Genomic DNA, 55,936 nt, shown 5'->3' with positions numbered 1-55,936 from the left:
CCACCGGTGTTGACTCAAGGGTCGTTGCGACGGTTTCCGCTATCTCAGTTTCATCATCTCTTCTCGGAATACTTCCGTTGGAGTTCGCCATCCGAGGCACTTTCTGGGTGTCTCGTTGAGGCGGTCACAAATCGCCTTCATGTTGCGATTTGTGAGAGCCGCCACTTGCGTATCCCGCGGTAAATATCTGCGCGCCCGTTTGTTCAGCTCTTCAACAGATCCTTTTTGCCAGGGCGCTTGCGGATCACAGAACCAGCTTTCGGTTCCGATTTCTGTCTTCAGCCGCCGCCAGTCTCGAAACTCAAAACCACGATCAAATGTGATCGATTTACGCGCGGGCTGGGGCAGGGGTTCCAGAACATTCAAAATCGACGTCATGACATGTTTCGAGCTGCGGTTGTTGTTCCTGAACAAAACCGCATATCGGGTTTTCCGCTCGACCAAGGACGCCACATTCATATTGCCGGTCTTCTTCTCAAAGATCATCAGATCACCTTCCCAATCGCCAAACCTCGTGCGGGTCTTCACGTGGTCTGGGCGTTGATGGATCGAACGCTCTGGCGGAAACACCTGGCCGCGCCGGCGTCTGGCATATCGAGGCAGCCGTTTCTTTCTCCGGCTGGGCAGGTAGCGGGCAAGCTGTGCGGATTGGCCTTCGGCGCTATAGACATACGCGTAAATCGTCTCATGACTGACGCGGATGGGTTGGTTGTCGTGACCAAGACGGCCCGCGATCTGCTCCGGTGTCCAGCCTTCGATCAACCGATCAACCACATGAGCGCGCAGGTCATCCAGGCGGATCAGTTTACGGCGCCGCGCTCGCCGATCTGACGCATTTCTTTGGGCATTCACACCGTAATACCCACTTAGATACGGCAGTTCTCCGTCGGCAAAATGATTGCGTTTGATCTCACGGTAGATCGCCGAACGATGGCGGCCCAGGTGGGTTGCTATCTTGCTCACCGCCATCTTTGCATTCAACATATCCTCAATCGCGCGACGTTCACGCAAATCCAACTCTGTGTGTGCCAATTCCATTCTCCTTGCTTTTCAGCAAGATAGGGAATTTGTCGCAACCCACGTGTGGATGCCCCGGTCTATGAGAGGGAAGTTTCGAGGTCTGGATAGCATGATCGGGTGCTGTCACGTGTCCGGCCTGTTTGTGCGGTGCAAGTGACCGCTGGCCCTTATGGAGATGCGCGAGCTCGGGTCCAAATCAGTTTATCGGGCTCAAAGCCGCGAAGGGTTGCACTGGTTTTCCCAAACTCGATCTCGTCGATCCGCTTTCCTTATTCGATCCTTTCGTCCTCACATACCTGCCGGAATCCGGGATCTGCGTTACACAGCAGCGCCCGGAATTCGGTATTGTTGGCCTGTCGTCAGCATTGCCCAAAGCCGTCTCGCCATACGATTTGCCAATGCGACCGCCACGACCATTCTGGGCCGTGTCTCAAGCATACGGGCGAGCCAGGGTTCGACACAACGCTTTCGTCGTTCAATCGAGTTGATCACAGACATCGCACCGATGATCAGTAGCCGCCTCACATCCTTCTGGCCCATCTTTGTCACGCGTCCCAGCCGTTCCTTGCCACCAGTGGAATGTTGCCGAGGAACGAGACCTAGCCACGCAGCGAAATCGCGCCCGCTTCGGAAGTTCTTCACTGGCGGGCAAAAGGCTTCAACCGCCATCGCAGACATCGGACCAACGCCGGGCATGGTTTGCATCAATTGTGCGTCGTGAGAGGACCTGGCATGTGCCTTGATGTCCAGATCGAGAGCAGAGACCTGTTCGCTAATCGTTGCGATCTGTTCCAATAGGCGCTCTGCCAAGGATCGGGCCAGTTCCGGCAACGCTACGACCTTTTCGTCGACCTCACGCCTAAATGTGTCTGGATTGCGGATTCTGAGCCGAAGGATAACCCCGAATTCCGCAAGATGCGCACGCAACGCGTTGATAGTTTGCGTTCGCTGACGAACGAATGTCTCCCGAGTGCGAAACAGCATTGCCTGAGCCTGCTGCTCCGGGGTCTTAACCGGTACAAACCGCATTGATGGCCGCAAGGCCGCTTCCGAAATGGCTTCAGCATCAACAGCATCACTCTTGTGCCGTTTAACGAACGGCTTCACGTAAGCAGCTGGTACCAGCCGCACCTCATGACCCGCAGAATGTGCTTCTCGACCCCAGTAGTGAGCCGATGCACATGCTTCCATCGCAACAATGCAAGGCGGTATCTCCGCGAGAAATCTGGCGAACTGGGCACGGCTCAGCTTTTTTCGCAGCAAAACTTCACCGGTGGATGTGACACCATGAACTTGGAAAACGCGTTTCGCCAAGTCGACACCAACAATGAATAGTTCAGTCATTTCTTCCTCCTGCAATTTACCCGAGCAGAAACTACTCGGACGGTTCAATAATGAACCGGCAGGAGGGGCATCCAATCCATCAGTTTAGAATGTGCCGGCTACACAAACAAAAAACTGATAAGGTTTATTATGTAAAATTGGGATACTTGAATGGTGTTTTTGGCGACTGAGCCTCAGGGGTCATGGTGAAGTGAGACTTGGCCCGGCGCTGTTACTTTGACGCATCGCGAATGCGAACACCCATAGCCCCGCAAGCACCAGACTTAACAATGCGTTCCAACTGGCCATCGACAAAGTTAGAAATTCCCATGCCACCTGATCGCACATGACTAAGTTAGATGCCCCATCGGTAGACAAAAGGTCCTCGGCCGACATTGAGCTCATGTCGAGCCCGGATCCCGTACAGGACGTAGGCCCTTCCCACCAATCCCGTTCGACACCCGTGTGGAAGACGCCGAGTGCCGCAGTCGTTGCCGCAGAAGCTGCGCCGATGAGCAAGAGTGGAATTATCGGTAGCCCCATCGTCAAAAGCAGACCCATGCCGATTGCAACTACATGCGGATACCGCTGCCAAATGCACATCGCGCAGGGTGCATAGCCCAAAGCCTGAAACACGAAAGCTGCAAAGAGCAAAGCCGCCGACCCAGCAGCCGCGAGAAGACCAATTTGTTTTCCCGAATAGCTCAAGCTTTAATCCGTTCATGACAGCAATATCGCCAGAGGCTGAAGATGCATTTGCACTCAACCTCCGATCGCTTGACTATCTCCGCAATGCTATGTTTTCACGAATAATATTGTATCGGTTTGTAAAGTTGACGCGTCGCAAGTTGAGACGGTATGATTGACCGCCAATGCGACCCCAATTTACGGCTGAGGATGGACACCAAGAAGCAATCAACGCTATTGACGATCGGTGCGATCTTAGCGGGTTACACTGCCCTCCGTACGGTGCCCTCTTTGCTGCCCGAAAGGCTCGAACTCGTTCCGCTCGACACTCCGATTGGTTTTCGAAAATATGTGGCGGGAGAGACTTCAGGCGGATTTGACCCATTCGTAGGTTTGGGCAACGTTGACAGTGCTGAGGCGACAGCACGGAAAGCCGCGGCCCTGAAGAGGGTTTCCGAAGATATTTGTGGTGCGCTCTATGGGGGTCTTGAAACGACTGCATCGAAGATTCCGATGGCCTCGTTCTCAGATTATTACTGTCCTTTCTGCCGAGTGCAAACCAAACGTCTGGCGGATATGTCACAAGAGATGGATGACGAGGTTGTGGTCGCATGGCATGAGCTTCCGTTGCTCGGAGATAGCTCGAACCTGGCCGCCAAAGCCGCGTTAGCGGCAAAACGACAAGGGGCCTACGTCGCGTTCCATGAGAGGTTGATGAAGAGCCCATTTCAAGCAACGCCCGAGTATCTCCGTCGACTTTCGGATGATCTTGGTGTTGATGGCACCCAATTGGTTGCCGACATGGAAAGCGCCGAGATTGCCCAAGAACTGGAAAATAGTGCGGCTCTTGCCCGGGTCTTTGCCTTTGTAGGCACACCTGCGCTTGTGATTGGTCGTACCGTCGTTCAAGGCCAGATCAGCGACAAAATGATCGGACAGATCGTCGAACTGGAACGCGAAGAAGGTTGGGGCGTGGTATGTGTTTCAGTGTAGAGCCTAATTGGATTTGCCATGCCCGTCTCCTTCGGGGCCTTAGGAACTGTCGCAAAAATTCCGCCGCCAATAGGTTGGCCCAGGGATCTGCGCCTGCTTTTGAGCAACAACGACGAAAGCGCCCCAAATGATGTTGCGAGCCCCGTGGTGTCTTGTTTTGGCGTTGATGGCGTGTCTCTGGGCATCCATGAGCGTCGCAGCGTCAACTGATACTTACGAGAACACGGCGATTTCAGCGCGGCTTATCTCTGTCGAAAATGGCGTTGCGACGAATTCCGGAACTTTGTCACTCGGCCTCGACATCAAGCTGGCCGAGGGCTGGAAAGCCTATTGGCGCTCACCCGGCGAGGTCGGTCTGCCGCCTGAAATCTCGTGGGATGGATCGACAAACCTGGCGACGGCACAGATACTCTGGCCTGCGCCTGAGCGTTTCACAGCATTCGGGATCGAGAATTTCGGGTACAACAAACGTGTTGTCCTTCCCATCCAGGCGGTTCTTGAAACAGCCGGACAGGCGGTCGAGCTTCAGGCGGGAGTCACGCTGTTAACCTGCTCGACCGTGTGCGTGCCCCATGATTTCAACCTAGCTCTGACGATCCCGGCTGGCGCTGGAATTGATGCGGCCTCCGCTGCGCTTATCTCCGAGTTTGCCGAACGGGTGCCGCTTGGTCCCGATGCGGCTGACATCGAGGTCGAGACGGCTGTAATCGCCGATGGCGCGCTCTACGTCACAGCGCGCAGTGCAAACGCCTTTGTGAACCCGGACGTATTCCCGGAAATGGGACCGACATTTACCTTCGGAAAGCCGGACATCCGAACGAATAACGCGGGAACGGAACTTTGGGCAAAATTGCCCCTCTTGGCCAGTGAAGAACAATTGCCACCGTTGCAAGTTACGGTGACAGACGGGTCACGCGCCGTGACGGCCATGCCTGAGTGGTCAAATACCGTCCCGGATGCGCCTTTCGAGCTTGTGGCGAACCTGCCTGATCTGGCGCAGATACTGGCGATCGCCGCCTTTGCTCTCCTCGGTGGTTTGATCCTGAATGTCATGCCCTGCGTTCTGCCCGTCCTGTCCATCAAACTGACATCGGTTCTCAATCATGGAGACAAACCATCACACGAGGTTCGGAACGGATTCCTGATGTCGGCGCTTGGCGTGCTGGTGTTCATGTGGGTGCTGTCCGCTGGAATTTTGGTCTTGCAGTCCGTCGGGATCACGGTGGGATGGGGTCTGCAATTCCAAAACCCTATTTTCCTGACAATCATGTTTCTGGTCCTGACTGTCTTTGCCGCCAATCTGTTCGGGATATTCGAGATTTCGCTGCCTTCCGGGTTACAGTCGCGGCTGGCCAGATCAAGCGGTCGGGACGGTTACATCGGGGATTTCGCGACGGGTGCCTTTGCTGCGGTACTGGCAACGCCCTGTTCAGCCCCCTTCCTTGGGACGGCGGTGGCCTTTGCCCTGTCCGGTCGCCCAATTGATGTCATCATTGTGTTCACGGCTTTGGGCCTTGGGCTGTCCCTGCCCTATCTGCTGTTTGCCTGGAAGCCCGGCATGGTCCGACTGTTGCCCAAGCCCGGCCGATGGATGCTTGTCGTTAAGTGGGTGCTTGCCGGTCTTTTGGCGGGCACCGCGATCTGGCTGCTCTGGGTCCTGATGGGCGTGTCGGGAGTCCGGGTTGCCGTCTCGGTTCTAGTACTTGCAGTGTTCTTCGTTCTCTTTGCCACCATTCGGCTGCCAGGGAGATTTACGCGACCTGCCGCGCTGGCTGCCGTTGCCGTTCTCAGCCTTGCACTTCCGGGTACCATGGCCCCCCCGCCAACGATAAAAGAGATTGGTCAGGATTGGGTCACATTCGACCGCTCCGAAATCCCAAGACTGATCTCTCAGGGCCAGACGGTCTTTGTCGACGTCACCGCAGATTGGTGCCTGACCTGCAAGGCAAACAAGACGCTTGTTCTGGACCGAGTGCCGGTCGTTGGCCGATTGCGAGACGAAAAAGTCGTCGCAATGCAGGCCGACTGGACGCGGCCCAATCCCGATATTTCGCGATATCTGGAGGCCCACAACAGGTTTGGGATACCCTTTAACATCGTCTATGGGCCGAATGCGCCGGACGGGATCATATTGTCCGAAGTCCTGACATCTGACGCTGTTCTAAACGCATTGGACGCCGCCGCGCTCGCCGTAGACAAATAAGGTCAGGATCCTTTGGCGAGGTCCTCCAGTATAGGACAGTCTGGCCGATGATCGCCTTGGCACGCGTCAACGAGGTGCGATAGCGTCTTTCGCATTGACTTGAGTTGGGCGATTTTGCTGTCAATGGCCGTAAGATGCTCTTTCGCGACCGATTTTACTTGCGCGCTTTCCCGCGTCTCATCTTCATATAGACCAAGAAGCGTGCGGCAATCTTCAATCGAAAAACCCAGTGTTCGGGCACGGCCCAGGAACGCCAGCTTGTGAATGTCGCTCTCCCGAAAGGCGCGGTACCCGTTATCGCTGCGCAGCGGTCGAACAAGACCGATATCCTCGTAGTAGCGGATTGTCTTTGGTGGCAAGCCCGCGCGTTCTGATACTTCCCCGATATTCACCTTGGTCTCCTATTCTGCTGGCTGCGTTGTGAGTTTCGTTGCAGGTTGATGGGGCGCGTCACCTTCTGCCATCGTCGGTTTGATACGGCGCAGACGAAGCGCATTGCTCAGAACCGATACCGAAGACAGCGCCATGGCCCCGGCGGCAAAGACGGGTGACAACAGCAGCCCAAAGCCGGGATAGAGTGCGCCCGCCGCAACAGGGATAAGCGCAACATTATAGCCAAAGGCCCAGATGAGGTTTTGCCGGATGTTGCGCATGGTCGTGCGAGACACTTCAATGGCGTTCACCACGCCGCGCAAGTCCCCGGACATCAACACCACGTCGGCACTTTCAATGGCCACATCCGTGCCGGTTCCGATCGCGATGCCGACATCGGCATGGGCCAGCGCTGGTGCGTCGTTGATGCCATCGCCGACAAAGGCGATCTTGCGATTACCCTCCCGAAGCTCATCCAGCGCTGCAACTTTTCCATCTGGAAGCACCCCTGCAACGACGTGGTCGATCCCGACTTCGCGGGCAATCGCGTCTGCCGTGGCCTTCTTGTCGCCAGTGATCATGGCGACTTTGATTCCGCGATCATGCAGGGCACTGATGACATCGGCGCTGGAGGATTTAACCGGGTCAGAAACAGCAATCACTGCCGCAAGGGATCTATCAACGGCGGCAAAGAGCGCGGTACGTCCCTTGTCAGCCAATGCCCGCTCCCGATCTTCCAACGGGCCAATGTCGATGCCTTGCTGTGCCATGAAGCGATCGGCGCCGACACATACTTTGCGACCCCGAACAAGAGCTTCAACGCCGTATCCCGTCACGGACCGGAAATTCGTTGCATCCGGCCAGGACACGCCTTCGTATTCCGCAGACTTCATAATGGCTTCGGCCACGGGATGCTCGGATTGCGCTTCGACAGATGCGATGAGGGCGAGTGTCTCTGCACGATCAAAGCCATCAGTCGTAATGAGATCGGTCAGGCTTGGCTGACCTTGTGTGACGGTTCCCGTCTTGTCGAGCGCAACAATATCAACTTCGTCCAGATGTTGCAGCGCATCTCCCTTGCGAAAGAAAACCCCCATTTCAGCGGCGCGCCCGGTGCCCACCATGATTGAGGTGGGCGTGGCCAATCCCATGGCACAGGGGCACGCAATGATCAAAACGGACACGCCGGCGACCAGGGCAAAGGTCAGGGCTGGATCAGGGCCAACCAGAAGCCAGACACTCACCGTCGCCATCGCCAAAACCAAAACGGCTGGTACGAACCACATCGTCACACGATCCACCAACGCCTGGATAGGCAGCTTCGCGCCCTGCGCTTCTTCCACCATACGAATGATCTGGGCGAGCGTGGTATCGGCCCCGACCCGAGTGGCCGCGATGGTCAGGCTACCGATTCCGTTCACGGTGCCGCCGGTCACTGGATTGCCCGCCGTTTTCGGAACGGCAAGGGGTTCGCCAGTGATCATGCTTTCGTCGACATTGCTTGACCCGTCTGCCACGTCGCCATCGACGGGCACCCTTTCACCGGGACGCACCAGGACCAGATCCCCGATCCGCAGTGCCTCGATCTCAACCTCGCTGGCCTGTCCGTCGCTCAGAACCCGCGCTGTCTTTGCCTGCAAGCCCAAAAGCGCCTGTATGGCGGCACCGGTCTTACCCTTTGCGCGGGCTTCCAGAAAGCGCCCCAGCAGGATAAGCACGACAATGACCGCAGCCGCCTCAAAATAAACGGCTCGAACGCCGTCGGGCAGCAGGTCGGGCAAAAACGTCGCCACGACTGAATAGCTCCATGCCGCACCCGTGCCGAGTGCGACAAGGCTGTTCATGTCCGGAACACGTCTGAGCAACGCCGGAATGCCTTTTTCGAAAAAGCGCCAACCCGGTCCAAACAGAACCACCGTAGCAAGTGTGAACTGGATCAACCAAGAGGTCTGGATGCCGATTGTACGCTCGACTAGGGCCTCGAAGCCCGGGATTGTGTGTTTGCCCATTTCCAGAATGAACATCGGAACGGTCAGGATAGCGGCAAATACGACGCGGCGCGCCAGTGCCTGTGCCTCGTCGGCCTTGCGTTCCGATCGGCTGACCCGTGCATCTGCATCTGCAACTTCGGCAGGGTATCCTGCAGCCGTGCTGATCCCGGCGATTTCTTTAGGTGTGATGACATCCGGCAGATAGCGGACTGCCGCCGTTTCGGCAGCGAGATTGACGGCCACGTCCAAAATACCCTGCGCGGCCTTTTGGGCCTGTTCAACCCGACCCACACAGGATGCGCAGGACATCGCCCCCACATTCAACGTGACCCGGGCCGTTCTGGCCGGATAGCCAGCAGCTGACAGGGCCTCGATTGCGGCACCTGTGGCGGCAGGAGCATCACTTTCGAACCGCGCCGCCTCATTGGCAAGGTTCACGCTTGCGCCCGAAATACCAGGTACATCATTCAGGGCATTCTCGACCCTTACCACACATGACGCACAGCTCATCCCGGTGATTGAAAGCTGTATGGAACTGGAACCAGTCATCAAAGCATCCTCTACCAAGTTGCTTTCAATCTAAGGCTTCCAGTTACAGGAAGCTCAAGAGGGGAACCAAATTTTTTGCGGTCAAAAGTGTCTTGACCTTCCCGCCAGTGGAACCAGCAACAGTCAGGTCGAGTTGCAAATGAAGACCCTCATGATTTTTTCCGTCCCGAAAATGACCTGTGGACACTGCATTTCCGCTATTGAAAAGGGAATCAAAGCGAAAGGCCCGTCGGCCGTCATTGCGACCGATCTGGACCTTTACCTCGTCACTGTCCAAAGCACATTGGAACAGGCCGCCGTGCGGCAAACCATCGTTGACGCAGGCTACGACGCTTCAGTCGCGTAGGCTTGTCCTTATTCGGCGGCCCGGGCCTGATCGACAAGTTCGATCATCTGGTCCGCCTGAATCAGGCCCGGCGCAAGACTGTCGCCGATCACGAATGAAGGTGTGCCACTGAACCCCAGCGATTGCGCAAGCCGCATGGAAGTTTGAATGTGCTCTTCAATTTCCGGTGCGTTCATGTCGCGACGCAGCTGTGCAACATCAAGGCCGATGTCTTCCGCAACGCGGATAATCGTTGCTTCCTCAGCGCGTTGCTTTAACTGCATCATTGCCCAGTGGAATTCTTCATACTTGTCCTGATTGCGCGAAGCCAATGCCGCGCGGGCAGCAAACACCGAACCCTCCCCCAAAATCGGCCACTCTCGATACACAACCCTGACGTTGGGATCGGCGGCAAGCAGTGCCTCCATTTCAGGTTTGACCCTACGGCAATATGGGCAGTTGTAATCGAAGAATTCCACAACCGTGACATCGCCCTCGGGATTGCCCAGAACGGGTGCGTTTGGATCATTTTCAAGCGTGGCTTTTTCAGTATCGAGAACCTCCGCTGCGGCTTGCGCCTGCAAAGCTTGTTGCTGCTCTTCGAACAATTGGGCGGCCTCGAATACAATGCCCGGATTCTCGCGAATGGCTTCCAGCACCAGTTCCTTGATCCGGTCTTCGTCCATGCCGTCTGCCATCGCAGTGATGGGAAGCATCACAAGTGCAGCGGTGGCTAAAAATCTCTTCATTACCCGTCTCCTTTTGACGCTATGTCCTGTGCCGTTCGATCGGCCTGCGCGGCGCGTTCACGCTCCGGCCAGATTGATTTGATGTATGCGAGGATGTTCCAGATGTCCTCGTCGCTCAGTTGTTCGCCGAAACCCGGCATGCCGCTGTTGAATTCAATGCCTTGCGCGGCGAGCGTCGCCTGGCCCCCTTGCTTGGTGTAGGTAAAAAGCATGCTGTCAGGATGATGCCATGTATGTCCGGTCGCGTCGTGCGGAGGAGCTGGCAGGCTTCCATCTTCGCGCGGCGTGCGCCAGTCTTCCTCGCCCTCTAGGTTTGCACCATGGCACGCGGCGCAGTTTTCCGCGTAAAGGATCTCACCTGCGGCTATGTCGACCGGGCCGGCGCTCGCGGAGTTTGACGAAAGGGGCGCGTCGCCGATTTCAGTCCAAAGGAAGGCCGCAACCGCCGCGACACCCACAAGTCCAAGCCCGAGATATGCAGATCGGGTCATCATCCAACAACGATCTTGGTCATCATGCCCGAGGCCGCATGTGACAACATATGGCAATGCAGCAGCCACTGGCCAGGATTGTCCGCCACGAACGCGACTTCACGCGTCTCTCCGCGTTCAAGGAGCGTGGTATCACGTAGTGGTCCAAGCGTGCCATCCTCTGCCACTTCATGAAAGTGCATACCATGCAGGTGCATGGCATGTGGGAAAACCGTATCGTTCACCATCTTCAAACGCACATTCTGCCCTCGGTCCAATCGCGCGAAAGGTTCGCCGTCGATACCGTCAACTTTCCCGTTGAACGACCAGAAATACCCGGCTTGAACAAGCTCGCCCATCGGCTTGATTTCCCCACCAAGAGAAGCGGAACTCAAACGGCCCATCGCACCCCCTTCCATACTCAGACTGAGAGTTGTGGCGTCCTGCAGATCAACCATTGCGTGGTCATTCGGAGGCAGGGCCGCGGGCGCATCCCTGCGGTTTACGGTGCCACCTTCCTCGACCTCGAAAGCGACCTGGCTAAAGGCCTCTTCGCGACCAACCTGAACGATATGGGCCGTTTCTCCGACGTTTGCCGTTACATCGACGATCAGGTCAATACGTTGGGCCGGTGCAAGGGTCATGGTGTCAGTTACCTTCAACGGTGCAGTCAACGGCATCCCATCAAGGGCGACCATCCACCCGTCGAGGCCATCGAGGCTCAACTGGAAATTACGCGCGTTGGAGGCATTGACGAGCCGCAAACGCAGGCGTTCATTCCTGCGCGCAGACAAAGCGAGATTAAAAGTCCCGTTGGTCGTAATCAGGTTGCCGAGCCTTCCCGCGTGGCTGAGATCACGAGGCGCACCAAAGTCATTCTGGATCTGGGCGGTTTCGGGATTGATGCGCCAATCATCAAGTATCAAAACCTCCTCCCGATCAATATCGAGGGCCTCCGCTTCTTCAACGATCAGGGCGCCATAGAGTCCCCTGGCCACCTGTTCCAACGAACGGTTATGCGCGTGATACCAGTAGGTGCCAGCATCCGGGACAATAAAGTCATAGTCGAAGGCATTCCCTGGCTGGACGGCATCCTGCGTCAGGCCCGACACGCCATCCATGGCGTTGTCGATCCGGATTCCGTGCCAGTGCGTTGAAGTTCCTTGGGAAAACCGGTTGACCAATCTGCGCTGCACCCGACCTCCTTGGGCGACACGGATTTCCGGGCCCGGTGAACTCCCGTCAAAGCACCAAAGCGAAGTTTTGCCATAGTCACCAGGCAGCAACTGCACGTCGCTCTTTTGCGCAATCAGGTTGGTTGGCGGCGAATTGGCAAAACCAGCAGAGGCTGACATCCCGGCAAATGCGCTGGATGTGGCGAGAAACTGCCGTCGATTGAGCGTGATCATCTGTTGATTTCCAGTGCTATATATCGTTGTCCATAAGGTAGGTGGCCATCGCGGTCAGGTCTGCATCGCTTAGGAAGCTCGTTCCATAGCGTACAACTTCGGCCATTGATCCTCCAAAGACATCACCCGAAGGCGTGATGCCAGATCGCAATGCATAAGCCAGATCGTCTACTGTCCAACCTTCTGACAAAAGATCGCCGGAACGGATCGATGGGGCCTTGCCGCCTCCAGGCAAGGCATCGTTGCCCGAAAACCGTTCTGCCACAATGCGTGCACCTACAACGTTCCGCGTCGTATGACAGGCAGAGCAATGTGCGGCACCGTTAACCAGCAGCTTGCCCCGGTTCCAGACGTCGCTTTTCTCGGCTTCGGGTGCCGTAAAGGGTTCCGTCAAAAACGCCGCTCTCCAAAGCTTCATCCCCCATCGTTGATCGAACGGAAAAGGGACGTCGTGGGCTGGCGCTGGCACGTTCACGGCTGGCACGGTCTGGAATGCGGACCACAGGTCAGCAATGTCCTGATCCGTGAAATTTGTATAAAACGGATACGTAAAGGTCGGATAGTAGGGATCGCCGTCAGGAGAGATACCCTGCCTCACTGCTCTTGCGAAGTCCGCCACGGTCCAGTTTCCCATTCCATGTTCGGCGTCGGTTGTAAGATTTGGCGGGTAAAAGGTGCCAAAGTCTGTCTTGAGAGGGGCGCCCCCGGCCAGCGGGGCACCTCCGGATTCAAAGTTGGTGTGGCACGCGATACAACCGCTGGCCCGTGCCAAATACGATCCCCGGTCAACATCCCCGGCCAGACTTATCTCTGTCTCGGATGCTCCGATCGGCCAGGCTATCGTTGCCGCGACAACTCCGATCCCACCGACGCACCCCGCGCCAATAATCCAATGCCACCAGCGCACTTGCTTACTCGTCTTCTTTGCGGAATTTCTGATGACAGGCCGAACATGTCTGAGCAACCATTGTGAACGCCGCGTCTGCGGGCATGTTGGCAAACATCTCGCCCGTCATGACCTGGTTCGATCCCATCATACCTCCACCCATCATGGAGGCAGCGCCACCGCCCACCATCCCGCCGGTTGTACCGCCCATCATTGATCCACTGTCGTTGCTTTGTGCTGTGGCCAGCCCATTACCTGCGCTTAATTTCAATCCTTCTGCGGCTGTTTTCAGGTCTTCCGCGAGGGCCGCGAACTGTTCGCTGTCTTCCCACACTGACGGCAATGCTTTGGACACGCCCCCACCCGACCCCTCGGGAAACAGCCGGGCCATCTGTTCACCCGAATGCCCGACCATTGCGTCTGCCTCACGACGTACCAGATCGGCATCGTATGGAACTTGACCCCGCATCATCGGGGTGAGTGTCTTAATGGATTCTCCCATCGCAGACATGCCTTGCATGCGCTCCAGGACAACACCCGTAGCCCCAGTATGCGCCCAAGCCGCGACGCCGATCGTCGCAATGACCGTGGATGTGATCCAAACCTTTATTCGCATTTCCAGCACTCCATTAGTTGATCCCGTTTGCACGCTGCAGTTCCCGCACATATGCAACAGCCATTTTCACGCCGCTGTTTATGAAGCTTTCGACCGGCTGCAACTGCTGCCAGATCACAGGCGCCCCCCGACAACCAGGACCGCCACGATGAAAATGCCGGATCTCGCCATCAGATTAGCTTGACTTGAGTGCCAACTGGCGTCCGGTCATACACTTCGATGATTTGTTCGTTAAACAGACCAATGCAGCCGTTTGATGAGCGCCGCCCGATCTTGCGTGTATCGTTTGTCCCGTGGATTCTGTAATACTGCCATGTCAAATGCATGGCCCGGATGCCCAAAGGGTTTTCCGGTCCGGGGGGCACATAGGATGGCAGAGTGGGGTCTCTTTCAAGCATGGACGGTGTTGGCGCCCAGTCCGGCTCTGGATCCTTGAAGACGATTTCGGTGTATCCGCGCCGCGTCAGCTCGTCTGTCATCGGCACGGACGTTGGATATATACGCATTTCGCCGTCTGCCGTCCAATGCTGCAGAACACGTGAGACCGTATCCGAAATGATGATGCCATTTCCGAGCCGATCAAAGTGATCCTGCCAAGCATGCGTTCGGAACGAAGACATGTTGCGCCGAACCGGAGCTTGTTCTTGAGCGCCCAGAATAGAAGGCGCTGCGAATGCTGCCGCCCCTACCCCGGTAGAGAATGAGCGACGTGTCAAAACTGTTTGTTTTTGGGTCATGGAACCAACCTCGATTAGGGTACCTGCTTCCGCGTTAGATTACCCAATCGCATGGTTTCCCTGAATAGCTGGGCGGTTGGTTTTTTGTAACTATATGTATCGCTATCAAGGCTCTGCGAGCGTTTTTGCTATTCTCACGTGGCGAAAGGTTTGAGCACAACACGCGTCTGGAGCGGGACTTGCTCGTATAACTCGACAATTTGGTTGTTCGTAAGCCTCGCGCAACCGTTCGAGACGCGTCGACCGATCGTCTTCGGGTCCGTGGTTCCGTGAATCCTTAGGTATGTGTCTCCTCGACCCGGTTGAAAGAGGTACAACGCTCTTGCACCCAGTGGATTTTTCAGTCCCCCAGGAACGCCGCCGGCAAAACGAAGATATCGGCCAGGCTCTCTGCTTATCATTGCAGGTGTCGGCGTCCAGCGCGGCCACTTTTGCTTGCGCGCGACATAGAACTCGCCGGATTCATAGAGGCCTTCCCTGCCAATTCCGACCGTGTACCTGACCGCCCGATGGTTCGGCAAAGTCCAAAACAACGCGAACTGGTTCGGATCGACATGTATTTCTCCCGGCTTCCCTGCCTCGGAATACTCAACTTCGCGCGGCAAATGCTCAGGAGGCACGACAGATGGTCCGATGCGGCGATCATGCTCTGCGTCACTATGTGCAAACGCAGTTTTTCCGCACACCGAAAGAGCAACAGCAGACGTCAAAAAATATCTTCGTTTCATATTCGTACCTTGGGATTTATTGTGTTTTGAGTTTAGTTATAGCATGCGCTATACGTGGCGAAAGTGACTCTTGTCGCGAGGTGCCGGCACCCGGCCTGATTGGCAGCGTGATTTCTGCGCGGAGCCCCGCATCAACGCGATTTTTCAACAAAATGGAACCGCCGTGCTCAAGGATGATACTTCGCGCAATTGATAGCCCCAAACCATGACCGCCCGTTTCTTGTGATCGCGACGTCTCAAGTCGGACATAAGGCCCGAAGACGGCCTCTAGTTGATTTTCGGGGATGCCGGGCCCATTGTCGTCAACGGCGATCACTACCTCATTGCCCGACCTTTCCCAAGATACTCTGGCCTCGTCCCCATAGCGGATCGCGTTCTCAATCAGGTTTCTCATGGCGCGCCCCATCGCACTTGGCTTCACAGATGCGATCAGGGGCCCTTCGCTGTTCATTTGAACCTTGTCCAACCCCATACCGATAATCAGATCATGAAGATCAATGGATTGGACGTCTTCATGCTGGCCCACACCCTTCGCGAAATCCAGAGTTGCATCGACCATCTGTTGCATCTCTTCGCTCGATGTCACTAAGGATGCGCGTGTATCCTCATCATCTACCATCTCTGCCCGCACGCGAAGAGCGGTCAGAGGGGACCGGAGATCGTGCGCAAGCGCCGCAAGCATCTGGGTTCGGTCACTGACAAAACGCGTCAGGCGATCCTGCATAGTATTGAACGCATGGGTCAGGTCTTGCACTTCCTTCGGTCCCACAACCGGCAAGTCCCCCTCTCCGGCACCACGCCCCAAGCGTTCGGATGCGTTTGCCAGGTTGTTGAGCGGGCCGGTCAATCTGGAGAGAAGAAACCAGAAACTGGCAACCAAGAGAAGGCCCGCAGTCACAGCAAATGATATGTTGGAGGCGAGGGACCATTGCAGCGGCGGCCTTTCAAATCGCGTACCGACGTTGAGCCAACTTCCACCTGCCAATGCAATAGAAAGCTCCATTTCAATGGCAGCAAGGCTGCCTTGCATCATTTCAGCATGCATTTCCGCCATTTCCGGTGACAGATTTGGAAGTGGCAGCAGGCCTCCTTCAATTTCATGAACCTCAACCCGAATATCACGGCTGTAACTCTCTCCCAGCAATGCCCGGATCCGTGCCTCAACCGCCCCGCCTTCATCATGATCTCCATGGGGGACCGTAGGAGCATTTGCCAGATCGAAACGCACAAGCGGTGAGGTTGCAGCGCGAATGATCTGCGCGTGCAGTTCCGGGGGAGCCCCTTCAATCAACTGAGCGACGTTTGCCGCGCGCGCCGCTGCTTCGGCACCGATCGCAGCCTGTACGGCAAGCGATCTTTCATCAACAAAGAACCACATGCTTAGGGCCTGTGCGAGGGACAATACGCCGAGGACCAGAAGCGCAATCTGCGCGCGCAACGTCCGTGGTAACATCTTCATGCGCATATCTCGACATCGCAAGACAGGCTGTATCCACCATTACGCACAGTCGCGATGACCCTGGGCCGCAATACATCCTGCTCGATTTTCCGGCGCAATCGACTCACCTGATTGTCTATTGTTCGATCCAGTGGCCCCGCTATGCGTCCTGTGCTGAGTTCAAGAAGCTGGTCTCTGTCGAGGACGGCCCTCGGCCTTTTGAGGAACAGCGTTAGCAATTTCAGTTCCCCGGACGTGAGTTGCGTGCGGGACCCAGTTTGGTCAATCAGAGTGCGACCGTCGACATCTAGCTCAAGATGCGCAAATTTGACTGTCTTCCCGGCAAAGTCGTCGATCTGCGGGATTTGCTGCGTTCGTCGCAGAATTGCATTAATCCGCGCCAACAGTTCTTTGGGGTTGAAGGGCTTCGCAAGGTAGTCGTCCGCCCCGCCGTTCAGACCAGCTATGCGGTCGTCATCGTCTCCCAATGCGGTCAGCATCAGGATCGGTGTATGTCCTTCCCTGCGCAGCCGCCGACACGCGGACAACCCGTCTTCCCCCGGCATCATGACATCCAACACGATGAGATCGAAATTGGCTTCTGCGAGCTTACTGTCCATCTGTTCGGCATTCTCTGCCGCAGATGCACGTAGTCCGTTCCGTTCCAGATAACTTGTTACGGATTTTCTGATCTCTGAATGGTCGTCGACGACCAGTATACGTGGTTGCTCTTTCATATTGTCTTTATAGACATTCCGGCTCAGGAACGCCCATCCCGTGATTGTAGCCAAATGTAACAACGTCTACCGGTCGACTCCCGAACGCATGTCAAGTATCAGAACCAAGAGAAAAAGGAGTTCGAAATGGACAGACGCCAATTTGTCTTGACGGTCGCCAGTGCGATTGCAGCAGGTCCCGCATTGTCACAGACTGCTACCCCGATGTTGCAGGTAACCAAAACACCGACCTGCGGCTGCTGCGGTGCGTGGGTTGATGAGATGATCTCTGCCGGGTTCAAAGCATCAGTTGAAGACGTCGACTATGACACCCTTCAAGTGTTGAAGCAGAAATACGGCATCGCGCCAGAGCTCGCCGGATGTCACACGACTTCTGTGAGTGGCTACTTCGTTGAGGGCCACGTGCCTGCCTCCGACATCGCGCGGTTGCTGCAGGAAAAGCCTGCGGCGCGCGGCGTGACAGCGCCGGGCATGCCTATGGGGTCGCCCGGTATGGGCACCAGGGGCGATCCGTATGATGTGATGCTTGTGCTTATGGACGGATCGACCCGGGTTTTCGCGACACACGGCTGACGTGCTTTCTCCCGATACGTTCCGACAAAGCTATTCTCCCGCGCTGCCATTTGGTAGGTTTTGTTGGAACGTATCCCTTCTGAGCATGGCAAGCATCCTGCCGTTTCTGTTTGTCTACGTCGTCAGCACGCCCAATTTTGCGGCGATGCTCGTGACGAATTCCACAGCGCTCGGGCGGTTTCTGCGTCAGGTGATGACAAACGGGCTGCCGGTTGTATTTATTGTCAACTATATCGGGTTTGTCTTCGCACATAACACGTTGAATAATCCCGACCGCTCGGAGATCGGGTATATCGTTCTGGATGGCCTCCTTCGAAGCGCCACTTTCATCGCGATTCACATTCTCGTTTATGTACTGTCGGCTGACTTGTTTGGCTCCTTCAGCGGCAATCGCGCAACCGCAGTAAGCGTGGTTGGACCAACGCTTGAGCGGTCGTTCATTTTTCACAACATCTCTGGCGTGTATCTCTACGCCGTTGTGCCGGGCGCATTCATCGCGCTTCTGGCCGTTCTGACAAAACGTTCAGGCGAGACGTCTGATACAAGCAAATCCAAAACGAGGAATATAGCTCTGCTCTTCAGCCTGGTCTCGATCCCCGGTGTGACAGTCTTGTCTTACGCGCTGAATTCGGCAACCTGACTGATTTACCCGGACAACTATTCGTAGACCGTCATCTGATCAAGTGTATCGAAATGTACCCTTGACCTTACCTCACTGGAATGTTGCACAGACGTCCGAGAATGTCTGGAGAGCTACATGTCTGACACTCAAAGCCAAAAACCCACCTGGTCATCGAAACTGATGCACTATGGCATGGTGGTCTGTTGTGCCGTCATGCTGTTGCCGATCGCGGCCTTCTTTGTCGCTGGGGGTACAATTGCCGGTCTGTGGACCAACGTCGGGCTTTTTGCGCCGATCGCACTCTGCCTCGGGGCACACGTTGTGATGCACAAATTGATTGGAAAGTCGTGCCACGGGTCAAAAGATGAGCAGGCGCAAGAGGATACATTGGATGCAGAATTCCGCGATGGACAGGTTCCTGCTCGGGACATTGCACGCTCGCGCTAAGCGTCGTCTGGCCCTCAGTTCCACCATCGTCGGTCTGCTTGTCCTGGGCGGATGCTCGACGTCAGGCGGGATTTGTCCGTTAGAGCCTCCGTCGGTTACACGGGCCGCTGCCGACAATGTGCGTCTACCCGATGGTTGCCGACTGGTGGGCCTGTCTGGAAAGGGCGTTCAAAAAGTATCCTGCGACGATGGAAGGAGCGGGTTTGCTTTCAATTAAGGCATCTTGCAACACGCTGTAGTGGTTGCCAGAGCCTCCAGTTTTTTTGCCGATCTGTCATCCCGCGCAGCAGCTCAGCTTCGCCACGTCCATGTCGAAGGTTTGCGCCGCCAACTTCAGCCCTTCCACGGTCGTCAGATACGGGAAGATCGTCTCGCCGAGCGCCTTTGTTGTCATGCCGAACTTCAGCGCCATGACGAGGGTCTGGATCGTATCGGACCCCTCGGGCGCGATGATCTGGCCACCAAGCAGCCGGTCGGTCTTTCTGTCCGCCACCAGCTTGATCAATCCGCGCGTGTCGCGTGCGGCCAGCGCGCGCGGCACTTGATCGAGCGGCACGATGGACGTCTTGACGTCGAAGCCCGCGTCCCGAGCCTGGGTTTCACTGGGACCGACGCCCGCGACCTGCGGGTCGGAAAACACAACCCAGGGCATCGCGGCGTTGTCGTAACGATGGTCCTCACCAAGCACTGCGTTTTTGGCTGCGAGCTTTGCACCATAGGCCGCCATATAGACGAACTGGTCACGGTTGGTCACATCGCCCGCAGCATAGATGCCGGGCACCGATGTCTGCATGTCCTCGCCGACGACGATGGACCCACGCGCGTCGGTTTCCACGCCGATTGCGTCCAGGCCCATATCTTCGGTATTGGCCCGCCTGCCAGCGGTCGAAACGAGGTGATCCGCCGTCACTTCGACAGGCTTTCCGTTCTGGATCACGCGCAGTGTCACGCCCGCGTCGTCGCGGCGCACAGTGTCGTAGCTTAACCCGGTCAGAAGGGTGATGCCTTCGGCCTCGAACGCCGCCGCCAATGCCTCCGAGACCTCTGGTTCCGCGCCGGGCAACAGATGCGAACGGGCAACAAGCGTGACCTTCACGCCCATGCGGCTCATCATCTGGGCCAGTTCCGCGCCGATGTAACCCGCGCCGATGAAGATCAGGCTTTTCGGCAGTACTTCGAGCTCCAGAAGACTGGTGCTGTCGAGCGCGCCGATTTCCTCGATGCCGTCGATGGTCGGCAGGACGGGACGCCCGCCCGTGGCGATGATGGTCCTCGGTGCTTTCAGGGTTCGCTCACCGACTGTCACGCCACCTTCGATCAGCCGCGCGGGACCGGCGTCGATGTAATCGACACCCTCATATTCCGGCAGAAGGTCCGCGTATTTCTTCTGGCGCAGGGTCTCGACCAGATCGTCCTTGGACTGAACGAGCGTCTGCCAGTCATCGACTTGCGCGTGGCCTGATAGACCGGGGAACCGTTTGGCAGCTCCCGCACCGTGCACGGCCTCTGCCGCGCGGATCATCGCCTTGGACGGCACGCATCCCACGTTGACGCAGGTTCCGCCGATGGTGCCATGTCCCACGAGAGCGACGCGCTTTCCGGCATCCGCGCCGGTAATTGCGGCGGAGAACCCCGCCGATCCGGCCCCGAGGACGATCAGGTCATAGCCGCCCTGTCCATCGTCGTTTTTGTTCAGGTCTTTCATCTCAGCGCGCCTCACCATACTCGGGGTTGTTCGATTTGGCAGCGAACAGATAAATGACCGCGCCGATTGCGATCAGCGGTGTGAGCATGCCGAGAAGACCGAAGAACATACCGGTGGCGGTGCAACATCCCATCATCATGAGAGCGTTCCTTTCTTTTGCGCACGGTTCAGCAGAACCGCGTAGAGTGCTGTGGCGGCGAAAACGCCGATTGTGATCCGTATTGCGAACCTGAATTCGAGAAGAATGATCAGGATCGACAGGGCCACCGCGAGGCCGGTGGCCCAAAGTTTCGGGGCCGGTCCCGGCTTGCCAGCGCGAAGCCAAAGGGCCTGTGCCACCACGGCGAGGCTTAAAAAAGCAGCGGGAACAGCGCGTAATCGAGCCAACCCGTGAGGGCCGACAATCCGACGCCAGCGACGATGACGACCAAAAGCGGCGTAAAGCAGCAGAGCGCGGCGAAGATCGCACCGCCAAGCCCCCATTTCAGCAGGCGGTCGGGATTTCCAGGTGTGTCAGTCAAGGGGCCATCTTTCTTTGTGATGGGTCGGGGCCGGAGGACCGTTTCATGTGTGAACAACGCAGTGCGCGGACGATCAGGTAGGTCAGACCCGCCAAAACCAGCACGGCAATGCCGTTTACCCCGGAAAGCCACGCACCAACCCCGCCGAACAAGGCCGCAAGCACGGCAGTTCCGCCGCCGCAGCAGACGACCGCGACCGGAGCTGATATTCCGAAGGCCAACAGCCCACCCATCAGATTGTCACGCATTGCAGGCGGCTCAGGAGGCTGTGTCGGGCAGCACCTGCGCCGGATAGCCATTGGCTGTCACCGCGCCGATGATGCTTTCGATGGAAGTTTCGGCGTCATCGTAGGTCACGCTGTAAACCCCCTGCCCGTATTCGGGGCCGTCCTCGAATGCGGCGATCTCGACCGACGGAACACCACGCATCGAGCTGGCGACGATGAATGAACAGGACGGGCATGTCAGTTCGCTGACGGCGATCTCGACCTGGCGCTCTTCAGCGAGGGCCGGAGTCGAGAGGGCGGCGATGGTCAGGGCGGATAGCAGAAGATGCTTCATGGTCATTGTCCTCGTTCAGAATTTCAGGATGAAGGGGGTGATGTAGGGAAAGATCATGGCGACAGCGACAATCGCGGAAGCGGCCCAGAGGGTTGCGCGCATGATGCGGCGGTCGATGGGGCGGGCGCAGGTGCCATCGGCACAGGCCTCGGCATCTACAGGCTTGTAAGCCTTGTAGAAGCCGTATCCCAAAAACGCGGCGCTCAGCGCGAAGGTGTACCATTTGTAGGCATAGAGCGCCCCGAGCTGCGCGATGAACACGCCTGTCACGCCAAAGCTGACCAGCACCAATGGAAGGATGCAGCAAGAAGTCATCGCCAGCGCACCGAGGACGCCGAGGCCGGTCACGCCCCATCCCTTGGTGGTTTCGTCGCCAGTTTTCTGCGACTGAGATTGCGGCAGTTCTGCCAAATGTTGTTCCATCGAATCTTCCTTGAACAGATGTTTCCACCGTTCTAGGGTCTGTAGTTGATACAGGCTCAAGGGGTTTTTTTGCGAAATGAGTAACACAAGCGTGAGTTCAATTCGGCGGGGTGATTTGGCACGAGCGACGGGCTGCAACCCGGAAACCATTCGCTATTATGAGAAAATCGGCATCATGCCGGACCCGCCGCGCAGTACGAAGGGCTATCGAAGCTACGATGATACCCATGTACGACGATTGAAGTTCGTCATGCGGTCCCGAGCTCTCGGTTTCTCGCTAGAAGAGGTTCGCGGGTTGCTGGGCTTGGTTGATAATCGGATCCAGACTTGCGCCGAAGTCCAAGCCATGGCCGAAGTACATCTCGGAGAAGTGCGCGCAAAAATAGCCGATCTGACACGGATAGAACGCGTCTTATCAGAAACCGTCGCGCGCTGCACGGGCGATGCGGCACCCGACTGTGCCATCATTGATGCGCTTTTCGATGCATGAGCACGAAAACAGGTCTGGAAAGATGCTATTGGCGCATCCTGGCCAGTGCCTCTTGTAGAGTTTGCCGCCGCGGATCGTTTTGCGGAGCTACTGATAACAGTACTTCAGCACGTTCAAGTGCGGCGATTGCCTGTTCCCTATCACCCAAGACGGAGAAAGCGTTGCCAAGCCGCATCCACCCGTCAAAGTCATCCGGCTCATCTTCAAGACGCGCAGCCAGCCGTTCAACCATCGACATGATGAACGCCTGTCTCTCCTCCACGGTCAGGTCTAGAGCGTCTTCTATATCTTCCTGAGAAGGCCCGGGTGCACTGACCAACGGTGCAAAATCAGCCAGTGAGATCGGAGCTCTGCTGATCTCGGCGCCAATTCGGTTTGCTTCAGCAACAAAGCTTTCCATCCAGGGATAGAAACTGTCCGCGTTGTTCAGTCGTCTTATCAGCAAGTCATGTGCCTGCGCGATGTCGCCCTTCTGTCTCAATGCGACTGCCTTGTAGAAGACCGCCGCGGGATTGGACGGGTCCAGTTCCATCGCATGCTCGATTGCGGTCACCGCAGCCGGTGTCACAACACCTTGCTCTGCCGAGATAAGGGCCTCTGCAAGCATGGAGAAAACGGCCGAAGTGGCTTCTGGTCGTTTGGCGACAATCCCGAAGGCCTCGGCAGCATCTGCGAACCGACCCATTCTGGAATAGGTTTGTCCCAGAAGCATCCAGCCTTCTGACGGTCCTCCGGAGGGATCAGTCGTGAGCCGATCATAAAGCTGATTTGTCAAATCTGCGACTTTCGCCGTCTCTTGACGTTCAGCTGTCCGCTCGGAAAATGCAATGCCGGGTATCTCCGGTGATCCCATGACCGCGTAGTAACCGAATGCGAAGGCCGGAACGAACATAGCACTCAGAACAATGGCAAAGCGACCACCCGATGTCAGTTCCTTGGTCGCCTGAGCAGTCTTGCGCGACTGCATGAGAATCCGTCTCTTGATCTCCTGTTCTGCCGCGGTGGCTTCTGCGCCAGAAATGACACCGCGCTCAAGGTCCCGTTTGACCTCATCCAATTGGTCCAAGAGAACGGCGGGGGTTGTATCCGCCATGTCCGACGTCATTTCTGACCGGCGTCGGAGCGGTAGTCCCACAAAGAGCAGTCCAATTGTGGACAGTGCGGCAAAAACCAACCAGATCATCAATTGTCCTTTGGAGTGTTAATGTCGATGAAACGCGCAATCTCGGCTTCCTCAACTTCGGAAAAATCCGCCACGACGCCTTTGCGCCGGCTTTTCAAAATGATCGCCCAGCCCGCCAGGAGAGAAACGACAGCCAAAACAAAGGGCGCCAACCAAAGGGCCAGGGTGGAGGCATTGAAAGGCGGGCGCATCAGAACGTAGTCGCCATAGCGCGCATGAATAAACGCGATGACCTCTTCATCGCTGTCGCCAGCGACCAACCTTTCACGCACCAAAATCCGCAAATCCCGCGCAACGCCAGCATTGGAGCTGTCGATATCCTGATTTTGACAGACGACGCAGCGCAGTTCCTTTGAAATCACCCGCGCGCGCTCTTCAAGCACCAGATCCTGCAACATCTCGTCCGGCTCGACGGCAAAGGCCATCACCGGAAGAAGCAAAAAAAGCGCGATGATCACATGCCTCATCCGTTCTGCCCCCTCGGCAATGCGCCTGCCTGTTCGAGCGCCTCTCTGAACCTAGCAATGGCTTCATCACCAACAACAGGCCCGACGTATCTGAACAACACAGTTCCATCGGGTCCGACAATGAACGTCTCGGGTACGCCCGACAGGCCCCATTCAATGCCAGCCCTTCCACTCAAGTCTGAGCCAATCTTTTCATAGGGATTGCCAAGCTCCGCCAGCCATTTTGTCGCATCTTCCGGCTTGTCCTTGTAGTTGATACCGAACAGCCTCAGCCCATCTTTTTCGACCATTTGGGTCAGTATGCCATGCTCCGCCCGGCAGGGTACGCACCACGAAGCAAACACATTCACGATGACCGGTCCGGCGTTATCCACGAGATCGGCGCGGGACAAGCCGGGCGTCTCCAGCCCCTCAATGGCAGCCAGATCGAACTGGGGCGCAGGCTGGGAGATCAAAACAGATGGAATGTTGTTTGGATCCCGATCGGGGTTCAGCCCCCATAGGAAGAACCCGCCAAATACCGCCGCGATCGTAAGCGGGATGAATGCCAGTATACGTCCCATCGTTACTCTGCCGGAACCCGAGCGGTCACAGCTGCTTTGCGACGAGGTGCACCGACGCGCAGCCGACGATCCGACAGCGAAAGACCGCCGCCTAGAACAAGCATCGCAGACCCGATCCAGATGAAATTGACCAACGGTTCATACAGAATTCGAAGAGTCCATGCGCCTTGTGTACTGGCGTCCTCCGAGGCCGGGTTCGCGATGGACGTATAGAGATCTCCTGCCAGTGTGGAGCGTATCGCGCTCTCGGTCGTGGTGCTTTGAGCAACCGGGTAAGTCCGCCGCTCCGGGAAGAGATCGGTCAAGTATTTTCCATCCCTCGAAACGGTCAATTCACCGCGATCCGCAAAGTAATTGGGCCCACGCACCCGTTCGACTCCGTTGAACCTTACATCAAACCCGCCGATACTGATGTCAGCGCCGGGCTGGACAAACATAATTTCCTCGGATTTCCAAACTGTTGAGCCAATGAATCCGAACATGGCAACAGCAAGACCTGCGTGAGCCAACGTCATGCCATGCGCAGATCTGGGCAGATTTGAAGCCCGGCGCCAGGATGTTGAAACCGGGCCCTCAAACAGCTTGATCCGCATCGTCCATTCCCGCACCGTCGCCATGAACAGCCAAAAGGCGAGCATCAGAGACAGATAGCCCAACACCGGGCCACCTTCCGCCAAATACCAGACCGCAAGCGTCCCCAGAACGGCAAGAAGGGCGACAAAGCGCAGACGTTGCAGGACGCCCGGCAAATCCGCGCGCTTCCACGACAAGAAGGGTCCACACCCCATTGCAAAGACAAGCGGCAACATGACCGGAATGAACGCAGCATTGAAAAATGGCGGGCCTACCGACAGTTTTTCGCCGCCTGTCATTGCTTCGTAGAACAGAGGGTACAATGTACCAAAAAGGACGACGCCAGTGGCCGTTGTCAGAATCAGATTGTTTACCAACAGGCCCGCTTCACGGCTGATCGGTTTGAACAGCCCACCCGGTTCCATCATCGGCGCGCGCCATGCAAATAGCGCGAGCGAGCCACCGATTGACACCGCCAGCAGTCCCAGAATGTAGAGGCCTCTTTCGGGATCAACCGCAAATGCATGCACAGAGGTCAGCAGCCCCGACCTGACGACAAATGTTCCCAAGAGGGACAGGGAAAAGGTCAGGATCGCGAGGAGAATTGTCCAGCTTTTGAAGGCGTCTCTTTTTTCCGTCACGATTGCGGAATGCAGCAGTGCCGTGCCCATCAGCCAGGGCATGAAACTGACGTTTTCGACAGGATCCCAGAACCACCAGCCGCCCCAGCCAAGCTCGTAATAGGCCCACCAAGACCCCAAGGCGATGCCCGCGGTCAGGCTCATCCAGGCGGCCAGTGTCCACGGACGCACCCACCGCGCCCAGGCGGCATCCACCCGTCCTTCGATAAGGGCTGCAACGGCAAAAGAGAAAACAATCGAAAACCCGACATATCCAAAATAAAGGAGCGGTGGATGCATCGCGAGGCCAACATCCTGCAGCAGCGGGTTAAGGTCTTGGCCGTCGCTGGGTGGCGGGAAGACGCGATCAAAAGGGTTGGACGTAAACAGCATGAAGGTCAGAAAGCCGACACTGATCCATGCCTGCACCGACAGCGTTCGCGCCTTCAGTGCTTGCGGAATATTGGATCCAAACAAAGCAACAGCAGCCCCGAAAACCGTCAAAATGAGTGTCCAGAGCAAAAGCGAGCCTTCATGGCTGCCCCATGTGCCCGCCACCTTATACAACATCGGTTTGAGTGAATTCGAATTCTCAACAACATTCTTGACCGTAAAGTCGCTGGTTATGAATGCCTGCATGAGCGCAAGGAATGCAACGGTGACGAAGAGCACCTGTCCAAACGCGGACCATCGGGCCGATTGCATCCAAAGAATATTCCCACGTTTGGCACCGAGGATTGGCAATACACTTTGAACAAGCGCCAGAGCTAAGGCCAAGGCCAGCGCGAAATGACCAACTTCAGGTGTCATCTGATCATCCACCCCTTCGATGAACTCACCGCTTTGTGCGGTTCGTACCATTCCTATCAAGTCGGCCTGCAGACCGTCAGGGGTTGCTTTGTCACCGTTTGTAACAAAGAGCCCTGTGACATATCATTACAAAACACCCCCTCCCCCGGTCTTTATCTGATCCGACATAATAACGATGTTTCGAGAGTAAGTTGGAAAGGAAAGACCGATGGCAAATAGAAGCATTTTTGCACTTTGCGTGCTGACTACCTTTGGCATATCGCAAGCTGCGTTTGCGGATTCGCATGTCGGCGGCGAAACTCAGCCTGATACGGGCGCAATGTCCAACATGACAATGGGCGATGGTGCCGCGCAAACTGGTATGATGAGTGGGGACATGATGTCCATGATGCAGAACATGATGAAGATGCACGCATCCAGGATGGGTGGCCGCGGCGGTATGATGGGTATGATGGATCGTGATATGATGGCCATGATGATGCCCAGCGGTGATCCTCAGAACATGCGCGCACACATGGGCGTGAAGTTGCGAGAATTTGATTCCGACGCCGACGGTGCGCTGACCCTCGAGGAATTCGAGACCTTGCACATGAGTGTCGTTCGCGACCGCATGGTTGACCGATTCCAGCATCTGGACGCGGATGCCGATGGTCAGATCACTCAGCAAGAAATGGACGCCGCCGGTACACGGATGGGCGACATGCAAACAACGTCGGATGCGTCCGGATCTGCCGATCACCATGGTAGCGACAATGAATAAACAAAGCCTCAGGCCTGCCTATTCCAAAGGAGGCCTCCGATGCCATCCGATCTGACACGTCGCACGGTCGGATTAGCCTTGATCGCTGCAGCCGTCTCACCAACTTTAGCCGTCGCACAGACAGCCAAGATTTGGTCATCTGACTCCGCGTATAATGCGCTGCGGCAAGATCGCGTCCGGATGATCGACGTCCGTTCGCGGCCGGAATGGGCCGACACCGGGATTGCTGAAGGAGCCTGGCCGATCAGCATGCACGAAGACCGGTTCCCCGAGCGGCTTTTTTCAGCCCGTGCAATGGCTGAAGGCCGGCCTGTCGCCCTCATTTGTGCAACTGGTGGTCGGTCAGGAAGTGTGATGCGGAGTCTCCAGCAAGCTGGGTATAGTGACTTTGTTGATGTATCCGAAGGAATGCTGGGATCTGCCGCCGGGCAAGGTTGGATTGCAGCCGGCCATCCGGTTGTCAGCATGGAAGCTGCCCTGGCGGCCCTTCCGGAAGGCTTGGCCTGACGTGCGCCTCTTGAACCGCCGTGAAGCAATTGGATATGCCGCAGGTTTCGGAGCCGCCGCTGTGCTGCCATCTGCTGCGCTATCCGGCACAGGGCGGAAGCTTGAATACCCAGAGCTTCTGGATGCAACAACATCGCGACGATTTCAGCTGAAAGCTCAATCTGGCGCGACCCGATTTCGCGGCAGTTCCGCGACCGAAACCATCGGTTACAACCAAGGCTATCTTGGACCAACGATCCGGCTTTTGACCGATGCAGAGACTTTGGCCGAGGTGCAAAACACTCTGGACGAACCCGTCTCGTCGCATTGGCACGGGTTGCTTGTTCCAGGCCCCTTCGATGGTGGGCCGCATCAGGCCATCGCGCCCGGACGATCATGGGACCCGGTACTCAACCTTGATCAGCCTCCAGCAACAGCATGGTACCACAGCCATGTGCACGGTTCGACAGCCCGACAGGTCATGTTCGGACTGGCAGGTGTTCTGCATGTTACCGATGGGGAAGACGATGAACGTGGTCTGCCGTCCACCTATGCGGTTGATGACTTGACCCTCGTGCTGCAGGACCGTCAATTTAATTGGCGCGGTCGCATGACATACGATGTCGGCATGCATCAATCGATGAATGGTTTTCGAGGTGACACAATGCTCGTGAACGGGCAGGCAGGAGCCTCAGCTGCGGTTCCCAAGGGGGTCGTGCGGTGCCGTCTTGTTAACGGTTCGAATGCGCGGATTTACCGACTGTCCTTGGCCGACGATCGGCCACTTCACCTCGTGGCGACGGATGGCGGATTCCTGGATCGACCGGTTGCACTCACTCGGATGGTGCTTGCGCCAGGAGAAAGGGTCGAAGTTCTCATTGATTTCACGGATGGCAGGGACAGCGTCCTGGTGTCCGACGATATTGCAAACTCCGCCATGGGTGGAATGATGGGAAGTGGTTCTGGCGGTCGTTTTACGGTGCTGCACTTCGCCGTCGATACAACCCTCCCCGTCCGTATCGACACCCTGCCCGATGCCATGGATGGCCCGTTGCCTGACCTTTCTTCCAACAATATCCCAGTTCGGCGTCTAACTCTAGACATGTCGATGGGAATGGGCATGATGATGTCCCGCTCCGGCAATCAGTTTTCAATCAATGGCGCGCCCTATGATCAAAACGCCCTCAATTTCTCTACCAAGCTCAACAGCACCGAGCGCTGGATTGTCCGCGGCGACATGATGATGCACCCGTTCCATATTCATGGGGTGCGCTTTCAAGTCTTGTCCGACAACGGACGCCAGCCGCGGGCAGAGAACAGGGGCTGGAAAGACACCGTTCTCGTGGCTGGCGAGGTTGAACTGGCGATAACGTTCGAAAAACCGGCGCCATCGTCGGCACCGTATATGTATCATTGTCACATTCTTGAACATGAAGACGGCGGCATGATGGGACAATTCAGTGTCTCATGATGAAGAATGTGCTTGACCCTCTACTCGCTGGAACCATGACAGTTGTGCTTGGCCTTTATTGAGGGATCAAAATGGATAATGGATCGAACATCGGGCGTCCTTTTCACGTCGACGTTGTAGCGGTTTTCGTGGCGCTCTATGCGATCGGGTAACACGCATCCCCGTCACTTGGGACTAGTTCTGATCGCAGTGCTTGCGGCGCTGCTCACTGGCATGTGGGCCTTGGATTATTGGCCGAACATAACCCGGGAAACCGTCGAGGGCTGGATTGATGGTGCCGGTCCTTGGGGGCCACTTCTCATTGTTTTGCTGATGATGGGATCAATCGTTGCAAGCCCCATTCCCAGTGCCCCGATCGCCCTTGTAAGCGGAGTTGCCTATGGCCACATGGAAGGAGCCATCTATGTAGCCATCGGGTCGGAACTGGGTGCATTGTCCGCGTTCATCATCGCGCGTTACCTAGGGCGCGTCTACGTCGAGCGATGGCTAGGTAACAAGGCCGCTTATGGTTTGCTCGGGTCTCAAAATTTGCTTACTTTGACGGTGTTTGCTTCCCGTCTTTTGCCCTTCATCTCGTTTGATGCAATGAGCTATGCTGCGGGCCTTAGCCGCCTTCACCTTTGGCGTTTTTTAATTGCAACACTCGCCGGAATTCTTCCTGCGAGCTTCCTGCTCGCGCATATTGGAGCAGAAGCGATGTCAGGGAGTTTCGACGCCGCTGAGTGGGTCATCGTTGGTCTCGGAGTGATGACAGCAACACCGTTGATTCTGGTGGCGATTTTGCGCCCCTCCGGCCGAAACAAAGCTTCCTGAGTTTGGATTACCGACTAGAGCAACTCCTTCACCCGCCTTGCTCAACATTGACCTTCCCACGCAGGAAGCCCCTACAGTCGAATCATGACAGAGTTGCAAACCGAACAGCATCGCCGGGATTTTCTTTACTATGCGACTGCCGGAGCGGGAGCAGTTGCCACTGGCTCGGCAGTTTGGCCTTTGATCAATCAAATGAATCCATCTGCAGATGTTCGGGCTCTCTCAAGCATCCGGGTCGACATTTCGGATGTAGAGCCTGGAACACAACTGACAGTAAGTTGGCGGGGCAAACCGGTCTTTATCCGCCACCGAAATGAAGAAGAGATCGCTCAGGCGCGCTCCGAGGACGTGTTGTCATTGCCCGATGCAGTGGCTCGAAATCCAAATATTCGTGGTGAAGATCCGGCCACAGATGAAAATAGAGCACTGCCCGGACATGAGAATTTCCTGGTTATGATTGGTGTTTGCACACATCTCGGTTGTGTGCCCCTCGGTGATGGTGCCGGCGACTTTGGCGGCTGGTTCTGTCCGTGTCATGGATCCCACTACGATACTGCGGGACGTATCCGGAAAGGGCCGGCACCAGAGAACCTTCACATTCCCACATTATCGGTTTCGGAAGGTATGATATTGACACTGGGCTAGCGGGTTTCACGGGCGGAGACCGAAAAATCTCGAACCCGATACGAATTGTTACATATGCAGGTTGAGTCTGCCTTGACCTTCCAGCTACTGGAGGAGCTAGTTGTCTGATCGTCTTGAATATCAAGGATTGAGACGATGAGCACGGATCAAGATCAACACCACAACACCATGCAGGCCGCGACCGCTTCGAACGCCACGACAGTGATCGATCCGGTGTGTGGCATGACCGTTGAGGTCAACGAAAATCCCCGGAATACTGAATTTGGAGCGGAGACCTTCCATTTTTGTTCAGAGAACTGTGAAACGAAGTTTCGCAGCGACCCATATTACTACGCCTCGGGACATGCGCAAAAGGCGCAAACGCATAGCGAGGTAAGTACTCAATGGACGTGCCCGATGCATCCCGAAATCCTCAGGGACGAGCCCGGCGCGTGCCCGATTTGTGGTATGGCGCTTGAGCCAATGCTCCCTTCGGATGAGCCGTCCGAAGAACTCTCCGATTTCACGAAGCGCATGTGGATCAGCGCGGCAGCCGCAGTTCCGCTGGTCATCTTGACTATGGGCGAACTGGTCGGTCTGCCCGTGCGCGCGTGGATCGGTCATCAGACTGCAGTCTACATCGAATTCCTCCTCGCAACGCCGATCATTCTCTGGGCCGCGCTCCCGTTCTTCAAAAGGGGGTGGGATTCCATAAGGACTCTATCCCCAAACATGTGGACGCTGATCGCGCTCGGGGTCGGAGCCGCCTACACCTATTCGCTTGCCGCGACCTTCTTGCCTGGAATTTTTCCTGCGGCGTACCAAACCGGCGAAGGCGTCGGGACTTATTACGAAGCCGCAGTTGTGATCGTCACATTGATCTTTGTCGGTCAGGTGCTTGAATTGCGTGCACGGGAACGAACGGGTGATGCAATCCGCGCCTTGCTTGATCTCGCACCGAAAACAGCCCGCCGTATCATGCCGGACGGGACCGAATACGACGCACCGCTGGAGCATATCATTGCTGGCGATACGTTACGCGTGCGACCCGGTGACAGCATCCCAGTGGACGCTGACGTGCTTGAGGGGCGTTCATCAATCGACGAAAGCATGATTACTGGAGAGCCGCTTCCCGTTGAAAAAACACAAGGGGACCGGGTCACGGGCGGGACAATCAACAAAAACGGCACATTGATGGTGAGGGCCACACAAGTCGGGGCGGACACAGTCCTTTCTCAGATCGTGGATATGGTCGCTGGAGCGAAACGGTCGCGCGCGCCAATTCAGGGACTAGCAGATCGTGTGTCGTCAGTATTCGTGCCAACGGTCGTTCTCATTGCGGTCACATCATTCATCGTTTGGCTCATGTTCGGGCCAGATCCAGCACTTGCATTTGCGATAACAGCTGCGGTCTCTGTACTTATTATCGCCTGCCCTTGCGCATTGGGTCTCGCAACACCGATCTCGATCACCACAGCTGCGGGCCGCGGGGCACAAGCAGGTGTCTTGATCAAGGATGCAGAGGCACTGGAGCGGATGGCGCGCGTCGATACGGTCATTGTTGATAAGACTGGCACCCTCACCCAAGGGCGTCCGAAGCTCACAGATTTGGTGGTCACGGGTGGGCACTCTGAAAATGATGTTCTTACCCTTGTTGCAGCCTTAGAACGAGGCTCAGAGCACCCCCTTGCGGAGGCGATTGTGGAGGGTGCACGAGAGCAAGGCCTGTCGCTTTTTGAAGCAACAAACTTCGAGGCTATCACTGGCAAAGGTGTCAGAGGTCAAGTTGACGGCCATGATGTCGCTCTCGGAAATCCAGCACTGATGGACGAAATCAATGTGGACCATTCGGTTGCTGAACATGCTGCAAATGACCTCAGGGCTTCTGGAAAGACTGCCATGTTCATAGCAGTCGATGGTAGGTTCGCCGGGATCGTGGCAGTCGCTGACCCGATCAAAGAAACCACGGCCGGTGCCATTGACGATCTTCATCGCCTCGGGCTCAGGGTCATCATGGCGACTGGTGACAATCAAAAGACGGCGGAAGCCGTCGCTTTGAAGCTTGGAATAGATGAAGTTCATGCAGGGGTTTTGCCGGAAGACAAGAAAGCCCTGGTGGAAAACTTGAGGCATGAAGGCGCCCAGATTGCCATGGCCGGAGATGGCGTAAACGATGCGCCTGCCCTAGCGGCTGCCGATGTCGGGATTGCGATGGGTACCGGTGCCGACGTTGCCGTCGAAAGCGCTGGCATCACACTATTGGGAGGCGATCTGGTAGGCATTGTCAGAGCCCGCAGGCTCGCAAAAGCAACGGTTCGAAATATCAAACAGAACCTATTTTTTGCGTTTGCCTATAACACTGCAGGTGTTCCTGTCGCGGCTGGCATTCTCTACCCCATTTTCGGGTTGCTTCTTTCGCCAATGATCGCTGCCGCAGCCATGAGCCTGTCGTCAGTATCGGTCATTGCGAATGCGCTTCGATTGCGGCGTGCCGAACTTTGACCCCTGTATGCGAAATTGTCATCAGATTCTTGAGCTTTCCACCAAGCCGCAACTCAAGAAGGACAGGTCCAATCCCGCCTTCATGGTCCAGATTGCCATTGTGCGGCACAATAGCTCTAAGTATCTGTGGTGCAGGAAAGCCGGATTGCCTTCATTTCATTCAGTTGCGCTGTGGCAGCAGACTTGTCGTTCCCACCGACCCGGCATTCACGAGTTGTCGCTCAAGATACATAGGGACATACTCTCCACGCCGCCACAATCGACCAAGATCATCGTAAAAGCGGCTGAGAAAATGGCCCGACTGTCCGGTTGATGCTATGTATACCGAACTGTTTGGATCAGAAAGGTCATAGACCCCACGGAAAGTCGATCCAAAATCAGCTTGGAACGGGTCCTCGGATGCACCCGCAGAAAATCCAAGGAAAAGAGTGGTGTCGCCGCCTGAGAACGGAAGTCGAATGTTTGACATGAAACTGAAACCTCGAGACCAACTCAGGATAGGATGATCAAGTGCGGTTTGATGGGCATCTCCCCACCTCAAAGTACTCAAATCGCCACGCCCAAATGTTTCTTCGAGCCATAACAGTGAATCGTCGAGCGCGAGGCTAGCGATCTGATCACAGGTCTCGATTTCTTCCGATTGAACTACGTCGCACCAGATTGAGGCACCATCGACATCGCGGAACACGCGCTCGAGAAAAAGTGTCTGAATGACAGGCAATCCCTCAGCCATTTTGCTCAACTCGTCGTTTATCAACCGTTGCTGGAGGGCGCGCATCCAAGCGGTATAGATCAGGGGTTCCGCCATGTGCTCGTTCATGTCGCCGTTCCAATCTGCCAGCATTTGCAGAGCTTCGGCACGCCGTCGGGCAAGAGTTCCTTGGGGCGCGGGTGGTTCTGAAAACCACAAGTTCTTGGCGATGAGTGGCAACAGGCCCCTTGCGGCCGGACTGATAGTGTCTTTCTGATACTCAACGAAACCGTCCCGGGTGTGGACGTCGCGCGCCTCAAGCAGCCTCGTAAGGCGACCTAACCTAAAGCTTCGTCCGTCTGCCCAAACAAATTCGGGAGAGGGCGCTTGATTGTCTATGTCGCGATCAATTTGTGTCTGGGAGTTTGGATCGGATAACTCGGCGTCCTCCGAGGTGTCACCTGGGCCAGTCTCAAGCCAGCGGCTTTCCGACAGCCATCCAGGTGCTGGCATAGACCCCGCAAACGCATTTCGAGGATCTCGAATTGGTTGGACGCCAACAAACTGACTTGCGAGATTTTCCTCGTCTGCAATGATCATCTTCATAGCGGGTGCGATGAAGGATCGCATTGCCAAGAACCCTTGATCTGTACTCTTTGCAGTCATCAAACCCATGAGCGCACTTATGGAAGTGTCATTTGTGGACAGGCCGGTCCATGCCAGAGAGGCAATGTGCCCTTCTGGAATGACCGACGATAAACCGAACAAGTCAGATTGAACGATCGGACCGTTTTCGCTTCGCTCCAAGCGAATAGTCACGGGCGCTTCGCCCCGAATGCGTATAACGGAGGGGCGCGAAACGATTGGCCGGGGTCCCGCCGGTGTCAGTACCTCACGAGAGCCTGTGTCGAGTAGCTTCTCAATAAAAAGATCCTGGTCGTCGATGTTTGATGTGGTTCCAGACCATGCCAGACTGCTGTTACGACCTGACAGTATGACCGGCAACCCAGGTATTGTCGCACCGATGACGCCACCGACTTGAAGCTCCAACCCAGCGAGGTACCAGAGCGAAGGTATGGCCAGCTGAGTGTCGAAAATACCGGCAACTACCGCGTTGCCTGAAACGGTTCGGTTGCGGGTGGCAGCCCAGGCAAGCATCGACGAATTGAGATTGGGACTTCTAAGAGGCGACAATCTGCTCAGTTCAGCGGGTTCAAATCGGATGGCGCCGAGACGAGCATTCGGAAACTGGTCAAAGTACCTTGGTATGTTGCGATCATCATTGGCAAATGACGCCGGGAGAAGATCAGAAACGCGTGCGGGAGGAAGGAGCATAGAGAGGCGAGCCCTCAAAACCTCTTCTTGGAATTGACCCGAGCTCTGTAAAGCAAAAAGCTTGAGAATTGCGATGCTGTCCTCTGGTCTCCATGGCGCGATGGAGCTTTCAAACAGAAAGAATTCTGGTGCACCTCGCCCCAACGCACCTTTGTTGATTTCCTCAATCCACGCATTCACCCCTTCCGCATAGGCGTTGAGAGCTTCACGCGTTTTGTCGTCCTGGGCGGAAAGCGAAGAACGAGCGGCCTCGGCCAGATCAAGTCTGCGCATGAAATCGTCATAGGCCAAAGTGCTTCGTCCGAAGAGTTCAGACAAGCGTCCTTGGGCAATTCTTCTCAGAAGGGTCATTTGCCACAGCCTGTCTTGCGCGTGAGCGACTCCAAGCCCAAAAAAGACATCGGGGTCGTTCGTTCCAAAAATGTGTGGAACTGCGTAAGCGTCTCTCACGATATCGACCGGTGCCGATAGACCCTCAACATTGAAACTTGCCGTGTAGTCTGGAATTGATCGAGTCATCAGCCAAATCGCCAACGCGGTCGCAACTATTGTTATGATTGCTGCGGCGATGAACCCTCTAAGCAAAAGTCGGAATAGACGTCTCATCCGTACCATGCCCGCTGACGGTAGCTTCGCAGAACATTCGTCCTTTCAGTAAAGCGCGTACCGAAAAAGGTCGACTTCCAGTTCTTTTTATACGCGAGGTCACAGCTCCGTCTTGAAGATCGGGCGTCGGCTGGCGAGTTCAATATGGCGATTACTTCCGGTTTCGGTCTTTCCATCGCTTGCAGATCCAAAAGACACAAAACAGAGCCAAAATCACAGCGAATACAAAAGCCGCCCATGTGATGCCAAATAGTGAATATGGTTGTCGTCCCGTCGCTGTCACCTTGCATCAACTTCTGCCTCCAAGAAAGAGGTAGAGCAACGTCGATCCACGGCAGTTTCTATCATGAACCCTTGGCTGTTTCGCAGTGCATAAGATCTTTGCAATACACTTGAGATTGGCGGCCAAGTCGCCCGCTGCTATCACGGGGCAATCAGTGAACTAAAAGAGTCTGACTTGGGTGCCGACTTCCGCCAGATCGAACAACTCTGCGATATGCTCGTTGTACAGCCCAATGCACCCATTGGAAGACTGACGCCCGATCTTGCGTGTGTCGCCGGTCCCGTGGACACGGTAATATTGCCAGGAAAGATAGAGCGCGTGTGTGCCGAGAGGGTTGTCCGGGCCCGGTGGCCAGTAGTCAGGCCATTCAGGATTACGCTCCTTCATCGAAGGTGTCGGTCTCCAACTCGGACCTTCCACTTTTTGAACGACCCTTGTGTATCCCCGCCGGGTCAGCTCTTCTGATTGAGGTACGCTCGACGGGTAGAGCTTGTAAATACTTTCGTCCTCAGACCAGAACTGAACGGCTCTTGAATTGATGTCGCAGAGGATCGCCCCATGCTCGAGATTGTCAAAGTGGTCTTGCCATGGCTGAGCGCTGAAGGACGAGATATTCCTGCGTACCGCCGTTCCGGTCGGTTGCTCCACAGACTGGGCCTTTACCAAGGCCGGAAGTCCGATGACGGCGGCGGCTGTTGTTGATAGAAACTGCCTGCGGTTCTTAATTATTCTGCTCACAGCTTTCCTCCATTTTTTTGAGTCGTAAGACCTCTAGTAGCTAGAGGGTCAAGCGATCCGGGAATGACATTTTTGTGAAGCGATTTAGAGAAAGCGGCGGGTTGAAGCCCGATACTCTTCAAATTCAGAACCGTACAGTTCCTTTAGCCACGACTCTTCTGCGAATGGCGCGGCTATCAGAACAAGGATGGCGGCTGTTCCTACAGTGAGCGCCGAGGGTGAAGATGTAAGGATCATCCACCCACCGACAATTGCCATATCGGCCATGTACTGAGGGTTTCGAGAGTAGCGATACATGCCGGTAGTCCTCAACGTGCCTTTAGCTCCGCCAGTTTGCGCTAACCCGAAATGAGCGACTTCAGTCCAGACGACAAAATTGCCAAACAGAATGAGAGGTATCCCGACCCCGAACCGAAGCCAGTTGGGAAGCACCAAAATGCCCCACCCCAAGACGCCAAGCAAAATGAGTACGCCAAACAACGAAAACGTTGGCACCCAGACCAAAATTGGCGTGATCGCCGTGTAACGTTGGGGCGGCCAGATACGACGTTCTGGGTAAACGATCGACCAAAGGATCGAGCCAAGCGTGGCTGCAGCAATTCCCAAACCCACGAAAATCAGGGTGCTTTCCATCACGTTCCGGCCTCTTGATGTCCATAAAGTTGAGCGCCTTTGTGAGCATTCTTCCGATCTTCCAATTCGAGCGTGGAGTGCTGGATGCCGAACTCTTCGGTGAGGCGCGCTTTCACGGCAGCCTTGAGCCCTTCGCCGGATGCGCCATCAATGGTCACTATATGGCAATCCAGTGCCGTCTCGTTCTCTTGCATCTGCCACAGATGAACGTGGTGGACGTCATGGACCCCGTCGACGTCTCTGATTGCGGCAACAACCGCGTCATTGTCGAGGTCAGGTGGACTTCCCAGCATCAGGATGCGAACGGGGCCGCCGATTTCAGTTAGAGCGAGGTAAAGGATGTAGAGCGCGATGCCGATGGTGATCGCAGGATCGACCCACCACATGTCATAGAGCAGGATGAGTGAGCCGCCGATGATCACAGCAACAGAGGCTAGTGCGTCCGAAAGGTTGTGAAGGAAGAGAGCTCGGATGTTCACGCTGCCCTTTTGCATCGAATACGTCAGTAGCGCTGTCAGCGTGTCCACGACCAGCGCCACTGAGCCCAAAATCACCACAGTCCAACCGGCGACTTCGGTCGGTTCGATGAGCCGCATCCCGCCCTCGTAGATCAGATAGACGCCGACGAGGATGAGGGTGGTGTAGTTGATCAAGGCGGCCACAACTTCGATCCGGCCATAGCCGAAGGTCATGCGCTCGTCGGCCGGGCGTCTCGCGATCTTTCGTGCCGCGAAGGCGATCACCAAGGATGCCATGTCCGAGAAATTGTGCAGCGCATCGGCAATGAGCGCGAGACTGCCGGACAAGATCCCACCGACAATCTGCGCAAGCGTCAGAAGAGCGTTGGCCCAGATCGCGATGGAGACACGGCGGTCGCCTGACGCAGGATCTATATGCGCGTGGCCGTGATCATGAGGCATGCCGGGATTCCTCGTGCTGATGATTGGGCAAAGCCAAGCCGGGGATTTGCGGCACTTTACCGGACCTGATCCGGCGCACGCGGGCATTCATCCAATGGCGGATGATGTGGCGGTACAACAAGCCCTTTACGAAGCTGAACGATTGCCCATGGTTCGCGTAAAAGTCGTCAGGCGCGTCGAAGGTGCCGAAGTCCTGAACAATACCAGTCTTCTGGATGTAGGTGTCGCCACCTGTCCACTCCACTGGCGGCGCCTGCAGGCAACCGGTCCCTGCCCCATAACCGCAGAGGCTGAGTGTATCGGAAAATGTGGATTGGAGTGCCGAGAGAAACTCTGAATCCAGAATGAACCCTTCGAGGTTTGCCCAACCCGTCTTGGTCTCCACCTCAACCCATGAGTGAATGATCTCTTCCGGGGCGATCGGATAAACGAGTTCAGGTACGACGCCCCGTTGCAGCTCTTTATGAATCGTGAAGCCGTGAAGGCGGCACCGTACACCGACTGCACGCAACAGGGCCATAAGAAGCGTGCCCTTGGTGTTGCATTGACCAAAACCGTCAGCGAGGACTTCGGCGGCCGAGATGTTGTCTGCGCGGTTGTACCCGAAGGCAATTTCATTGCGCACGAAATCATAAACGGCGCCGATCCGGTCATATGGCGAAAGAGTTTTCCATCCTTTGTCTTCAACCAGTCGTGCAATCGACGGATGGTCGAAATTAAGGATTGGGGTGGCTGCAACAAGCGGGTCACTGGCGGTCAACTGTCATCTCCTCGAATCGTCTGACGCAACATGTAATTGCTATAGTGACTGTAGGTTCAAGCTTAAATATTCTCGCGACGATTCCAACACGCTGTCACAAATCTGATGCGAAAAAGTAGCATTTTCGACCCAGACCCAACCCTCGTTACTGGAGCGAAAGAATGAAGACATTAACAGCGGTATCTGCCCTTGCTATCGCGGTATCAGGCATGGCGACAGCACAAGACCTGCCTCAGGCCGAAAACGAATGGTTCGTATCCGGACAGGAGCGTCTGGCCGAAGAACTGGCAAAGCAGCCCAATACTAACAGGGCTCTCAACATCATTTTGATGATCTCTGACGGCAACGGCGTTGGTACAAACTACGCATCGCGTCTGTTTGCAGGCCAGCAAGAGGGCGGCTTTGGTGATGAGTATGTTCAACCCCAGGAGGCCTTTCCAAACCTCGCTCTGGTCAAGACCTACAACGTCAACGCCCAGACACCGGACAGCGCTGGCACGGGCACGGCCATGATGGCCGGGATCAAAACCAAGGCAGGCATCATCGGTGTGAATGAAAACGTGAACCGCGGCGACTGTTCGACGCTGCCGGGCAATACCGTTTCCTCCATGAACGAACTTATGAGTGAGATGGGAAAAGAAACCGGCATTGTCTCCACAGCGCGCATCACACATGCGACACCGGCCTCGGCCTACGCAAAGACAGTGGACCGCAATTTCGAGGCGTCAGTGCCTGAAGGTTGCGACACCCAGACTGACATTGCGACGCAGCTGATCGAGGCCATGCGTTCCGGGATGATCGACGTCGCCATGGGCGGCGGCATGCGCAACTTTCATGGTGACGAAGGCGGGCGCCGCGAAGACGGGGTCAATCTGATGGACGTAGCCCAAAGCGAACTAGGCGCTCATTTGGCGACCGATCAGGCGTCTTTCGAAAACACCCCTTTGGATGGGACCCCGATCCTCGGGTTGTTTGAAAGCAGCCACATGATGTACGAAGCTGACCGCGAAGACGAACCCAGCCTGGCCGACATGACCGGTGCGGCCATCCAGGCGCTTCAGGCAAAATCGGGGGACAATGGCTTCTTTCTTCAGGTCGAAGCGGGTCGCGTGGACCATGCCAACCACGGCGGCAACCTTGCACGCGCGGTACGTGACCAAAAGGCGTTCTCCGACGCCGTCGCGATCGCTGATGAACTGACGGACGATGCCGACACCCTGATCATCGTGACGGCTGATCATGAACATGCGCTTGCCTTCAATGGTTATTGCGGGCGTGGGTCGGACATCCTTGGCCTGTGCATGGGCATCGACGGCGAAGGCGTGGCGCATACCGGAGAGCCCGAATTGGGAGCCGACAATAAGCCGTTCACCGTCGCCGGCTACCTGAACGGTGCGGGATCGGTTCTGACCGAACAAGCGGATGGTTCTTTCTTTGGTACGCGTCCGGCGCTCACCGAAGAGGCCGCGACAGACCTGGACTATTTGCAGCAGGCGGTGGTTCCCAAGTCCTCCGAAACCCATTCGGGTGAGGATGTCGCCGCCTATGCCAAAGGCCCGTGGGCACACCTTGTCGATGGCACAATTGAACAGAACATGATTTTTCACATCATGAACTATGCCGCGACGGCCGAATAATCTGATTTGGTCTGATCACGACATCCCCAAGAGTTCCGCTCTTGGGGATGTTTTGCTTTTTCGGATGAAGACCAGGGAGATCCGTCCTGGGCTTAGTTTTTCTCGGAAAGTTGAAAAGATGAGTTGATGTAACTAGCTGTTTGATGGAGTAGTTTTGTGTTATCTCGCATCATACTAGGGCTAAATGTGGTCACCACAGCGACTACGCACCAACTGCATTCTACAAACCATCTTGACTCATGCAGGCCGAGGATATCAGGTGCTCGGACTTGGTCCCAAAGCCGATTTGCGGCGGCGGGGTAAATGGGAACGCGGTAGGGACATCAAGTCCTGTCCTGATCCGAGACTGCCCACGCAACTGTGAGCGTTAGCTGCATTCCGAATACCACTGGAGAGATCCGGGAAGGTGGAAATTGCCGCGATGAAGCGCGAGTCAGGAAACCTGCCAGGTACACTGTGACGCCTCTAGGGAGGCATCTTGCACGATGGGTGCAGAAAGGACGAACTAATGCATATTGAACCTGGCGTCGTGGACGGCGCAAAACTCGTACTGGGAACCGCGACTGGCGTTGCCTCAGTTGGAATTGTCGCCAAGCTCGCTGTTGATCACGTGAAGCAGAACGGTAACATCTTAGCTTTGGTCGGACGCTCCGCTGCGGCAAGCGCGATGGTGCTCGGATTCTTTGAATTTCTGCCGCATCCACCTGTTGGAGTGTCAGAAGTACATTTGATACTTGGAACCACACTTTTCCTGATCCTCGGCACAGTTCCAACAGCTATTGGTCTGATCTTTGGTCTTGTCGCGCAAAGCTTCCTGTTTTCACCTTCCGACATTCCGCAGTTGGGAATGAACTTGACTACGCTCATTCTACCAGTTTTGGCGATGGCGGCATTGGCTCAACGAATTATACCGGCCGACACCCCTTACACTGAAGTAACCTATGGCCAAGCCGCGAAGCTATCTGCGGTGTTCCAAGGTGGAATTGTCGCATGGGTGGCATTCTGGGTATTCTACGGGCAAGGATTTACAGCAGAGACCTTAGCAAATGCAGGTGCATTCGCCTCAGTCTACATCATCGTTGTATTGCTTGAACCTATCATTGACCTTGGTGCTCTGGCTTTGGCAAAGACATTCCGGAGGTTCGAGAACACAGGCCTTCCGCACGCCCGGCTCTATCAACCTGCCTAAGGTAATTAGTAACCAAGTACGACCGACCATTGTGGTTTTACACACCGTTTTGGAATGCGAGCAATTGGCGCGACTATGCGCCGATTGCATCGTGGTCGGTCAGACACTCTGAGTGATCGCGCAAGACCTCGAGAACCTTGCAGTCCGCCGTATTGCCTCCGCTGCATTCGTGGATCATGCGCTTCAGCTCGGTGCGAAGCGCTTTCAGCCGATCCATCCTTAGTTCTACTTGTTTGAGTTGTCGCCGGGCGATGGAATCCGCCTCATGGCAAGATCGATCCGGATTGTCACTGAGATCGAGAAGTTCGCGGATCGCCTCCAGCGGAAATCCCAACTGGCGCGCGTGTCGAATAAAGGACAAGCGATCGACTTCGGCGTCACCGTAACGCCGTTGCCCCCCTTCTGTCCGACCCGGTTCGGGCATCAGGCCGATCTGTTCATAGTATCGAATGGTTTGGACTTTTGTTCCGGTCTTCTTTCCCAAGCTTCCAATTGTCAGCATGCAACCTCCATATCTATAGTGTTGGTAGCTATAGCTATTGGCATGCGCAAGCCAGCACTGTAATCACAGGTCCGTGAAGGGCTGCTTCTTAGCCAAGAAATAGCTTGAACCTCTAGCAGCTAGAACATTTAGACTGCTGTAAAAATGGGCGGAATCGGGCGCAATACGACCAATGAGATTTTCTACGTTACAAAAAATGCTTTGGGGACTCGTCACAATCGCGATTGTTGGGTTCATTTGGCTGCAGGTTTCTACCAGAAGCGAACCGCGGGCTGATGATCCTGCGTTCCGGGCGGATTTCGAACTGACCGATCATCAAGGCATGGTGCAGACGGACGAAGACTTCGCCGGGCGCTGGATGCTCGTGTTCTTCGGCTTTGCGAATTGCCCTGATGTGTGCCCAACGACCCTGGCCGAAGTTGCCGCCGTCATGGACGCACTCGGTTCAGATGCAGTGGAGGTTCAGCCTCTGTTTATATCAATTGATCCAGAACGTGACACACCCGAACAACTGGCGGATTTTGTCCCAGCGTTTGACGCAAACATCATTGGGCTGACGGGTACGGCAGATCAGATCAAGCGAACATCGGAAACCTTCCGCGTGTACTTTGAGAAGATCGAGGAGGCGGCTTCGCCCGACGGATACACGATGGGGCATTCGTCTCAGCTGTTCCTCTTTGATCCGCAAGGCGGATATGTGGGGGCCTGGACATATGGCACGCCGGCAGAGGAGATCCTTGCCGATCTGAAGGCGCGGATGTCGCTATGAGCCGGTTGATGGCAAAAGAGACGGCTTTGGCCGCCGCGTGGATCGTCGCTTTGGGAAGTTCCTTGGCCGTGCTCTATATCGGTGAGGTTCTGGGGCAGGCTCCGTGCAGTCTGTGCTGGTTTCAGCGTGCGTTTATGTTCCCTCTGGCCGTCGTGTTGGGCCTCGGTCTCTGGTGGGAGGATCAACGGGTCGGTCGCTACGGCGTTGCGCTCGCCCTCGGTGGCGCTGCCATCGCGCTTTGGCATCTTGGTCTCTATACTGGAGTTTTGCCCGAGCCGATCCAACCCTGCACGGCGACTGGCCCATCCTGCACCGGCGACAATCAGCTGTTTCTTGGAATCCCTATCCCGCTCTTGGCGCTGATTGCCTTTGCGTTTATCGGCTTCTTGTCATTTTTCTCCCTGAAGGAGCCCCGTCCATGAAAAACAAATCCATCGTTCTGTCGGTCTTACTTGTCGGCCTTGCAGTCTTTGCCGCCGCCGTTTGGTATCAGTCCCGCCCTGCCCCGGTCGCTCAGGTTGATCCGGTCCAACCCGAAATCGCCGAAGCACTCATGCGTCCCTACTCACCCATCATGGGACCAGAAGACGCGCCGGTTACAATTGTGGAGTTCTTCGATCCCGCTTGCGAAGCTTGCCGTGCTTTCTATCCGATCATAAAGGACATCATGGCGGAACACGGCGATCAGGTCCGCGTCGTATTGCGATACACCCCATTTCATGGCGCTGCATCGGAAGAGGCGATCCGGGTGATGGAAGCGGCGCGCATGCAGAACGTATATATTCCGGTCAAAGAAGCGATCCTCGAATTTCAGCCACGATGGGCATCCCACGGTGAACCAGCGCCGGGATTGATCCTTGGCATTGCAGAGCAGGCCGGTCTGGACGTAGAAGCCGCACAAAACCAGATGAAAGCGCCCCAGACGCTCGCAATCCTTAATCAGGATCGTGCGGATGTGGAGACAATGGGCGTGCGTCAGACACCAACGTTCTATGTGAATGGCAAACCGCTTGACCCGTTCGGAGCCGACGAGCTGCGCGCCTTGGTTGCGGCCGAAGTCGCGGCGGTCGGGTCGTGATCAAAAGACTGACTTTAGGAGCAAACCTGTGAACTCAACCGTTGCAGCCATCGCACTTGCATTCAGTGCGATTGTCGGATTACCGACCACCTCTTCTGCTGGCTCTGAGGATATTGTCGTTGACGACGCATGGGCCCGCGCGTCCATCGGCATCAACCGTCCAGGTGCGGCCTACATGACACTGCGCAATACCGGCACCGATCCAGTGACATTGGTGGGGCTGGAAACGCCGCTCGCCATGATGCCTGACATTCATGAGACCAAGACGGACGCCAATGGTGTGAGTTCCATGGGCCCAGTCGGTGAAATCACCATCCCAGCGGGCGAAAGTGTTTCGCTGGAACCAGGTGGCATGCATGCCATGCTGATGCGGTTGCAAACCAAGATGGTGGAAGGCGAGACCTTTCCGCTGACATTGACCTTTGCCGATGGCGGGACGCTGACCGTTGATGTGCCCATTCTTGGCATTGCGGCACGTGGGCCGGAGGGCTGATGAGCCGAAGAACTCTCCTTGCTTATGGTGCCGCAATTGCCGGAGTGGCTGCGCTGGCGCTGTTCATCGGCTGGTGGCAGGTGGATGGTCCCGGCGCGCCTGAACCTGTAGCTCAGCGACCCTTGCCGCTCACCCAGATGGACTTTCAGATGACCGATCAAGGCGGTGAAACTGTCGGACCTGCGTCGCTTCTGGGCAATCCATCCATGGTGTTTTTTGGCTTCACATACTGCCCCGATGTGTGCCCCACCACATTGTCGGATATCTCTGGCTGGCTCGACGACCTTGGAGATGATGTTGCGGACATGAACGTCGTGTTCATCACGGTCGATCCAAAACGCGACACTGTTGCGGCTATGGCGGAATATGTCAGCTACTTCCATCCAGCCATCCAGGGTTGGAGGGGTTCACAGGATCAAACAATGCGGGCCGCAGAGGGATTTCGCGCGAGTTATGAAAAGGTCGCCACCGGTGGTGATGACTATACCATGAACCATACGGCGAGCGTCTTCATGTTCGATGCTGAGGGACAGTTTGCCGGCACAATCGATTATCATGAACCAAGAGAATTTGCGGTGCCGAAGATCCGCCGTGTCCTCGCAAGAACCGAAGAAGAAACATCATGAAGCTGAGATATCTCGTCGCAAGTATCGCCGGAACAAGCCTTGCCATCGCATTGATGTTTGGTTTCCAAACCGACTGGAGAAAGGCTCCCGTTCCGGAGGCGCTGGCAGCAGTGTCTGATTGGCAACCGTCACCAATGCGGATGCCCGCACCGCCGGATCAATTGCTTTCAATCTATTCGAACGAGACTTTTGAACCAGTGACAGTCGCATGGAGGCCAGAGCCCCCTGCCTTGCAATTGGCCAGTGTCGCTTTGCCTGAAGTAAAGCCCCCAGTTGAAATCTGGTCAGGGACATTGTCCGCCGGCGAAACCTTGGATGCACTGCTCTCCAAAGCAGGTCTTACTGCAAGCGACCGCGCTGAGGTCGCGCTTGCCTTGGCTGCAGAATACGATCTGCGAAAACTGAAACCCGGATACGGCATTGAAGTCGAAACTTCCTTGTCGGGCACCCCACGCCGCGTCGCGCTTTCGGTGGACGAAGGAGTTCGGATTGAAGCCACGTTTACAGATGAGATTGCGACACGCAGGATTGTTCCCGAGCCAGACTTGATTGTTCGCGCCGCCGATACCACCGTTCAGAATTCGATCTTTGCCACCCTTGCGTCAGCGGATGTCCCGGCTCGGTTTGCAGTGGACCTCGCCGAGATGCTGGGCGGCACCGTGGATTTCCGACGGGATCTGAAAGGGGGCGAACGGCTACAATTGATGTGGCGTGAAACGGTGTTCGAGGATGAAGAGATTAGGCAACCCAGCCTGTCCTTCGCCGCGCTGACGATCGAGGAGACGCTTTATGAAGTCGTCTGGCCCGACGACAAATCCGGAAACGCGACGATTTTTGTTGATGGGGAATTGCTACGGGTGTTTGCACAACCCGTGAAGGGCGCGCGGCTGAGTTCGGTATACGGCAATCGCAGGCACCCGGTTTTTGGGGATGTGCGCATGCACACCGGGGTTGATTTTGCGGCGCCCCAAGGGACGCCAGTCTACGCAACGGCACCGGGCCGCATCTCGTTTATTGGGCGACGCCGCGGCTATGGGCGCGTGGTCGAGATTGCACATGGTTCAGACACCATGACACGATACGCACATCTCAGCGACGTCCCGGAGGGACTGGGCGTTGGAGATAGAGTCGCCGCAGGTGACAATATTGGCAGTGTCGGCGCCACCGGGACCGCGACTGGTCCAAACCTGCACTACGAAGTGCGCGTAGACGGTCGCCCGACAGACCCGATGTCAGAAGAACGGCTTGCCGCGGCGGCAAGCCAAGTCGAGACCAACACCAGCATTTTGGTCCGTCTTGAAACTGTTCGCGCGCAGTTCACGGGTTTGCTTGACCAGGAAGTTGCCGCCGCGACTTCAGAAAGACTGTAGATCATGAAACTATTCACGTTTGCCACAGTGTTCTCACTCAGCCTCGCCGCGCAGGCGATCGCCGAAGCCACGCCGATTGATGTCAAAAAGACCAATGGCTGCGGGTGCTGCCTCGCCTGGATGGATCATCTTGAGGAGAACGGATTTGCGCCGAGTGGACAAGATATGTTTGCAGGGCTGCTTGTTCGTTTCAAACTCGACAGCGGAGTCCCCCAACGCATGGTGTCCTGTCATACAGGCCTTATCGACGGGTACGTGATCGAGGGCCATGTGCCCGCAGATGATATTCGCAGGTTGCTCAGCGAGAGACCGGACGCTGTCGGCCTCGCGGTGCCAGGGATGCCGCTTGGCTCCCCCGGCATGGACCAGAGCCGCTGGCGCGAAGCTTATGACGTGTTTCTCATCAACAACGATGGAACGACGGAAGTGTTTGCCAGCTATCCCGGCGATTGAGGGCTCGCACTATTCAATTCAAAGACGCCCATTCCCGCGTCACTTTGCGGTCCCTGAGCAGCGTGAAGGCCAGAGCATGAAACACACGATAACTCTCGGGCTGGTGAGCACACTCAGTGCTGTCGTCGTGGATCAGGCGAGTAAAATGGCTGTCGTCGCAAACGCTTCTACACTGAGCTCCGGTGTTTCCGTCTTTCCTGGTTTCAATCTAGTCTACCATCGCAATGATGGCGTGACTTTTGGTCTGTTAAATGGTGCGCCATGGTGGGGGCTAGTATTACTGGCAACGGTTGTATGCCTATGGCTCGTAGTCCTGATGTTCAGAACGAAAGAAGAGGGCGAGGCCGTGGCCCATGGCCTGATCATTGGCGGAGCCTTGGGGAATGTTATTGATCGGATCAGAGTAGGCTCCGTCACCGATTTTCTGGACTTTTATGTTTGGGATCTGCATTGGCCAGCCTTCAACCTCGCAGACACCGCTATTTTTTGCGGTGTCGCCCTGCTGCTGGCCTGGCCGGGGTTGAAGAAAACCCAGACCGAGCAATGACAGAAACCGCCGGAGAGAAGGCCGCATTTCGGAAGGTCGCCCTTGTGCTTTCGCTAGCTCACGCCGCAGCAATTGTTTGTCTTGGTGCGCTGACCGTCCTGACCCTTCCGCCTTTCTCATTTTTGATACTTGCTCCGGCGACCTACGGTGGCTTATTTTTTATTTTGCGAGGGCTTCGCCCATTTCGCGCTGCGGTCACGGGTTGGACTTTTGGTCTGGGATATTTCGCCGGTGGGATCTTCTGGATCGCGGAGAGCTTTTTTGTGGATGCGGATCGCTTTGGTCTGCTTGCCATACCTGCCGTCGCTGGGTTGAACGCGCTGCTTGCGTTCTTTCCCGCGCTGGCCTCGTTCGCGTTTGCTCTGCTGGCGCGGTCGCGATTGTCTGAAGGTCTGGCCAGCCCTCTGCTCTTTGCAACATGCTGGACCGCCGCCGAATGGTTGCGCGGGCATGTCCTGACGGGATTCCCCTGGAACCTGTCAAGTTATGCGCTCGTCGAATATGAGCCGCTGCGGCAACCGGCGGCGTGGATTGGCAGTTACGGTCTCGGCTTTCTCTTTGTTTTTCTGGTTGTTCTGCCAACCCATCTGATTGCCAGTCGCAATAGTAGACGTCCGTGGGGCCTGGTCTTGGCGCTTGGGTTTGCCGCAAGCCTTTGGGGTGCAGGGCAAACCCGTCTCTGGCTTGGCATAGAAGAGCCGACGAACATCACTGTTCGGATTGTTCAGGGAAACGTGCCGCAGCAAGACAAGTGGCGTCCGGAACTGCGAGAAGAAACCGTATCACGGTACATTGACCTGTCGAGCCAGGGTGACGTTCCTGACATCGTATTGTGGCCTGAAACGGCCTATCCGGGATTTCTGGACGAAGTTGAAGCAGATCGTCAGAGGATCATGCGCGCGCTCCCCCAATCAAGCATCCTCATGACCGGTGTGCCAGACCGGGTCGCGTCGGGCGCCAACACCCTCTACTTCAATACCGTCCAGGCATATGACACAAAGGGGCGCAGCCTTGGTGGCTATGCGAAACACAAACTGGTTCCTTTCGGCGAGTATGTTCCTTTTCGAGAGTGGTTACCGTTTGAGCGTCTGACCAAAAGTCTTGGAGATTTTACACCGGGCCCAGGGCCACGCACCTTAGCCTTGCCTGGAATACCTTTTGTTGGCATTGCGATCTGCTACGAGATCATTTTTCCGGGTCACGTGGTCGACGATGCCATTCGACCGGATTGGATATTCAATGCCACAAACGATGCATGGTTCGGAACATCGATCGGACCGGAGCAGCATATGGCGGCCGCACGGATGCGCGCCGTCGAAGAAGGCTTACCAGTGCTTCGCGCCGCGAACACTGGCATTTCCGCAGTCATTGATGCCAGAGGCCGCGTCTTGGCCAGTCTGGGCCTTGAACAGACGGGAGTCCTAGACCTACTTCTGCCCCCTGCCCTGCCACGTACACTTTATGCGCGCTTCGGTGACTGGACACTTTTGCCACTGGTTTTGGCATGTTGGTTTCTTTTTGTCGGCCTCCGCGTGATCCCGTCTCTCACAATGCGGTTTTTTAGCCACTTGGAAAGGAGGCTGACGTGATTGTAATCGTCATGACATTGTTAGGGGCGTTTTGGGGCGCATACCTCGCAAAAAAACGCAAAGGCAATCGACTTGATATTGCTCAACATGCGGCGAGCTGCGCAATCCTATTTTGTTTGATCGGATTGTTCGCCACGATCATGATCGCCCGGGCTCTAGGATAGTCTGGTCGTTGGGCGGCGTTGTGGACATGGACCATTTTGGAGCGCTTCTAGCAACCCTCGTAAGTTTGAGTGTGTTGGTCGTTCTTACAATACGCGGATATCCTATTTACAGTCGTTCGGTCAGGCCAAAGTCGCATGTGCGCCTCGGTCTTTTTTTGGCGGGTCTAGGCATAGCAGGTGGTGCTTTTTTTGGTCCCCTCCCTGATCTTGGTCATCAATACTTCTTCGTGCATCAAGCCGAACACTTGGTGGCAAGGCTGCTAGGACCGATGCTCATCGCCTTGTCGCAGCCGGGCGGTTGGTTAGCCGCCGGTCTTTCAAGAAGATGGCGGAGTCAGATCAACAGAGTTCTGTGCTCGCAGGTGGTGCGTGCAGTGCGAAGTCCAGTCCCAGCAACGTTTCTGCTCATCGCGTCACTCTATATTTGGCAGCTGCCCGGGGCCTATTCATCTGCCCAAGCCCGTGAGACACTAGAATTCGTCGCTCATTTCGGCATGGTTGCAGCTGGAATATCATACTTTTCAGCAGTATTCGGTCCCGGTAGCGTTGTCGGCGGCTGGCCCTATGGCGCGAGACTGATTACTGCATTCGTGGTCATTGTATCGAACATACTTCTTGGCGCACTAATCACTTTGAAAGAGGTCTCTTTGTACAGCGGCGCACCGATGTCATTTTCGGCTGGCACGCGTTTCGGATTGTCGGACGAAACCACAGGTGGCTATATCATCTGGGTCCCCTCTTCCATGCTCATGATCGTCACGGTTCTGCTCATCATGAATGGATGGAACAAGTTTGAAGAGGTGCGATGGCAGCGTCGGCATGAACGGCGTGATTCCAATTCGGCCGTGCTGGAGTTTCCTGAAACAGCGTATGAGTTGAAACTCAAGACCGCCGGGCCCAATCGAAGGATGGGGCGAACCCTTGCGATCGGGTCCCTTTCGATGTTCGCGATTGTTCTGGCGACGGCGATAACCGTGCTGCAACTTTACTGAACACCGCGATTTGATGGCACAGCCTGTCTTTGGCCAAGGATCAACCGGGCCTCTTAATATGTTTCTCAAACGCCAACAGCGTCGCCTCGCTGACGTGGTGTTCGATGCCTTCGGCATCACGCTCGGCCGTTACTTCGTCAATCCCGAGGCTTTGCAGAAATGCGACCACGATCCTGTGGCGCCGGCGGCAGGCCTCAGCGAGAGCCTGGCCTCTTTCGGTCAGGAAAACCGAGCGATATTTTTCACGGCGCACCAGCCCTGCTTGCTTCAGGCGCGAGATGTTCTTGGTCACCGTCGGTGCTTTGACCCCCAGCCGTTCGGCAATGTCGACCGGTCGCGCCTCCCCATGGGCTTCAATCAACTCCGCGATCAGCTCCACATAATCTTCCGCCATCTCGCTTTCATGCGCATTGCGCACATGCGCGAACCCGTCGGCCTGGGCTTCGGGATCGCGGGAATCAGGCATGAAATCTTCACGCGTCTGTGATGCGCCGGGCGACATGACAGGACTTTGCCTGAAGGTTGATGGATTGACAACAAGTTGGCTTTGGGTAGATAAGTTAGACGCGTCTAACTTTTTGAGGGGAGCCATCTGTGATCCAGCACGTCCTGCGCGTGATCCTGTTCGTGATTGTCACCTCTTTGGCGGTGACGGGTCCGTCCTTTGCAACACCAGCCAAGGAAGCCCCCTGGCTGCCCGAAGCGGCAGCCTATCGGTTGACGCTGTTTCTGGGCAATCTCGCGCCGGTCCCGTGGTATAAGGTGGAGCAAGCCTGGTCCGAGCCCTATCATGGCTCGGAGTATCGCCTCGGAGCACTTGCCTGGTTGGACCGAGAAAGCGCCGTTGATGTCGGTGACTTGACCGACGCTATCGGCTGGCAGGATCGGCATGCCGTTCATGTGGCGGCCACCCGCCTCATTGCGCTGAGAATCGAAGAAGAGCTGGACGCGGCCACTGCTGCAGACAACCCGGCGGTATCGCAACGGGCAGTGGCAACTGCCAAGGAGCTCTACCGCGCGTTCGCTGACCATATCAAAGCCGCGGACCCTGATGCGGCCCGGACATTGGGTCGGGCGTGGTTGGAACTCAACAATGCCACAGGCTCGGCGGGCGTGCTCGGTGCCGGTGCCAAGGAACAGGATAGCGACGCAATGACCACCGCGCGCGCGGTGATTTCAGCCTACCTGGCAGAAAATTACCTCGTCGCGGATCCTGCCCCGCGCCAGACGCTGACTGCCGTGCCCGAGGCGATTGCCCGAACCGGACAGCCGGTTGAATTGCCCGCCGCTCTGCCCCCCGGCTCAGACATCTTCGATCAGGACCCTCTACCACTTCTCGTGCTCAATTTCGAGGAGCAGGGGATCGACGAAACCGACCTGCCCCTCATCGCCTACGGTGACATGCTGTTCGACAGTGCCGAGATATTCGGCGGACCGGCCCGCGATCTGGGCATAGCCTGTTCGACTTGTCACAATCGCTCGGACATCAATCAGCGATTTTTCATTCCCGGTGCCAGTCACCAGCCCGGAGCAGTCGACGTGGATGGCGCTTTCTTCAACCCGATGTTCAACGACCGCCGCGATGATCCGATCGATATCCCAAGCCTGCGCGGGCTGCGCTTTACCGGACCTTACGGGCGAGACGGTCGTTTCGCGTCGCTGCGGGATTTCTCCCGCAACGTGATCGTCAATGAATTCGCTGGCGAAGAACCCACACCCTTCATGCTGGACGCACTCGTGGCCTACATGACCGAGTTCGATTTCCTGCCCAATTCCCTGGTCACCGGCGACGGCCAGTTGACGGAGGCCGCGCCGGATGCTGCGCGGCGTGGCGAAGAGGTATTCAACCGCCCCTTCGTCGGAATGGGCAACCAATCCTGTGCCAGCTGCCATACGCCATCCGGCAACTTTCTTGATCGCAAATCGCACGACATCGGATCGGTGGCTGCGGCTTACGAAGGGTCACATGCAGGTGCCCTCGACACGCCCACCTTGCTCGGTACGCTCTACACAGCGCCGTATTTCCACGACGGTGCCCTGCCGACGCTGGCAAGTGTTGTGGATTGGTTCGACGAGACAAAGAACCTTGGCCTGACCGATGCCGAGCGGTCGGACCTGACCGCCTATCTGGAAACGGTTGGCGCAGCCGATGAGCCATACGAGGCTTTCGATACCGCGAACACGCCCTTCCGTCTGGCCTTCGCCGAACTCACGACCTTTGCCTCGACGCTCGACACGCTTCTACCGAAACGCGATGCGCAGCACATCCTGGTCCTGACCGACACGGTTGCGGCCGATCTTGCGGCCGATGCAGGCACGATGGCCAATCTTTCGTCGCGGCCCGAGGTCTACGCACTGGCCGAGCGCTTGGCAGAGGTCGGCGCAGCCGTTCGGGCAGAGAACTGGGCGGCCGCGGAAACGAGTTGGAGTCTGTTCAAGACGGATGCCGCCGCCATAGAAGAAAAGGCGTTTTGATGATGCCTCGCTTGAATCGCCGTCACCTTCTTATTCTCGCAGCGGCCGGTCTTGTCTCGCAGCCGATGCCTGCTCTGGCGCAGTCTGACCCGTTGCGCCTGGCCTTTATACCGCAGGAGAACCCCGACAAGCTTCTGGGCGATATCAAGGCGATCACCGCCTGGCTTTCGTCTGAAATCGGTGTGCCAGTCGAAGGGTTCGTTACCATCGACCACGCGGCGGCCGTCGAAGCATTGCGCAACGGCGATGCCGATATTTCCTTTATGGGTGCCCTACCCTTCGTTCTGGCCGAAAGGGAAATCGGTGCCATCCCGCTCTTGTCAGAGGTCTACCGCGATACGCCCAGTTATACGGGCCGCGTCTTTGTGCGCCGTGACAGCGGCTTCAAGATGCTGGCCGATCTGGAAGGTCGCGACATCGCCTTTGCCGACCCGATTTCGGAATCGGGATACATGTACCCCCTGGCCGAGTTTGAGCGCGCAGGCCTGGTATCCAGCCCGGATGCGGCAGAGGACTTCTTTGGCCGCATTTTCTTTGCCGGTGGCTACCAACAGGCAATGCAGGCGATGGCGGAGGGCCTGGTCGATGCAGCCGGGGCCAGCCAATACGCCGACCTTCTTCTCACCCCCGAGCAGCAATCTCAGGTTACTTGGATCGCGGAAAGCGATGCCATTCCAAGCCATGTCGTCATCGCACGTCCCGAACTGGACGCGGAGCTTCGCGAGAACTTCGTTGCCGCGATGATGAAGCTCAACATGCCAGAACACCGCGACAAACTCCGCTATCTCTACGGCCCGGATGGCTATGTCGAAGCCGACCCTTCGGTGTTCGACGGTGTGCGGACTATGGCGCAGCGCTTCGGATTACTATGATGCAGAACGCCATTCACATCGACGATCTGAGCTTCGGCCATCACGGTGCTGAGCAGCGCGCCATCGATCAGGTGTCCCTGCACATAGCCGCCGGGGAGTGCGTTGCCCTTCTTGGTCCTTCCGGAGCAGGCAAGACCACGCTTTTGACGTTGCTGGATGGACGGTTGCGCGATTGGCAAGGGCGGGTCTCTGTCCTTGGTGTACCATTCGAACCCAACCGTGCGCTGCCCTTGGAAAAGCGCGCTGAAACAGGTTTCATCTTTCAGGAGTTTGCGCTTGTCGAACGATCGACAGTGATGCGCAACGTCTTGAACGGCAGGCTGGGCCGGATGCCCGGCTGGCGCGCGTTGCTTGGCAACGTGTCGAAGTCCGACATGGACATAGCCCGATCGGCACTCTCCGACTGCGGCATCGCGGACCTCGCAGACCGGCGCGTGGACTCGCTCAGTGGCGGCCAGCGCCAGCGGGTGGCAATTGCCCGTTGTCTCGCACAAGAGCCTAAGCTGATCTTCGCGGACGAGCCGGTCAGCAACCTTGATCCGTCCAGAGCAGCGGACATCCTGACACTTCTCACCAGCGCCGCCCAGGCACGTGGGGCAACGACTGTGTTCTCGTCGCATCAACCGGAACTGGCACGGCGTTTTGCCGACCGTATCATCGGAATGCGCAACGGGCGGATCGTCTTTGATGTCGCGACGCACGATCTGACGGATGACGCGACGGCGGCGCTCTATGACGACACCGACCCGGCATCCGGCGCACGGCTCAAGGTCGTAAGCTGATGCGGTCGCGCAATCTGGGCGGGTTCTGGGCCGGGATGTTGGTTGCCGGTGTGGTGCTGTGGTCGCTGATCACCACCGATGTCGAACTGTCCCGACTGCTGTCTGCAGGCCCTCGCATTGCGGATTTCCTTGGCCGCATGTTCCCGCCGGATCCGACCGTTATGGATGAGATCTGGAAGGGGAGCGCCGAGACGCTGCGGATCGCGATCCTCGGTACTGTCGGTGCGGTGATCCTTTCCGTTCCGCTTGGCATCCTCGCCTCCGAGACGATGGTGTCGGCAACGGTGCACCGGCCGATCCGCACTGTTCTGGCATTTATTCGCGCGATCCCGCTGATCCTGGTGGCAATGCTGATGGTGGGCGCGGTTGGGCTGGGGCCATTGCCCGGCATCATCGCGGTGGCGCTCCACGCGACAGGCATGCTGGCCAAATTCTACGCCGAAGCGATCGATGGTGTGTCCCGCGCTCCGATTTCCGCTTTGGAAAGTGCCGGAGCCGGGCCGTTGCTGCGTTTACGCCATGCGATCTGGCCGCAAATGGCCCCTGTTGTAGCGCGGGACACGATCTTTCGGTTCGAGCTGAACCTGCGCGAGTCTCTGATCCTTGGCATTGTCGGGGCAGGTGGAATCGGGTTCTACATTCAGACCTATGTGCGCTCGTTCCAATACGACAAGGCCGCAAGCGTGACGATTGCAGTGGTCATCATGGTGATCGCCATTGAAGGGATCAATGTTGCGCTGCGCCGCCGGTTTGCCTGATCCGGTTGAGCTTCAGTGAGTCTCAGAAGCTGCTAGGCATAAATCTCGATAGGTGTCCCATCGCGCACCATTGCATAGACATCTTCGACCTGCCGATCGGTGACCGAGATGCATCCAGCCGTCCAGTCCCGCTGTCGCGTTGCCCTTAAATCTGAGACACGACGCGTTCGGGGATATTTTTTGCCCTTAATTATGAGATTCCACTGCCATCGCGCCTATGCTTTTCG

The 55,936-nt window shown here is 56.4% G+C and carries 60 protein-coding genes, 1 pseudogene and 1 riboswitch; of the genes and pseudogenes, 29 read left to right on the top strand and 32 right to left on the bottom strand.

The genetic code is table 11. The features are described from left to right. Positions 1-39: 39 nt before the first annotated feature. The 3 genes from CLV87_RS22160 to CLV87_RS22150 form a co-directional block, all read right to left on the bottom strand. Positions 40-1,038 (bottom strand): IS30 family transposase, encoded by a 999-nt coding sequence (locus CLV87_RS22160; protein ID WP_166652827.1) that lies wholly within the window; start codon positions 1,036-1,038, stop codon positions 40-42. A 300-nt stretch (positions 1,039-1,338) separates the two neighbouring features. Next, a complete protein-coding gene (locus CLV87_RS22155; RefSeq protein ID WP_099249497.1) occupies positions 1,339-2,364 on the bottom strand; it encodes an IS110 family RNA-guided transposase in 1,026 nt (341 codons plus the stop codon). Between the two features lie 180 nt (positions 2,365-2,544). Next, positions 2,545-3,051: a disulfide bond formation protein B gene (locus tag CLV87_RS22150; RefSeq protein ID WP_058314090.1), complete on the bottom strand. Its 507-nt coding sequence runs from the start codon at positions 3,049-3,051 to the stop codon at positions 2,545-2,547. Positions 3,052-3,201: 150 nt separating this feature from the next. Between CLV87_RS22150 and CLV87_RS22145 the strand changes: the two genes are divergently transcribed. Then, positions 3,202-4,023 (top strand): DsbA family protein, encoded by an 822-nt coding sequence (locus tag CLV87_RS22145; protein WP_235872025.1) that lies wholly within the window; start codon positions 3,202-3,204, stop codon positions 4,021-4,023. A 187-nt stretch (positions 4,024-4,210) separates the two neighbouring features. Then, positions 4,211-6,226: a protein-disulfide reductase DsbD family protein gene (locus tag CLV87_RS22140; protein ID WP_082625810.1), complete on the top strand. Its 2,016-nt coding sequence runs from the start codon at positions 4,211-4,213 to the stop codon at positions 6,224-6,226. A gap of 2 nt (positions 6,227-6,228) precedes the next feature. On the opposite strand, the gene cueR is transcribed toward CLV87_RS22140, so the two are convergent. Next, entirely contained in the window at positions 6,229-6,618 is a 390-nt protein-coding gene (gene cueR, locus CLV87_RS22135; RefSeq protein ID WP_058314093.1) for a Cu(I)-responsive transcriptional regulator, read from the bottom strand. Positions 6,619-6,627: 9 nt separating this feature from the next. After that, a complete protein-coding gene (locus CLV87_RS22130; RefSeq protein WP_099249499.1) occupies positions 6,628-9,138 on the bottom strand; it encodes a heavy metal translocating P-type ATPase in 2,511 nt (836 codons plus the stop codon). Positions 9,139-9,277: 139 nt separating this feature from the next. Between CLV87_RS22130 and CLV87_RS22125 the strand changes: the two genes are divergently transcribed. Continuing rightward, positions 9,278-9,484, top strand: a complete 207-nt coding sequence (locus CLV87_RS22125; protein ID WP_058314095.1) for a heavy-metal-associated domain-containing protein — start codon at positions 9,278-9,280, stop codon at positions 9,482-9,484. A gap of 8 nt (positions 9,485-9,492) precedes the next feature. Here the strand turns inward: CLV87_RS22125 and CLV87_RS22120 are convergent, their stop codons facing one another. The 9 genes from CLV87_RS22120 to CLV87_RS22080 all read right to left on the bottom strand — a co-directional run bounded on the left by CLV87_RS22120 (position 9,493) and on the right by CLV87_RS22080 (position 17,233). Next, positions 9,493-10,212 (bottom strand): DsbA family protein, encoded by a 720-nt coding sequence (locus CLV87_RS22120; protein WP_058314096.1) that lies wholly within the window; start codon positions 10,210-10,212, stop codon positions 9,493-9,495. After that, a complete protein-coding gene (locus CLV87_RS22115) occupies positions 10,212-10,703 on the bottom strand; it encodes a c-type cytochrome (protein ID WP_425393734.1) in 492 nt (163 codons plus the stop codon). The genes CLV87_RS22120 and CLV87_RS22115 overlap by 1 nt, the downstream gene beginning before the upstream one ends. After that, positions 10,703-12,091, bottom strand: coding sequence for a multicopper oxidase family protein (locus CLV87_RS22110; protein WP_058314098.1), 1,389 nt, complete (start codon positions 12,089-12,091; stop codon positions 10,703-10,705). The genes CLV87_RS22115 and CLV87_RS22110 overlap by 1 nt, the downstream gene beginning before the upstream one ends. A 16-nt stretch (positions 12,092-12,107) precedes the next feature. Continuing rightward, the gene (locus CLV87_RS22105; protein WP_058314099.1) at positions 12,108-12,998 is read right to left on the bottom strand and encodes a c-type cytochrome; all 891 of its coding nucleotides are present in this window, start codon (positions 12,996-12,998) and stop codon (positions 12,108-12,110) included. Positions 12,999-13,002: 4 nt separating this feature from the next. Then, positions 13,003-13,626: a c-type cytochrome gene (locus CLV87_RS22100; RefSeq protein ID WP_370739658.1), complete on the bottom strand. Its 624-nt coding sequence runs from the start codon at positions 13,624-13,626 to the stop codon at positions 13,003-13,005. Between the two features lie 137 nt (positions 13,627-13,763). After that, complete coding sequence (locus CLV87_RS22095; RefSeq protein ID WP_058314101.1) at positions 13,764-14,330, bottom strand: L,D-transpeptidase; 567 nt, start codon at positions 14,328-14,330, stop codon at positions 13,764-13,766. A 134-nt stretch (positions 14,331-14,464) separates the two neighbouring features. Then, entirely contained in the window at positions 14,465-15,058 is a 594-nt protein-coding gene (locus CLV87_RS22090; protein WP_058314102.1) for a L,D-transpeptidase, read from the bottom strand. Positions 15,059-15,074: 16 nt separating this feature from the next. Next, entirely contained in the window at positions 15,075-16,517 is a 1,443-nt protein-coding gene (locus CLV87_RS22085) for an ATP-binding protein (RefSeq protein ID WP_058314151.1), read from the bottom strand. Further along, the gene (locus CLV87_RS22080; RefSeq protein ID WP_099249501.1) at positions 16,514-17,233 is read right to left on the bottom strand and encodes a response regulator; all 720 of its coding nucleotides are present in this window, start codon (positions 17,231-17,233) and stop codon (positions 16,514-16,516) included. The genes CLV87_RS22085 and CLV87_RS22080 overlap by 4 nt, the downstream gene beginning before the upstream one ends. A gap of 126 nt (positions 17,234-17,359) precedes the next feature. On the opposite strand from CLV87_RS22080, the gene CLV87_RS22075 reads away from it, so the two are divergent. The 3 genes from CLV87_RS22075 to CLV87_RS22065 all read left to right on the top strand — a co-directional run bounded on the left by CLV87_RS22075 (position 17,360) and on the right by CLV87_RS22065 (position 18,875). Continuing rightward, positions 17,360-17,806: a DUF411 domain-containing protein gene (locus tag CLV87_RS22075; RefSeq protein ID WP_058314103.1), complete on the top strand. Its 447-nt coding sequence runs from the start codon at positions 17,360-17,362 to the stop codon at positions 17,804-17,806. 85 nt (positions 17,807-17,891) lie between these two features. After that, positions 17,892-18,446: a hypothetical protein gene (locus tag CLV87_RS22070; protein WP_235872024.1), complete on the top strand. Its 555-nt coding sequence runs from the start codon at positions 17,892-17,894 to the stop codon at positions 18,444-18,446. 117 nt (positions 18,447-18,563) lie between these two features. After that, a complete protein-coding gene (locus CLV87_RS22065) occupies positions 18,564-18,875 on the top strand; it encodes a DUF2933 domain-containing protein (RefSeq protein WP_058314104.1) in 312 nt (103 codons plus the stop codon). A 274-nt stretch (positions 18,876-19,149) separates the two neighbouring features. On the opposite strand, the gene merA is transcribed toward CLV87_RS22065, so the two are convergent. The 6 genes from merA to CLV87_RS22040 all read right to left on the bottom strand — a co-directional run bounded on the left by merA (position 19,150) and on the right by CLV87_RS22040 (position 22,085). Then, entirely contained in the window at positions 19,150-20,580 is a 1,431-nt protein-coding gene (merA, locus tag CLV87_RS22060; RefSeq protein ID WP_211317755.1) for a mercury(II) reductase, read from the bottom strand. 1 nt (position 20,581) lies between these two features. Continuing rightward, a complete protein-coding gene (locus CLV87_RS23995; protein WP_153218051.1) occupies positions 20,582-20,719 on the bottom strand; it encodes a hypothetical protein in 138 nt (45 codons plus the stop codon). Positions 20,720-20,930: 211 nt separating this feature from the next. Next, complete coding sequence (merF, locus tag CLV87_RS24220; RefSeq protein ID WP_235872023.1) at positions 20,931-21,101, bottom strand: mercury resistance system transport protein MerF; 171 nt, start codon at positions 21,099-21,101, stop codon at positions 20,931-20,933. Then, positions 21,098-21,349: a hypothetical protein gene (locus CLV87_RS22050; protein ID WP_133840880.1), complete on the bottom strand. Its 252-nt coding sequence runs from the start codon at positions 21,347-21,349 to the stop codon at positions 21,098-21,100. The genes merF and CLV87_RS22050 overlap by 4 nt, the downstream gene beginning before the upstream one ends. Positions 21,350-21,359: 10 nt before the next feature. Then, positions 21,360-21,662 carry a heavy-metal-associated domain-containing protein gene (locus tag CLV87_RS22045; protein ID WP_055688104.1) on the bottom strand — a complete coding sequence of 101 codons (303 nt, stop codon included), beginning with the start codon at positions 21,660-21,662 and terminating at the stop codon, positions 21,360-21,362. A gap of 15 nt (positions 21,663-21,677) precedes the next feature. Next, complete coding sequence (locus CLV87_RS22040) at positions 21,678-22,085, bottom strand: mercuric transporter MerT family protein (RefSeq protein WP_235872022.1); 408 nt, start codon at positions 22,083-22,085, stop codon at positions 21,678-21,680. Positions 22,086-22,161: 76 nt separating this feature from the next. On the opposite strand from CLV87_RS22040, the gene CLV87_RS22035 reads away from it, so the two are divergent. Then, entirely contained in the window at positions 22,162-22,575 is a 414-nt protein-coding gene (locus CLV87_RS22035; RefSeq protein ID WP_058314107.1) for a MerR family transcriptional regulator, read from the top strand. Between the two features lie 25 nt (positions 22,576-22,600). Here the strand turns inward: CLV87_RS22035 and ccmI are convergent, their stop codons facing one another. From ccmI to CLV87_RS22015, 4 genes are read right to left on the bottom strand one after another with little or no spacing between them, the layout of a single operon-like run. Continuing rightward, complete coding sequence (gene ccmI / locus CLV87_RS22030) at positions 22,601-23,758, bottom strand: c-type cytochrome biogenesis protein CcmI (RefSeq protein ID WP_058314108.1); 1,158 nt, start codon at positions 23,756-23,758, stop codon at positions 22,601-22,603. Next, the gene (locus CLV87_RS22025; protein WP_058314109.1) at positions 23,758-24,225 is read right to left on the bottom strand and encodes a cytochrome c-type biogenesis protein; all 468 of its coding nucleotides are present in this window, start codon (positions 24,223-24,225) and stop codon (positions 23,758-23,760) included. Before CLV87_RS22025 ends, ccmI begins: the two co-directional genes overlap by 1 nt. Beyond that, positions 24,222-24,788, bottom strand: a complete 567-nt coding sequence (locus CLV87_RS22020) for a DsbE family thiol:disulfide interchange protein (RefSeq protein ID WP_058314110.1) — start codon at positions 24,786-24,788, stop codon at positions 24,222-24,224. The genes CLV87_RS22025 and CLV87_RS22020 overlap by 4 nt, the downstream gene beginning before the upstream one ends. Before the next feature lie 2 nt (positions 24,789-24,790). Further along, positions 24,791-26,791 (bottom strand): heme lyase CcmF/NrfE family subunit, encoded by a 2,001-nt coding sequence (locus CLV87_RS22015; protein ID WP_058314156.1) that lies wholly within the window; start codon positions 26,789-26,791, stop codon positions 24,791-24,793. 208 nt (positions 26,792-26,999) lie between these two features. Between CLV87_RS22015 and CLV87_RS22010 the strand changes: the two genes are divergently transcribed. The 6 genes from CLV87_RS22010 to CLV87_RS21985 all read left to right on the top strand — a co-directional run bounded on the left by CLV87_RS22010 (position 27,000) and on the right by CLV87_RS21985 (position 33,447). After that, positions 27,000-27,551 carry an EF-hand domain-containing protein gene (locus CLV87_RS22010; protein WP_099249505.1) on the top strand — a complete coding sequence of 184 codons (552 nt, stop codon included), beginning with the start codon at positions 27,000-27,002 and terminating at the stop codon, positions 27,549-27,551. A 39-nt stretch (positions 27,552-27,590) separates the two neighbouring features. Then, positions 27,591-28,058, top strand: coding sequence for a rhodanese-like domain-containing protein (locus CLV87_RS22005; RefSeq protein ID WP_058314112.1), 468 nt, complete (start codon positions 27,591-27,593; stop codon positions 28,056-28,058). Beyond that, positions 27,946-29,508, top strand: coding sequence for a multicopper oxidase domain-containing protein (locus CLV87_RS22000; protein WP_235872021.1), 1,563 nt, complete (start codon positions 27,946-27,948; stop codon positions 29,506-29,508). The genes CLV87_RS22005 and CLV87_RS22000 overlap by 113 nt, the downstream gene beginning before the upstream one ends. Before the next feature lie 168 nt (positions 29,509-29,676). Beyond that, positions 29,677-30,321, top strand: a complete 645-nt coding sequence (locus CLV87_RS21995) for a TVP38/TMEM64 family protein (protein ID WP_235872020.1) — start codon at positions 29,677-29,679, stop codon at positions 30,319-30,321. Between the two features lie 84 nt (positions 30,322-30,405). After that, positions 30,406-30,966, top strand: a complete 561-nt coding sequence (petA, locus tag CLV87_RS21990; RefSeq protein ID WP_058314115.1) for a ubiquinol-cytochrome c reductase iron-sulfur subunit — start codon at positions 30,406-30,408, stop codon at positions 30,964-30,966. 168 nt (positions 30,967-31,134) lie between these two features. Then, on the top strand, positions 31,135-33,447 hold the full coding sequence (locus CLV87_RS21985) for a heavy metal translocating P-type ATPase (protein WP_235872037.1): 2,313 nt from the start codon (positions 31,135-31,137) through the stop codon (positions 33,445-33,447). 160 nt (positions 33,448-33,607) lie between these two features. Here the strand turns inward: CLV87_RS21985 and CLV87_RS21980 are convergent, their stop codons facing one another. The 5 genes from CLV87_RS21980 to CLV87_RS21960 all read right to left on the bottom strand — a co-directional run bounded on the left by CLV87_RS21980 (position 33,608) and on the right by CLV87_RS21960 (position 39,413). Beyond that, positions 33,608-36,079 carry a penicillin acylase family protein gene (locus tag CLV87_RS21980; RefSeq protein ID WP_099249507.1) on the bottom strand — a complete coding sequence of 824 codons (2,472 nt, stop codon included), beginning with the start codon at positions 36,077-36,079 and terminating at the stop codon, positions 33,608-33,610. A gap of 442 nt (positions 36,080-36,521) precedes the next feature. Further along, positions 36,522-37,043 (bottom strand): L,D-transpeptidase, encoded by a 522-nt coding sequence (locus CLV87_RS21975; RefSeq protein WP_370399028.1) that lies wholly within the window; start codon positions 37,041-37,043, stop codon positions 36,522-36,524. Between the two features lie 141 nt (positions 37,044-37,184). Beyond that, on the bottom strand, positions 37,185-37,733 hold the full coding sequence (locus CLV87_RS21970) for a methyltransferase family protein (protein WP_099249509.1): 549 nt from the start codon (positions 37,731-37,733) through the stop codon (positions 37,185-37,187). Beyond that, entirely contained in the window at positions 37,733-38,653 is a 921-nt protein-coding gene (locus CLV87_RS21965) for a cation diffusion facilitator family transporter (protein ID WP_099249511.1), read from the bottom strand. Before CLV87_RS21965 ends, CLV87_RS21970 begins: the two co-directional genes overlap by 1 nt. Continuing rightward, complete coding sequence (locus CLV87_RS21960; RefSeq protein ID WP_058314120.1) at positions 38,643-39,413, bottom strand: transglutaminase-like domain-containing protein; 771 nt, start codon at positions 39,411-39,413, stop codon at positions 38,643-38,645. The genes CLV87_RS21965 and CLV87_RS21960 overlap by 11 nt, the downstream gene beginning before the upstream one ends. Positions 39,414-39,574: 161 nt before the next feature. Between CLV87_RS21960 and CLV87_RS21955 the strand changes: the two genes are divergently transcribed. Next, on the top strand, positions 39,575-41,050 hold the full coding sequence (locus CLV87_RS21955) for an alkaline phosphatase (protein WP_058314121.1): 1,476 nt from the start codon (positions 39,575-39,577) through the stop codon (positions 41,048-41,050). Between the two features lie 253 nt (positions 41,051-41,303). Beyond that, positions 41,304-41,514, top strand: a riboswitch (cobalamin riboswitch). A 44-nt stretch (positions 41,515-41,558) separates the two neighbouring features. Further along, positions 41,559-42,239 carry an energy-coupling factor ABC transporter permease gene (locus tag CLV87_RS21950; RefSeq protein ID WP_058314122.1) on the top strand — a complete coding sequence of 227 codons (681 nt, stop codon included), beginning with the start codon at positions 41,559-41,561 and terminating at the stop codon, positions 42,237-42,239. 73 nt (positions 42,240-42,312) lie between these two features. Here the strand turns inward: CLV87_RS21950 and CLV87_RS21945 are convergent, their stop codons facing one another. Continuing rightward, positions 42,313-42,741 carry a MerR family transcriptional regulator gene (locus CLV87_RS21945; protein WP_058314123.1) on the bottom strand — a complete coding sequence of 143 codons (429 nt, stop codon included), beginning with the start codon at positions 42,739-42,741 and terminating at the stop codon, positions 42,313-42,315. Positions 42,742-42,913: 172 nt separating this feature from the next. Here CLV87_RS21945 and CLV87_RS21940 point away from each other — a divergent pair, with 172 nt between their 5' ends. The 10 genes from CLV87_RS21940 (at position 42,914) to CLV87_RS21895 (ending at position 50,822) form a co-directional block, all read left to right on the top strand. Further along, positions 42,914-43,510, top strand: coding sequence for an SCO family protein (locus CLV87_RS21940; RefSeq protein WP_099249513.1), 597 nt, complete (start codon positions 42,914-42,916; stop codon positions 43,508-43,510). Further along, positions 43,507-43,932, top strand: coding sequence for a disulfide bond formation protein B (locus tag CLV87_RS21935; RefSeq protein WP_058314125.1), 426 nt, complete (start codon positions 43,507-43,509; stop codon positions 43,930-43,932). Before CLV87_RS21940 ends, CLV87_RS21935 begins: the two co-directional genes overlap by 4 nt. After that, positions 43,929-44,588: a DsbA family protein gene (locus tag CLV87_RS21930; protein WP_099249515.1), complete on the top strand. Its 660-nt coding sequence runs from the start codon at positions 43,929-43,931 to the stop codon at positions 44,586-44,588. Before CLV87_RS21935 ends, CLV87_RS21930 begins: the two co-directional genes overlap by 4 nt. Before the next feature lie 49 nt (positions 44,589-44,637). After that, on the top strand, positions 44,638-45,081 hold the full coding sequence (locus CLV87_RS21925) for a copper chaperone PCu(A)C (RefSeq protein WP_235872036.1): 444 nt from the start codon (positions 44,638-44,640) through the stop codon (positions 45,079-45,081). Continuing rightward, on the top strand, positions 45,081-45,707 hold the full coding sequence (locus tag CLV87_RS21920; protein ID WP_058314128.1) for an SCO family protein: 627 nt from the start codon (positions 45,081-45,083) through the stop codon (positions 45,705-45,707). The genes CLV87_RS21925 and CLV87_RS21920 overlap by 1 nt, the downstream gene beginning before the upstream one ends. Further along, positions 45,704-47,077, top strand: coding sequence for a M23 family metallopeptidase (locus CLV87_RS21915; protein WP_058314129.1), 1,374 nt, complete (start codon positions 45,704-45,706; stop codon positions 47,075-47,077). Before CLV87_RS21920 ends, CLV87_RS21915 begins: the two co-directional genes overlap by 4 nt. A gap of 3 nt (positions 47,078-47,080) precedes the next feature. Next, positions 47,081-47,530 carry a DUF411 domain-containing protein gene (locus CLV87_RS21910; protein ID WP_058314130.1) on the top strand — a complete coding sequence of 150 codons (450 nt, stop codon included), beginning with the start codon at positions 47,081-47,083 and terminating at the stop codon, positions 47,528-47,530. 76 nt (positions 47,531-47,606) lie between these two features. Next, positions 47,607-48,077, top strand: a complete 471-nt coding sequence (gene lspA, locus CLV87_RS21905) for a signal peptidase II (RefSeq protein WP_058314131.1) — start codon at positions 47,607-47,609, stop codon at positions 48,075-48,077. Further along, a complete protein-coding gene (gene lnt, locus CLV87_RS21900; protein ID WP_082625812.1) occupies positions 48,074-49,666 on the top strand; it encodes an apolipoprotein N-acyltransferase in 1,593 nt (530 codons plus the stop codon). The genes lspA and lnt overlap by 4 nt, the downstream gene beginning before the upstream one ends. A 190-nt stretch (positions 49,667-49,856) precedes the next feature. Next, positions 49,857-50,822, top strand: a complete 966-nt coding sequence (locus CLV87_RS21895; RefSeq protein ID WP_058314133.1) for a cytochrome c oxidase assembly protein — start codon at positions 49,857-49,859, stop codon at positions 50,820-50,822. 40 nt (positions 50,823-50,862) lie between these two features. Here the strand turns inward: CLV87_RS21895 and mntR are convergent, their stop codons facing one another. Beyond that, complete coding sequence (gene mntR / locus CLV87_RS21890) at positions 50,863-51,324, bottom strand: manganese-binding transcriptional regulator MntR (RefSeq protein WP_058314134.1); 462 nt, start codon at positions 51,322-51,324, stop codon at positions 50,863-50,865. A 92-nt stretch (positions 51,325-51,416) separates the two neighbouring features. On the opposite strand from mntR, the gene CLV87_RS21885 reads away from it, so the two are divergent. From CLV87_RS21885 to phnE, 4 genes are read left to right on the top strand one after another with little or no spacing between them, the layout of a single operon-like run. Next, positions 51,417-53,297: a cytochrome c peroxidase gene (locus tag CLV87_RS21885; protein ID WP_082625813.1), complete on the top strand. Its 1,881-nt coding sequence runs from the start codon at positions 51,417-51,419 to the stop codon at positions 53,295-53,297. Positions 53,298-53,299: 2 nt separating this feature from the next. After that, the gene (locus tag CLV87_RS21880) at positions 53,300-54,169 is read left to right on the top strand and encodes a phosphate/phosphite/phosphonate ABC transporter substrate-binding protein (protein ID WP_235872019.1); all 870 of its coding nucleotides are present in this window, start codon (positions 53,300-53,302) and stop codon (positions 54,167-54,169) included. After that, positions 54,169-54,951 carry a phosphonate ABC transporter ATP-binding protein gene (locus tag CLV87_RS21875; protein WP_058314160.1) on the top strand — a complete coding sequence of 261 codons (783 nt, stop codon included), beginning with the start codon at positions 54,169-54,171 and terminating at the stop codon, positions 54,949-54,951. The genes CLV87_RS21880 and CLV87_RS21875 overlap by 1 nt, the downstream gene beginning before the upstream one ends. Continuing rightward, a complete protein-coding gene (gene phnE / locus CLV87_RS21870; RefSeq protein WP_037207702.1) occupies positions 54,951-55,709 on the top strand; it encodes a phosphonate ABC transporter, permease protein PhnE in 759 nt (252 codons plus the stop codon). Before CLV87_RS21875 ends, phnE begins: the two co-directional genes overlap by 1 nt. Before the next feature lie 32 nt (positions 55,710-55,741). Here phnE and CLV87_RS24215 read toward each other — a convergent pair. Continuing rightward, positions 55,742-55,849, bottom strand: a pseudogene (locus tag CLV87_RS24215) (L,D-transpeptidase family protein); the annotation flags it as partial. Positions 55,850-55,936: the final 87 nt, after the last annotated feature.

This window comes from Pelagimonas phthalicica (assembly GCF_004364805.1).
GTDB lineage: Bacteria > Pseudomonadota > Alphaproteobacteria > Rhodobacterales > Rhodobacteraceae > Pelagimonas > Pelagimonas phthalicica.
This window is presented reverse-complemented; position numbering and strand designations above follow the sequence as displayed.

Bases quoted from the DNA above. Each gene is read 5' to 3' on its own strand.
- CLV87_RS21880 (WP_235872019.1), top strand. From the start codon at position 53,300: ATGCCTCGCTTGAATCGCCGTCACCTTCTTATTCTCGCAGCGGCCGGT.
- mntR (WP_058314134.1), bottom strand. From the start codon at position 51,324: ATGTCGCCCGGCGCATCACAGACGCGTGAAGATTTCATGCCTGATTCC.
- CLV87_RS22130 (WP_099249499.1), bottom strand. From the start codon at position 9,138: ATGACTGGTTCCAGTTCCATACAGCTTTCAATCACCGGGATGAGCTGT.
- CLV87_RS22145 (WP_235872025.1), top strand. From the start codon at position 3,202: ATGATTGACCGCCAATGCGACCCCAATTTACGGCTGAGGATGGACACC.
- CLV87_RS21910 (WP_058314130.1), top strand. From the start codon at position 47,081: ATGAAACTATTCACGTTTGCCACAGTGTTCTCACTCAGCCTCGCCGCG.
- CLV87_RS22020 (WP_058314110.1), bottom strand. From the start codon at position 24,788: ATGGGACGTATACTGGCATTCATCCCGCTTACGATCGCGGCGGTATTT.
- CLV87_RS21965 (WP_099249511.1), bottom strand. From the start codon at position 38,653: ATGCCTCATGATCACGGCCACGCGCATATAGATCCTGCGTCAGGCGAC.
- CLV87_RS21945 (WP_058314123.1), bottom strand. From the start codon at position 42,741: ATGCTGACAATTGGAAGCTTGGGAAAGAAGACCGGAACAAAAGTCCAA.
- CLV87_RS22000 (WP_235872021.1), top strand. From the start codon at position 27,946: ATGTATCCGAAGGAATGCTGGGATCTGCCGCCGGGCAAGGTTGGATTG.
- CLV87_RS22010 (WP_099249505.1), top strand. From the start codon at position 27,000: ATGGCAAATAGAAGCATTTTTGCACTTTGCGTGCTGACTACCTTTGGC.
- CLV87_RS21920 (WP_058314128.1), top strand. From the start codon at position 45,081: ATGAGCCGAAGAACTCTCCTTGCTTATGGTGCCGCAATTGCCGGAGTG.
- CLV87_RS22025 (WP_058314109.1), bottom strand. From the start codon at position 24,225: ATGAGGCATGTGATCATCGCGCTTTTTTTGCTTCTTCCGGTGATGGCC.
- CLV87_RS23995 (WP_153218051.1), bottom strand. From the start codon at position 20,719: ATGATGATGGGATGTTGCACCGCCACCGGTATGTTCTTCGGTCTTCTC.
- CLV87_RS22075 (WP_058314103.1), top strand. From the start codon at position 17,360: ATGGACAGACGCCAATTTGTCTTGACGGTCGCCAGTGCGATTGCAGCA.
- CLV87_RS22140 (WP_082625810.1), top strand. From the start codon at position 4,211: ATGAGCGTCGCAGCGTCAACTGATACTTACGAGAACACGGCGATTTCA.
- CLV87_RS21875 (WP_058314160.1), top strand. From the start codon at position 54,169: ATGCAGAACGCCATTCACATCGACGATCTGAGCTTCGGCCATCACGGT.
- CLV87_RS22115 (WP_425393734.1), bottom strand. From the start codon at position 10,703: ATGACCCGATCTGCATATCTCGGGCTTGGACTTGTGGGTGTCGCGGCG.
- CLV87_RS21955 (WP_058314121.1), top strand. From the start codon at position 39,575: ATGAAGACATTAACAGCGGTATCTGCCCTTGCTATCGCGGTATCAGGC.
- CLV87_RS21950 (WP_058314122.1), top strand. From the start codon at position 41,559: ATGCATATTGAACCTGGCGTCGTGGACGGCGCAAAACTCGTACTGGGA.
- CLV87_RS22035 (WP_058314107.1), top strand. From the start codon at position 22,162: ATGAGTAACACAAGCGTGAGTTCAATTCGGCGGGGTGATTTGGCACGA.
- petA (WP_058314115.1), top strand. From the start codon at position 30,406: ATGACAGAGTTGCAAACCGAACAGCATCGCCGGGATTTTCTTTACTAT.
- CLV87_RS22160 (WP_166652827.1), bottom strand. From the start codon at position 1,038: ATGGAATTGGCACACACAGAGTTGGATTTGCGTGAACGTCGCGCGATT.
- CLV87_RS21970 (WP_099249509.1), bottom strand. From the start codon at position 37,733: ATGGAAAGCACCCTGATTTTCGTGGGTTTGGGAATTGCTGCAGCCACG.
- CLV87_RS22005 (WP_058314112.1), top strand. From the start codon at position 27,591: ATGCCATCCGATCTGACACGTCGCACGGTCGGATTAGCCTTGATCGCT.
- phnE (WP_037207702.1), top strand. From the start codon at position 54,951: ATGCGGTCGCGCAATCTGGGCGGGTTCTGGGCCGGGATGTTGGTTGCC.
- CLV87_RS22120 (WP_058314096.1), bottom strand. From the start codon at position 10,212: ATGAAGAGATTTTTAGCCACCGCTGCACTTGTGATGCTTCCCATCACT.
- CLV87_RS22090 (WP_058314102.1), bottom strand. From the start codon at position 15,058: ATGAAACGAAGATATTTTTTGACGTCTGCTGTTGCTCTTTCGGTGTGC.
- lnt (WP_082625812.1), top strand. From the start codon at position 48,074: ATGACAGAAACCGCCGGAGAGAAGGCCGCATTTCGGAAGGTCGCCCTT.
- ccmI (WP_058314108.1), bottom strand. From the start codon at position 23,758: ATGATCTGGTTGGTTTTTGCCGCACTGTCCACAATTGGACTGCTCTTT.
- CLV87_RS21895 (WP_058314133.1), top strand. From the start codon at position 49,857: ATGGACCATTTTGGAGCGCTTCTAGCAACCCTCGTAAGTTTGAGTGTG.
- merA (WP_211317755.1), bottom strand. From the start codon at position 20,580: ATGAAAGACCTGAACAAAAACGACGATGGACAGGGCGGCTATGACCTG.
- CLV87_RS22015 (WP_058314156.1), bottom strand. From the start codon at position 26,791: ATGACACCTGAAGTTGGTCATTTCGCGCTGGCCTTGGCCTTAGCTCTG.
- lspA (WP_058314131.1), top strand. From the start codon at position 47,607: ATGAAACACACGATAACTCTCGGGCTGGTGAGCACACTCAGTGCTGTC.
- CLV87_RS21915 (WP_058314129.1), top strand. From the start codon at position 45,704: ATGAAGCTGAGATATCTCGTCGCAAGTATCGCCGGAACAAGCCTTGCC.
- CLV87_RS22095 (WP_058314101.1), bottom strand. From the start codon at position 14,330: ATGACCCAAAAACAAACAGTTTTGACACGTCGCTCATTCTCTACCGGG.
- CLV87_RS22040 (WP_235872022.1), bottom strand. From the start codon at position 22,085: ATGGAACAACATTTGGCAGAACTGCCGCAATCTCAGTCGCAGAAAACT.
- CLV87_RS22050 (WP_133840880.1), bottom strand. From the start codon at position 21,349: ATGCGTGACAATCTGATGGGTGGGCTGTTGGCCTTCGGAATATCAGCT.
- CLV87_RS21940 (WP_099249513.1), top strand. From the start codon at position 42,914: ATGAGATTTTCTACGTTACAAAAAATGCTTTGGGGACTCGTCACAATC.
- CLV87_RS21980 (WP_099249507.1), bottom strand. From the start codon at position 36,079: ATGAGACGTCTATTCCGACTTTTGCTTAGAGGGTTCATCGCCGCAGCA.
- CLV87_RS21935 (WP_058314125.1), top strand. From the start codon at position 43,507: ATGAGCCGGTTGATGGCAAAAGAGACGGCTTTGGCCGCCGCGTGGATC.
- CLV87_RS22085 (WP_058314151.1), bottom strand. From the start codon at position 16,517: ATGAAGATGTTACCACGGACGTTGCGCGCGCAGATTGCGCTTCTGGTC.
- CLV87_RS22110 (WP_058314098.1), bottom strand. From the start codon at position 12,091: ATGATCACGCTCAATCGACGGCAGTTTCTCGCCACATCCAGCGCATTT.
- CLV87_RS22125 (WP_058314095.1), top strand. From the start codon at position 9,278: ATGAAGACCCTCATGATTTTTTCCGTCCCGAAAATGACCTGTGGACAC.
- CLV87_RS22065 (WP_058314104.1), top strand. From the start codon at position 18,564: ATGTCTGACACTCAAAGCCAAAAACCCACCTGGTCATCGAAACTGATG.
- CLV87_RS22070 (WP_235872024.1), top strand. From the start codon at position 17,892: ATGGCAAGCATCCTGCCGTTTCTGTTTGTCTACGTCGTCAGCACGCCC.
- CLV87_RS21930 (WP_099249515.1), top strand. From the start codon at position 43,929: ATGAAAAACAAATCCATCGTTCTGTCGGTCTTACTTGTCGGCCTTGCA.
- CLV87_RS22155 (WP_099249497.1), bottom strand. From the start codon at position 2,364: ATGACTGAACTATTCATTGTTGGTGTCGACTTGGCGAAACGCGTTTTC.
- CLV87_RS21985 (WP_235872037.1), top strand. From the start codon at position 31,135: ATGCAGGCCGCGACCGCTTCGAACGCCACGACAGTGATCGATCCGGTG.
- CLV87_RS22080 (WP_099249501.1), bottom strand. From the start codon at position 17,233: ATGAAAGAGCAACCACGTATACTGGTCGTCGACGACCATTCAGAGATC.
- CLV87_RS22045 (WP_055688104.1), bottom strand. From the start codon at position 21,662: ATGAAGCATCTTCTGCTATCCGCCCTGACCATCGCCGCCCTCTCGACT.